This window comes from Paenibacillus germinis, from assembly GCF_013141785.1.
GTDB classification, from domain to species: domain Bacteria; phylum Bacillota; class Bacilli; order Paenibacillales; family NBRC-103111; genus Paenibacillus_E; species Paenibacillus_E phytorum.
The window spans coordinates 1-55,829 of the sequence record NZ_WHOC01000100.1 but is presented as its reverse complement, the minus strand read 5'-3'; the positions used below and the strand labels follow the sequence as shown (position 1 = coordinate 55,829).

The following is a 55,829-nucleotide window of genomic DNA, read 5'->3' as shown; positions in this document are numbered from 1 at the left end:
TAATATCTTAAGATACCTTGATAAACAGATGCAGCCACCATCTTCTGATATTTCTCACTTGCAAGCAATCTTGCTTCTTCTGGATTTGAAAGGAAACCCACTTCTACGAGAGCACTCGGAATTTTCAGCGTTTTTAATAAGTAAACGGTCTTGTCCGCCGGCTTGGCAACACGATCGGTATTCTCTAAGTTTTTCTTTAATTCCAACTGAATGAGTGCAGCTAAATTAGGGTTATTTGGATTATTTGGGTAATAGAACGTTTGTGCGCCTCTCCATTTCTGGGAAGGTATGCTGTTTAAGTGGACACTGAGAAACAAATCTGCCTTATTCTCATCGATGAGATCGGCACGGTTGTGGAGATCTTGCGTCTTTCTTTTACTATATCCCTTCGTGCTGGGTTCAGCCAAATCGGTATCCGTTTCCCTTGTCATAATAACTAGCGCACCCGCCTGCTGCAAATAATCACGAAGATGAAGTGTGATCGCTAAATTGATATCTTTCTCAACAACTCCTTCCTTACTAGAAGCTCCACCATCAGGGCCACCATGGCCTGCATCCAGAGCAATTGTTTTACCTGACAAAGGTAAATTCCAATCCGACCACGTCTTCGTTGCCGGCAGCTCATAGGCATAGATGAAGACAACAAGTGCGACCAGCAAGGTCGAGAGAACAAGCTTAAGACTACTGTTAAAAGTCAGCCAAACGACCAGCCTCTTCTTCCTTTTGCGCATAAAAAATCCACCTCTGTTCCCCATAGACTCTGTAACATCTATATGGGACAGGGTGGACAAATATACCTTGCTTAAACTTGATATTCAGGGTCTCTTAGACCTTCTATAAGAACCTGAGCAACCTCAGGACGTGTGAACTCTGGAGGAGGGCATTGACCGTCTCTAAGCAATCCACGAACCTTGGTGCCGGAGAGATGCATATGGTGGGACTTATCATGCGGACAAGTTTTACTAGATGCCATATTGCCACATTTCGTACAGAAGAAGCTGTGCTCAAAGAATAGCGGAGTAATCCCAATTTCTTCTGCCGTAAAATCACTAAAAATCTCTTGTGCTTCATACGTGCCGTAATAGTCGCCAACACCCGCGTGATCGCGTCCTACGATGAAATGAGTACATCCATAGTTTCTACGCACAATTGCGTGTAGAATCGCCTCACGAGGTCCTGCGTAACGCATAGCAGCCGGGTATACACCTAAGAAAGTTCGATCCTTCGGATAGTAGTTCTCGAGCAGGACAAGGTAGCTCTTCATACGAACATCAGCGGGGATGTCATCGGATTTCGTCTCGCCAACAAGCGGATTGAGGAAAAGTCCATCCACAATTTCCATAGCTGATTTCTGGATATATTCATGCGCACGGTGAACTGGATTACGTGTTTGGAAGCCCACAACCGTTTTCCAGCCCTTCTCAGCAAAAATACGGCGGGTTTCTGAAGGATCAAAGTAGAACTCTTCAAATTTCTTCGGCTTAGGACGGTTAAGCAGTTGAATAGATCCACCAATATTTGTAGAAGAGCGGGAGTACAATTTATCTACGCCTGGGTGTGCCATATTATTGGTTTTGAAAACTTTAAATGCTTCATTCACTTGATCAACTTTGTAGATGCTTGTCGTGTCTAGAATAGCATAAGTAATGTCATCTTCTTCATCGACAAGTGCAACCTGCTCACCGACTGTAATAGAAGCAGCTACTTCTGGAGCGATGGACAACGTAACTGGAATGCTCCAAACCGTTCCGTCAGTAAGACGCATAGTTTCTACAACAGAATTGTAATTAGCTTCATCAAGAAAACCAGTCAGCGGGGAAAACGCACCTACTGCAATAAGATCAAGGTCAGAAATGGTCCATGAATTTACACGAATTTGTTTCAACGATGCTGCGCGTTTGATCAGCTCTTCTCTTTGCTCTGCCGGAACCAAGCGATTGATTAATTCGCCGCCATGCGATTTGATCGTTGTCATATACGTAGTACCTCCATGATTATCACTATTCTTATTTATGAAGTCCGCATTCCGTTTTCTCGATATTTGACCAACGGCCTGCACGTGGATCTTCTCCTTCTGCTACTTGGCGTGTGCAGTGCGTGCAGCCGATGCTAGGGTAATTACGGTCATGCAGCGGGTTATAGATTACATTATTCTCGCGAATGTAATTCCATACATCTTCGGATGTCCAGCTTGCTAGTGGATTGAATTTAATTAAACCAAATTTAACATCGTACTCCACTTTTTTAGCATTTGCGCGAGTAGGTGCTTGGTCGCGGCGAATTCCTGTGATCCAAGCATCATAATTTTTAAGGATATCCGTTAATGGATCTACTTTTCGGATGTTACAGCATTGGTTAGCATCGTTTTTCCATAGCTCATCGCCAAATTTCTCAGCTTGTTCATCAAGTGTAAGCTTTGGCAATACCTGAACGAATTTAGTACCATAATGCTGTTCTAGGCGATCTCTTGTTTCATAGGTTTCAGCGAAATGAACGTTTGTATCCAAGTAAAAAATATCTACATTCGGATTAATTTTTTGCAGCATATCAACAAGCACAACATCTTCTGCACCAAAACTGCAAGCAAGCGTTAGGCTTGAGAATGTGTCAACGGCAAGTTTCAATATTGCTTCTGGTGATTGATTTTCGAATTCTTCAGATGCTTTCGTTACAAAAGCTTCTTTTTCAAAGAGATTCATATTAAATACCTCCTAAAATTTATAATCCCGACTGTTATTGTATGATTTATATTTAATTATAGCTGAGTTCTTCTTTGTGTCAATTACTTTTTATCATTTTGGTATTAACTTCGTTAAATTCATGTTGTTGGTTGGCTCAAGACATCTCTTTATGTACAAAAAGAAAAAACCTTTCCAGCATAATGCAGGAAAGGTCCCTCTTGAGCGCCAAAGGCGCAAAATCTTAACGTTTGGAGAATTGAGGAGCGCGACGAGCGGCTTTCAATCCATATTTTTTACGCTCTTTCATACGGGAATCACGTGTTAAGAAACCTGCTTTTTTCAGGGATCCACGGTATTCCGGATCAGCTTTTAGCAATGCACGGGAGATCCCATGACGAATTGCTCCAGCTTGTCCGCTGATTCCACCACCATTTGCAAGAACTAGAACATCGTATTTACCGACAGTCTCAGTTAATGTCAATGGTTGTTTAACGATTAGTTTCAACGTTTCTAGACCGAAATACTCATCTAGATCACGTTTATTGATAATGATGCGTCCTTCACCCGGTACTAAGCGCACGCGCGCTACCGAGTGTTTACGACGACCCGTTCCATAATATTGAACTTGTGCCACGAAACGTTCCTCCTTATATTAACCGCGAAGATTCCAGACTTCTGGTAGTTGTGCTTGGTGCGGGTGCTCTGCTCCACCGTAGACTTTAAGCTTAGTTTTCAAGCTATCGCCAAGACGGTTCTTTGGAAGCATACCGTGTACGGCAAATTCGATCATGCGATCAGGCTTGCTGTTCAGCAAATCCTGAGCAGAAGTCACTTTTAAACCACCTTGGTATAAAGAGTGACGGTAGTACATTTTGTTTTGCATTTTCTTACCTGTTAGCTTAATTTGGGAAGCATTGATAACAACAACGAAATCGCCAGTATCTACGTGTGGAGTGAACTCCGGTTTGTGCTTACCGCGGATAATGCTAGCAACTTCACTTGCAAGACGGCCAAGTGTTTGGCCTGCAGCGTCAACAATGTACCATTTACGCTCTACTTCATTTGGCTTAGCCATATATGTGGTGCGCATGCTTAATCCTCCTAAAAATATATCTCAATACATAATTATTATTGTTAATTTACATAAATGATGGATGGTTGACGGCCATTTGTGATCAGGGGCTGTGGGGTAGCCGATCACGAAACGCCAAGTTATATTTTACACGAAACATCGATAAGAAGCAAGTAGTGTTTTAAGCATTTTAATAGTCGACTCTCCATAACGTTAAACCCATAGCTTCGGCCGTAGGACCTGCTTGAGATCGGTCTCTAGCTTCAAGAATCTGCTGCATATCGCTGCTGGGTCTCTTGCCTTCACCAATCTGAATTAGCGTTCCTGCGATAATCCTAACCATGTTATAAAGGAAACCATTGCCTGTTACGATTAATCGGATTCGGGCAATTTTCCCCGTCGTAGATAACTCGTCAGCTTCCGTTTCCAGACGAACCTCGTAGAGGGTTCTCACCTTTACTTCCTTATCTGTTCTCACCGTGCAAAACGAAGTAAAATCATGCTCACCTAACAAGCAAGGGAGCGCCTCTCTCATGGCTTCCACATTCAAATGCGTAGGATGATGGTATTCATAGTTGCGGTGAAAGACATCAGGGAAGCGCGCCGAGCGAATTGAAAAGCAGTAAGTTTTACGTTTCGCGGCTTTGCGAGAATGAAAGGAAGGAAGGACTTCTTCCGCGGTATGTGCGACGATATCTCTGGGTAGTCTAGCATTTAGAGCTAAACACCAACGTTCCACTGGAATCTTTGAATTCGTGCTGAAATTAATAACTTGTGCTTTCGCGTGTACACCGGCATCTGTACGCCCAGATGAGATGACTTTCACCTTCTCACCAGTCAACATGAAAACAGCCTGCTCTAAACGGAACTGAATCGTGTCTGCTTTGGGCTGAATCTGAAAACCTGAATAAGCAGTCCCATCATAACTTATGGTAAAGCGTAGATTTCTCAAGGCTTGTTCCTCCATGAGTCATCCTTCCTATCTAAGTGATTAGCCTTAGCTAAATTCACTTCTAGAGAGCGTGCTAAGACTGCAAAAAAAGGGCTTCACCAGAATCTATGATTCCGTCCACCCTTTCCCATCCGTCTTTATGCGCGATCTACTAGCTCTAGGTAAACCATTGGTGCTGCGTCACCGCGGCGTGGTCCCAGTTTAAGGATACGAGTGTATCCACCTGGACGCTCGGAGTAACGAGTAGCCAAATCGGAGAACAGTTTTTGAATCGCATCTTGATTCTCGTTTGCAGCTTCTCTACGAACAAAAGCAGCAACCTGACGGCGTGCGTGAAGATCTCCGCGCTTCGCAAGAGTAATTAACTTCTCAGCGATGGAACGAATTTCTTTTGCTTTTGCTTCTGTAGTTTGGATGCGTTCATGTATGAACAGATCTGTAACCAGATCACGGAATAATGCTTTACGATTACTGGAATCGCGGTTCAACTTTCTGTAGTTCATTGAATTAACCTCCTTCTGACAAGATTATTCCTCAGTACGTAGTCCTAAACCCAGCTCTTCGAGCTTCTCTTGAACTTCTTCAAGTGATTTGCGGCCTAAGTTCCGAACTTTCATCATGTCTTCTTCTGTTTTGGTAATCAGCTCTTGTACGGTGTTAATCCCTGCACGCTTGAGACAGTTGTAAGAACGAACAGATAGATCAAGTTCTTCAATAGTCATCTCCAGAACTTTCTCTTTCTTATCTTCTTCTTTCTCTACCATAATCTCAGCATCTTTCGCTTCATCCGTCAAACCGACGAACAAGTTCAAATGTTCTGTTAAGATTTTGGCACCCAAGCTCACTGCTTCTTCTGGTCTAATACTTCCATCGGTCCACACTTCGAGGGTCAACTTATCATAGTTAGTCACTTGGCCGACGCGAGTATTCTCAATAGCATAGTTTACTCGGGTAATAGGCGTGTAGATCGAATCAATTGGAATCACACCAATTGGTTGTTCTTCATGCTTATTTTTGTCCGATTGGACGTAACCGCGACCTCTGCCCGCATGAATCCTCATATGAAGACGCGCATCTGGAGATAAGGTAGCGATATGCAGATCCGGGTTAAGAATCTCCACATCACTATCACCACGAATATCTGCCGCAGTAATATTACCTTCCCCTTCTGCATCAATTTCAAGCACTTTCTCCTCATCGGAGTGAATTTTCAACGATAGGCCTTTCAAGTTGAGGATAATTTCCGTTACATCCTCAAGCACGCCAGGAATCGTCGAAAACTCATGTAAAACGCCATCGATTTGGACAGAGGTTACTGCTGCCCCCGGTAAAGAGGACAGTAAGATACGACGTAGTGAGTTACCTAAGGTTGTACCATAGCCACGCTCCAACGGCTCGATGATAAATCTACCATAAGCGCCATCTTCACTTAATGCTACGGTTTCTATTTTTGGCTTTTCGATTTCGATCATGAAATGTACCCTCCATTCAATACGTCGTTTCCCTCTGGATACTTCGCCTGAAAATTTCATAGTATTCCTATCCTTCAAACCATTATTCACGATTTTGGGATAATTATACTACAAAGTGATCCTGAATTATACGCGACGACGTTTTGGAGGACGGCAGCCATTATGAGGAACCGGAGTCACGTCTTTAATCAGGTTTACTTCAAGACCTGCTGCTTGCAAAGAACGAATTGCTGCTTCGCGGCCAGCTCCTGGACCTTTAACCATAACTTCAACAGTTTTCAAACCATGCTCCATAGCTGCTTTAGCTGCTTTTTCAGCTGCCATTTGCGCCGCAAAAGGAGTACTTTTACGGGAACCTTTGAATCCAAGGTTTCCTGAACTTGCCCAGGAAATTGCGTTACCATGCGGATCCGTGATCGTTACGATCGTATTGTTAAATGTTGAACGGATGTGTGCTACACCGCTCTCAATATTTTTCCGGTCACGACGTTTCGTACGGACGACTTTTTTAGGTTTTGCCATTAGCTCTAACCCCCTTTATTATTTCTTCTTATTAGCTACCGTACGACGAGGACCTTTACGTGTACGAGCATTAGTTTTAGTACGTTGTCCACGAACAGGAAGACCACGGCGGTGACGAAGACCACGGTAGGATCCGATTTCGATTAGACGTTTGATGTTTAGGGAAATTTCGCGGCGAAGGTCGCCTTCTACTTTAAGGGTTTTGTCAATTACATCACGGATCTTGCTCACTTCATCTTCAGTCAAGTCACGAACGCGAGTACTAGCGTCGATACCTGTGGAAGCAATGATTTTCTGAGCAGTTGTAGTGCCGATACCGAAAATGTAAGTTAACGCGATTACAACTCGTTTGTCACGAGGTAAGTCAACTCCAGCTAAACGTGCCATCTACAGATTGCACCTCCTTTTAACCTTGTTTTTGTTTGTGCTTAGGATTTTCACAAATAACCATTACATTACCTTTACGGCGAATAACTTTGCATTTTTCGCAAATCGGTTTTACTGACGGTCTAACTTTCATTTTTAAGCCCTCCTTATCATCGTAAGCAACCATGTTGCGTTTTCTGTTAGAAAACTTGCTTCGTAAGCATACGCCTTGAGAGAGTAACTTACATGTAAGCCGAACATTTATTTGAAACGGTAGGTTATACGGCCTCTCGTTAAATCATAAGGCGATAATTCTACGGTAACCTTATCTCCAGGCAAAATGCGGATAAAATGCATTCTGATCTTACCGGATACATGGGCTAGGATTTTATGACCATTTTCCAATTCAACCTTAAACATTGCATTCGGAAGAGGTTCAATCACTGTACCTTCTACTTCAATTACATCTTCTTTGGCCACAGTCATTCTCCTTTCTCTATTGTGCTTCATCTTGCATAAGTTCAACGAATTTGGCAATTGCGAAGCGCAACTTTCCATTAGTAACACGACCTGTTTCCCTAATGCTTGACTCCACTTCACTGCTAATCGTTTCTTGTAACTGAAGATGATTCAGGTTCTTCTTCTTCGGTTGATCGAATTTGCGACTATCACCGTCGGCAAGCCAGACAAAGCGATGATCGACAATTCCAATTACGACCGCATATTCTCCGGGATCTCGACCGCGAAGCACCTTTACGATTTGACCCACCTTCGGAATCTTGCTATCCATTCATCATCACCTACGATCTAGGCAAAGTTAATATTTCATAACCGGCTGCCGTAATTGCAATCGTATGTTCAAAATGAGCACATAGGGTCCGATCCGCAGTGACTACAGTCCAATCGTCTTCGAGTGTTTGGACAAATCTTTCGCCAACGACCACCATCGGTTCAATGGCTAGGACCATGCCTGGTTTGAGACGAGGACCTTTGTCAGGTACACCATAATTCGGAATTTGTGGTTCTTCGTGAAGATCCGTTCCGATACCGTGACCGACATACTCTATAACCACGGAGAAGCCTGCGTCTTCAATACAAGTTTGGATTGCATGCGACAACGTGTAGAGTCTAGCATCCGGTTTAGCTTCTGCTATGCCTCGATACAGTGATTGTTCTGTCACAGCTAACAAACGCGCAGCTGTTTCAGAAATTTCACCGACAGGATACGTCCAAGCAGAATCTCCATGATAACCTTTATACTGAGCACCAATATCTATACTGATAATATCGCCCTCAGTCAGCTTTCTTGGACCAGGAATACCATGAACTAATTCTTCGTTGACTGAAGCACAAATGCTTCCAGGAAAACCGTTGTAGCCTTTAAAAGATGGAATCGCTCCCTGACTGCGAATGAATTCCTCTGCGATCTGATCAAGTTCTTTCGTTGTAATGTTCGGACGAATCGCCCTTGCCAATAAGCGGTGCGTTTCGGCTACGATACGACCGGCTTCTCGCATTAGGTCTAGTTCAACCTCGGACTTACAAATGATCATTACGCTAGACCTCGTAGCAGTGAGCTAATTTGTTCGGTTACCGCATGAATGTCTTGTTCCCCGTTAACCTCACGCAATAATTCCCTCTTTTGGTAGTAATCCAGCAGCGGAGCCGTTTTATTGATGTATTCATCCAAACGCGTTCCGACTTTCTCTTCCGTATCATCAGATCGTTGGTACAACTCACCCGAACATTTATCGCATACGCCTTCTTGCTTTGGTGGGTTGAAGATTACATGATACGTAGAACCACAGGATTTACAAATTCTTCGGCCAGTTAGTCTTGCAAGCAAGAAACTGCGATCAACGGAAAGATTGATAACTACTTCAATCTTCTTACCTAATGAATCTACGATTTCAGACAATGCATCTGCTTGAGCAACAGTTCTTGGGAAACCGTCAAGCAAAAACCCTTTATCGCAATCCGGTTGGGCAAGACGCTCTCTCACAATACCGTTCGTTATTTCATCAGGAACCAGAAGTCCCTTATCCACATAACCTTTGGCCTCAACACCAAGTGGTGTTCCTTGACTCATCGCCAAGCGAAAAGCATCTCCAGTCGAGATATGAGGAATTTGAAATTCGTTAACGATTTTTTCAGCTTGCGTACCTTTGCCTGCACCAGGAGGCCCCATAAAAATTACGTTCACATTTAAAACCTCCCATCGCACTCGGCATTACGAACAGCACAATAGGTGCCGATGTCGCAGATATTGCCCCATCAGAACCTATTAGCTATTTATTGATAAACCCTTTGTAATGACGCTTAATCAATTGGCTCTCGATTTGTTTCATCGTCTCAAGACCAACGCCTACTACGATAAGTAAAGATGTACCACCAATCCGAACCGAACTAGGCAAACCGGCAAGTCCTCCAAATAACATTGGAAGAATCGAGATCGCTGAGAGAAACAAAGCTCCAGAAAGAGTAATTCTAGTCATTACGCGTGTCAGATAAGTCGATGTTGTCTTACCGGGTCTAATACCTGGTATGTAGCCACCATTTTTCTTCATCTGGTCAGCCATTTGAACTGGATTAATTTGTACGAAGGTATAAAAGTATGTGAATCCAATAATCAGCAGTACGTAAAGTACAATCGCTAGTGGTGCAGTTTGGTTAATACTTAAATTGTTAATTATCCATTCTGCAACAACATTACCTCGCCAGTAACTTGCAATGGTAGGAGGGAACATCAATAACGATAATGCAAAGATTACAGGGATTACACCAGCCGCATTCACTTTAAGAGGAATGTGAGTGGTTTGACCACCATACATTTTACGACCAACTACCCGTTTCGCATATTGTACAGGTATCTTACGGATACCTTGCTGCACGAATATGACCCCGGCAATAATCAGTATAACAACCAAAGCAATAATGATCAGTTTCACGATATTCAGGAACAAAGCTCCTTCGGTCGCAAAAAGTGTTTTGTAAATTTGTTGGATGCTTGTTGGAATCGCCGCGACGATACCAGCAAAGATGATAATGGAAATACCGTTTCCAATCCCATATTCCGTGATTTGCTCACCGAGCCACATCAAGAAAGCTGTACCAGCAGTCAATACTAGAGCGATTAGAGCAAAGGTTGTGACACCTGGATCAATCACGAGTCCGCTATACAAACGGTTAAACCCAATTGAAAGTCCAAAAGCTTGAATCACACCTAGAATAATCGTACCGTAACGAGTAACTTGTGTCATTTTCTTTCTTCCGACATCGCCTTCTTTTGCCCATTGCGCAAAGCGTGGAATTACATCCATGGACAAAAGCTGAACAATGATAGAAGCCGTGATGTAAGGCGTAATTCCCATCGCGAAGAGGGAAAATTGGAAGAGCGCACCGCCAGAAAACGTGTTAAGCAAACCAAAGACATCACTCTGATTCGCTTGGTCTTGAAGTTTCAGAACATCCGTATTAATGTTAGGTACCGGAATAAAGGCACCTAAGCGGTAGACGATTAGCAAGATGAGCGTAAAGAAAATTCTTCTGCGTAAATCTTCTACTTTGAAGATGTTGGCTATGGTATTAAACATTAAATCACCTCGGTTTGACCGCCGGCAGCTTGGATTTTCTCAATTGCTGATTGAGAGAACTTATTCGCTTTAACGGTTAATTTTACTGTGATTTCACCGTTTCCTAAAATCTTGATACCATCTTTAGGAGCTTTAACAATACCAGTCTCCATTAATACTTGTGGAGTAACTTCGGTACCAGCTGCGAAATTGTTCAAATCTTCAAGGTTTACGATTGCGTATTCCGTACGGAAACGATTCGTGAAACCACGTTTAGGTAAACGACGGTATAACGGGTTTTGTCCACCCTCGAATCCAGGACGAACGCCTCCACCGGAACGTGCGTTTTGACCTTTATGTCCGCGAGTTGATGTTTTACCCATGCCGCTACTTGTACCACGGCCAACACGTTTACGAGTGTGACGAGAACCAGTAGCAGAACTTAGCTCATGTAACTTCATCGTTGCACACCTCCTCTAGATCTTAATATCTTGCTACTATGCTTCGATTTCTTTAACTTCTACCAAATGGCTCACTTGATTAACCATGCCTCTGATCGCAGCATTATCTTGATGAAGAACAGTTTGGTGCATCTTGCGAAGACCAAGTGTTTTCACAGTAACGCGTTGTGTTTCAGGGCGGCCAATCAGGCTGCGTTTTAGGGTAATTTGTAATTGTTTCGCCATGTTTACCCCTCCTAACCTAATAGCTCTTGAACTGTTTTACCGCGAAGCTTTGCAACTTCTTCCGCTTTTTTCAAGCGGCTTAAGCCTTCAAGCGTTGCGTTAACCATGTTCATGGAGTTCGATGAACCAAGGGATTTTGTCAAGATATCGCCGATACCAGCAAGTTCAAGTACTGCACGAACTGGTCCTCCAGCGATAACTCCTGTACCTTGGGAAGCTGGTTTCAGCAGAACGCGTCCTGCACCAAACTTACCTGTTACAAGGTGAGGAATCGAAGTGCCTACGATAGGAACATGAATCAAGTTCTTTTTCGCATCTTCAATGCCTTTGCGGATTGCATCAGGAACTTCGGAAGCTTTACCGATTCCTGCGCCAACCCAGCCATTGCCATCGCCAACGACAACAAGTGCGCTGAAGCTGAAACGACGTCCGCCTTTTACTACTTTAGCTACGCGATTAATATTAACAACTTTTTCTGTTAGCTCTAAAGTATTAGGATCTACACGCAAGTCTTTTACCTCCTTATATATGTTTTTCCTAGAATTCAAGTCCAGCTTCACGAGCTGCGTCAGCTAATGCTTGAACACGTCCATGATAAAGGTATCCACCGCGGTCAAATACCACTTTGTCTAAACCTTTTTCTTTTGCGCGTTGAGCGATTAATGCGCCAACTTTACGAGCAGCTTCAACGTTACCGCCATTACCAATTTCACTTTTCAGTTCTTTATCTTGAGTCGATGCAGCAACGATTGTAATACCCGTTGTATCATCGATAAGTTGAGCATACATGTGTTTGGAAGAGCGGAATATGTTTAAGCGCGGACGAACAGTTGTACCTTCGATTTTCTTACGAACACGAAGATGTCTTTTCAAACGAGCTTTATTTTTATCGCTTTTAGTAATCATCTATACTTACACTCCTTTCATCATCTTATGATGCGAGGCTTATGCTTACGTAGCAAGTTTTCATTCGAAAACTCTTAGCTATTACCCGCGATCTAACGATCTTATTTCTTCTTACCAGCTTTACCTTCTTTACGAAGAATACGTTCGCCTTCATACTTGATACCTTTACCTTTATACGGCTCTGGCTCACGTACGGAACGAACTTTAGCTGCCATAGCGCCTACTAATTCTTTATCAATACCTTTAACGATGATTTTCGTGTTCGTAGGAACATCGAACTCAATGCCGTTTTCAGGAGTGATTTCAACTGGATGGGAGTACCCAACGTTGAGAACTAATTTGTCGCCGCTCTTGTTAGCACGGTAACCAACGCCAACTAGATCCAAAGATTTCGTGAAACCTTCCGTTACGCCACTTACCATGTTGGCAACAACACTACGTGTTGTACCATGCAGGGAACGGTGGAGTTTGTTATCGGAAGGACGCTCAACGGAAATCTCGTTCTCTAGAACATTTACTTTCATATCTTTATGAAGTTCACGGGACAAAGAACCTTTAGGGCCTTTAACCGTGATTTGAGTATTGTCTAGTGTTACATTTACACCACTTGGAATGGTGATTGGCTTACGACCAATACGAGACATGTTTGCACCTCCATTCAATTACAATTGTATTACCAAACGTAGCAGATAACCTCTCCGCCAGCTTTGGATTGACGAGCATCTTTATCCGTCATAACTCCTTTAGATGTGGAGATGATGGCAATCCCTAATCCGCCCAATACACGAGGGATTTCTTGTGATTTAGTGTAAACGCGTAGTCCTGGTTTGGAAATTCTTTTCAAACCGGAGATAACACGCTCATTGTTTGAACCGTATTTCAGGAACAAACGAATGATACCTTGTTTGCTATCTTCAACGTACTCAGCGTCACGGATAAATCCTTCTTTTTTAAGGATTTCAGCGATTTCCCTCTTCACTTTTGACGCAGGAATTTCAACTGTTTCATGACGTACGATATTCGCATTACGAATGCGAGTTAGCATATCTGCAATTGGATCTGACATGACCATTTTGTGTAAACCTCCTTCCCGAAAATAGGGTGATTACCAGCTTGCTTTTTTAACGCCTGGAATCTGACCTTTGTGTGCTAATTCGCGGAAACAAATCCGACAAATTTTGAACTTGCGAAGCACTGAATGCGGACGTCCGCAGCGCTCACAACGTGTGTATGCTTGCACTTTAAACTTCGGGGTACGTTGCTGTTTGACTTTCATCGAAGTTTTTGCCACTTAATATAACACCTCCTGATAGGTACGACTGGTAACCTATTTAACGAAAGGCGCTCCGAGTTGTGTTAAAAGCTCGCGAGCTTCCTCGTCGGACTTAGCCGTTGTAACGATAACAATATCCATACCACGAACTTTATCAACTTTATCATACTCAATTTCTGGGAAAATGAGTTGTTCTTTCAGACCAAGTGTGTAGTTTCCACGACCATCAAAAGCCTTGTTGGAAATACCACGGAAGTCACGTACACGTGGAAGTGATACGTTGAAAAGTTTATCCAAGAAATGATACATACGCTCGCCGCGAAGAGTTACTTTCACGCCGATTGGCATATTTTCACGAAGTTTGAAACCCGCGATCGCTTTTTTGGATTTTGTAACAACTGGTTTTTGACCAGAGATTTTTTGAAGATCTTCTACTGCAGTGTCAAGTACTTTGGAGTTCGATACAGCCTCACCAACACCCATGTTGATAACGATTTTCTCGACTTTAGGAACTTGCATAACTGTTGAGTAGTTAAACTTTTGAATTAACGCTGGAGTGATTTCGTTCAAATAACGATCTTTCATTCTTACTGCCATGACTCATTTGCCTCCTTTCCATGCTTTGTTGTATTAGTCGATAACTTCGCCGGATTTTTTCGCGATGCGAACTTTCGTTCCGTTATCCAATACTTTATATCCTACGCGAGTAGGCTTGCCGCTCTTAGGATCAATCAGCATCACGTTAGAAACGTGGATTGCAGCTTCTTGATTCAAGATACCGCCTTGTGGGTTAGTTTGGGATGGTTTCGCATGTTTCTTAACCATGTTTACACCTTCTACAAGCACACGGTTTTGACGAGGATAAGCAGCGATAACGCGGCCCTTCTTACCTTTGTCTTTACCAGTGATTACAAAAACCGTATCGTCTTTTTTCACGTGCAGTTTATTGTTATGAGATTCTAATCTCTTTTTTAATCTTGGCATTAGCTTCTACACCTCCTGAGGTTTCCCGTTAGGAAAACAAACATCGTAACTGTTCTTAGATAACTTCTGGAGCCAAGGATACGATCTTCATGAAGTCTCTGTCACGAAGTTCGCGTGCAACTGGTCCAAAGATACGTGTACCACGTGGACTTTTATCTTCTTTCACGATAACAGCCGCATTCTCATCGAATGAGATATATGATCCGTCTTTACGGCGAGCACCGCTCTTTGTACGAACGATAACTGCTTTAACAACGTCACCTTTTTTGACAACGCCACCTGGTGTTGCTTCTTTTACTGAACAGACGATCAAATCACCGATGTGACCAACGCGACGACCAGTACCACCCAAAACGCGGATACACATTAATTGTTTCGCACCTGAGTTGTCAGCGACAGCCAAACGAGTAAATGGTTGAATCATCGTATTCCCTCCTTTCGGGGTTCATGTCTAGATTATTAGATAACAACGCCAACTTCAATAATTTCAACCAGTCTCCAGCTTTTATCTTTGGATAATGGTCTAGTTTCACTGATTTTCACAGTGTCACCAATTTTAGCTTGGTTGTTTTCATCATGCGCTTTAAACTTTTTCGTATATTTGATTCTCTTGTGATAGAGCTCATGTTTTTTGTAAGTTTCAACAGCAACAACAATGGTTTTATCCATTTTATCACTGACAACTTTACCGATCAGAACTTTACGATCGTTACGTTCAGCCATCTAAGGAACACTCCCTTCTAGATTTGGTTACCCAATCCCCAATTCTCTTTCACGCAAAATAGTCTTGGCACGAGCGATCTCTTTACGCAAATCACGAATTTGAGTCGGGTTGTCCAATTGACCAGTAGCTAGTTGAAAACGGAGGTTAAAGAGTTCTTCTTTAAAACCATTAACTTTTTGCTCAATTTCAGCAGTGGTTAAGTTCCGGAATTCACTACCCTTCATTTGCTTCACCGCCTACTTCTTCTCTTTTCACGAATTTCGTTTTGATTGGTAGCTTGTGAGCAGCAAGACGCATCGCTTCACGAGCGACCTCTTCACTAACACCAGCAAGTTCAAACAAAATTTTACCCGGTTTTACTACAGCTACCCATTTCTCCACGTTACCTTTACCACTACCCATACGAACTTCAAGCGGTTTTTGTGTAACTGGTTTAGCTGGGAAGATTTTAATCCAAACTTTACCGCCACGTTTGATGTAACGTGTCATGGCAATACGTGCTGCTTCGATTTGACGGTTGGATACCCAAGCCGGTTCTACCGCTTGCAGACCATATTCGCCAAAAGCTACTTCCGTTCCGCCTTTAGCGCGACCCTTCATGTTACCGCGGTGTTCTTTACGGTGTTTTACACGTTTAGGTACTAACATGATTTAAATTCCTCCTTCCGGCTGAGCCTTTTTCTTAGCTGGCGGAAGCACTTCTCCACGATAAATCCATACTTTTACACCGATACGTCCATAAGTAGTGGCTGCTTCAGCAGTACCATAGTCGATATCAGCACGAAGCGTATGAAGTGGAACTGTTCCTTCGCTATATCCTTCCGTACGAGCGATCTCAGCACCGCCAAGACGTCCGCTAGTTGCTACTTTGATACCTTTTGCACCGGATCTCATCGTTCTTTGCATAGCTTGTTTCATTGCACGACGGAATGAAACACGACGTTCCAATTGAAGTGCAACAGCTTCAGCTACTAGAATAGCGTCAAGATCTGGGCTTTTGATTTCAGAGATGTTAATGTGAACTTTTTTATTGGACATAGCAGCGATGTAGTTACGAATAACTTCAACTTCAGCTCCGCCTTTACCAATAACCATTCCTGGTTTTGCAGTTTGAATCGTAACGTTCACACGGTTAGCCGCGCGTTCGATTTCGATGTGGGAAACTGCAGCATCTTTAAGTTTATTTTTTAAGTATTCGCGGATTTTGACGTCTTCAAGCAACAGAGTTCCGAAATCTTTCTCTGCGAACCATTTGGACTCCCAATCACGAATGACACCAATTCTAAAGCCTACCGGGTTTACCTTCTGACCCACACGTTACCCCTCCTTATTTTTCAGATACCACGATTGTAATGTGGCTGGTACGTTTTTTGATCGCGCTAGCGCGGCCCATTGCACGTTGTTGGAACCTTTTCATTGTAGGTCCTTGGTTAACAAATGTCTCAGACACCACAAGTTTATTAGGATCTAATGAATAGTTATGCTCTGCATTGGCAATTGCGGAATTCAGTAGTTTCTCCAGAATTGGAGAAGCTGCTTTAGGCGTGTGACGCAGAATCGCAATCGCTTCACCTACCGCTTTTCCCCGAATCAAGTCAACAACTAGCTTTGCTTTACGAGGAGCAATCCGAGCGTGGTTCAATATTGCTTTTGCTTGCATGGTAGTACCTCCTCTCGGTTAAAAATTGAAATTAGCGTTTTCCGGTTTTCTTATCGTCATCGTGACCTTTGTAAGTACGTGTTGGAGCAAATTCACCAAGCTTATGCCCAACCATATCTTCCGTTACGTATACAGGCACGTGTTTTCTTCCGTCATAAACTCCGAAAGTGTGACCAACGAATTGCGGGTAAATCGTAGAACGACGGGACCACGTTTTGATAACCAGTTTTTTGCTGGAAGTGTTCAAGTCTTCTACTTTTTTCAGTAAGTATCCATCAATAAATGGACCTTTCTTTAAGCTGCGACCCATGGGTGTTCCTCCCTTCCTTGAACCTTAAGAGAATGTCTATATCCGTGATAAATTGAACATACTTTGTGGTTCATTTTATCATGATTACTTCGTACGACGACGTACAATGTATTTATCGGATGCTTTACCTTTTTTACGAGTTTTGAAACCAAGCGTCGGTTTACCCCATGGTGACATAGGTGATTTACGTCCGATTGGTGCACGTCCTTCACCACCACCGTGTGGGTGATCATTCGGGTTCATTACGACCCCACGAACTTGTGGACGATTGCCTTTCCAACGATTACGTCCTGCTTTACCGATTTTCACGAGTTCGTGATCTTCGTTACCAACAGAACCGATTGTTGCGCGGCAAACTTTAAGGACTTTACGAACTTCACCAGATGAAAGGCGAATGGTTACGTAAGTTTCTTCTTTACCAAGAAGTTGAGCTTCCGTACCGGCAGCGCGCACTAATTGTGCACCTTTACCAGGCTTCAACTCGATGTTGTGGATAACTGTACCAACTGGAATGTTTTCCAATGGAAGAGCGTTACCTACTTTGATATCTGCTTGTGGTCCAGAAACGATACGATCGTCCACTTTAAGACCTTTTGGAGCGATGATGTATTTTTTCTCGCCATCAGCATAATGAATCAATGCGATGTTCGCGGAACGGTTAGGATCGTACTCAACTGTAGCAACGCGTCCTGGTATTCCATCTTTAGTACGTTTGAAATCGATAATACGGTATTTACGTTTGTGTCCACCACCATGGTGACGAACCGTAATTTTACCTTGGTTGTTACGACCAGCATGCTTGAACAAAGGAGCAAGCAAGGATTTCTCCGGTGTAGATGTTGTGATTTCTTCAAAAGTAGAAACCGACATCGCACGTCGAGCTGGTGAGGTTGGTTTATATTTTTTAATTGGCACTCTGATTTCCTCCTTACTTCAAGAGATAGGGTTATACTGATTCAAAGAATTCCAATTCTTTGCTTTCTGCGCTTAGGGACACGATAGCTTTCTTCCAGATGGAAGTGTAACCGGAGTGTTTGCCATAACGCTTAGGCTTAGCAGGCATTCTGAGTGTGTTTACATTTGTAACTTTTACTTTGAAGATCGCTTCAATAGCTTGTTTAATTTCTGTTTTGTTAGCACGAAGATCTACTTCGAAAACATACTTTTTGTTAGCCATTAGGTCGCTTGTACGCTCAGTGATGATCGGGCGCTTGATAATGTCGCGTGGATTTTTCATTGTGCAAGCACCTCCTCAACTTTCTGTACAGCCTCTTGTGTTAAGATCAATTTGTCATAAAGCATGACATCAAGAACGTTAACTCCATCAGCAGCAACAAATTTCACACCTGGGATATTACGAGCAGACAAAGCAACATTGGAGTCGTTAGCAACGCCCACAACTAGTACTTTGCTATCTACTTTCAGGTTGTTCAGAATAGCAACGAAATCTTTCGTTTTCGGAGCATTCATTTGAAGTTGATCCAATACGATCAAGTTGTTATCGATAAGTTTCGAGGACAAAGCGGATTTGATCGCTAAGCGACGAACTTTTCTAGGCAATTTGAAACCATAGCTACGAGGTGTCGGTCCGAATACGGTACCGCCGCCTTTCCACTGTGGAGCACGAATACTACCTTGACGAGCGCGACCTGTACCTTTTTGTTTCCAAGGTTTACGACCACCGCCGCGAACTTCTGAACGACCTTTTGTTTTGTGTGTTCCTTGACGAACAGCCGCTTGTTGAAGCAATACCATTTCGTGGATCGCATGAACGTGAGGCTCAATTCCAAAAACAACGTCAGACAGTTCAACTTCTCCTACCTGAGCACCTGTTACATTATATAAAGCTACTTTTGGCATCTGTCTTCCTCCTTTCTTACTTTTTCACAGCAGACTTCACGCTAACGTAGCTGTTTCTAGGACCCGGAATGGAACCTTTAACTAGCAACACGTTACGCTCAGCATCTACTTTAATGATTTGCAGGTTTTGCAAAGTTACTGTTTCGTTACCCATGTGCCCTGGCAATTTCTTACCTTTAGGTACGCGGTTTGCTTGAATGGAACCCATGGAACCTGGTCCGCGGTGATAACGTGATCCGTGAGCCATAGGGCCTGTGGATTGGTTATGTCTTTTGATGTTACCTTGGAAACCTTTACCTTTGGAAGTACCCGTTACATCAACGAATTCGCCCTCTGTAAACAGATCTGCTTTCAGTTCTTGACCAACTTCATAGTCACCCAACTGAATGCCACGAATTTCTTTAACGTAGCGCTTAGGCGTTGCCCCTGCTTTTTTCGCATGGCCAAGCTCTGGTTTAATGATTCTGCTAGCTTTAACATCATCAAAACCGATTTGGATCGACTCATATCCGTCGTTATCCACATCTTTCTTTTGCAGTACCACACATGGTCCCGCTTGAATGACAGTTACCGGAACTACATTACCCTCCGGAGTAAACAACTGTGTCATCCCAAGTTTTTTTCCTAAGATACCTTTCATCGTTGACACCTCATTTCCTTCCTAAACGTTCATTCTATAGTTGTTTTACAGTTTGATCTCAATATCAACGCCAGACGGTAAGTCTAAACGCATTAGAGCATCAACTGTTTGTGGTGTTGGATTCACAATATCGATAAGACGCTTATGCGTACGCATTTCGAATTGCTCACGCGAATCCTTGTACTTGTGCACCGCACGAAGAATCGTGATGATTTGCTTCTCTGTCGGAAGCGGAATCGGACCGGATACACCTGCACCGGAACGCTTGGCAGTTTCCACGATTTTCTCAGCTGATTGATCAATAATTCTGTGATCATAAGCTTTCAAACGGATACGAATTTTTTGCTTTGCCATGATAAGTCCCTCCTTCTATCGCCCAATTTATTATCGGACATACTCCGCGAAAATTCTCCAACAACCATCCCCATGGCAAAGGGGCCAGGTGTGTCGGCAACCTTTCGCATCATCGCAACGTCACAGACCAACGTTTTATATTATATAAAATTTGAAAACGAAAAGCAAGCGAAATTTTAGGCATATGCATAAAAAAAACACCCACCGTCTAAACGATGAGTGTTTCTTCTATTTATAGGTATTACTTTTGAATTGTTGCAACCGCGCCCGCACCAACTGTACGTCCGCCTTCACGAATCGCGAAGCGTGTTCCTTCTTCGATTGCGATTGGGTTGATTAGTTCAACAGTAACAGTGATGTTATCACCAGGCATAACCATCTCTGTACCTTCTGGAAGGGAGATGATACCCGTTACGTCAGTTGTACGGAAGTAGAACTGTGGACGGTAACCTGTGAAGAAAGGCTTATGACGGCCACCCTCTTCTTTAGTTAGAACGTAGATTTGTGCTGTAAAGTTCGTGTGTGGTTTAACTGAACCTGGTTTCGCAAGTACTTGTCCACGCTCGATATCTTTACGGTCTACACCACGAAGCAATGCTCCGATGTTGTCACCAGCTTGAGCGGAATCAAGCAATTTACGGAACATCTCTACACCAGTTACGATGCATTTACGAGTTTCTTCAGCGATACCAACGATTTCAACTTCTTCTTGTACTTTAACAGTACCACGCTCAACACGACCAGTTGCAACTGTTCCACGACCAGTGATTGAGAATACATCCTCAACTGGCATAAGGAAAGGCTTGTCAGTTTGACGCTCAGGAGTTGGGATGTAAGTATCAACTTGCTCGAACAACTCGATGATTTTGTCAGCCCAAGGACCTTCTGGGTTAGCAAGAGCTTCACGAGCTGCACCACGGATGATTGGAGTATCATCGCCTGGGAACTCATATTCGTTAAGAAGGTCGCGAACTTCCATCTCAACCAATTCAAGCAACTCTTCGTCTTCAACCATATCACATTTGTTAAGGAATACTACGATGTAAGGTACGCCTACTTGACGGGAAAGAAGGATGTGCTCGCGAGTTTGCGGCATAGGGCCGTCAGCTGCGGATACAACCAAGATCGCTCCGTCCATTTGAGCAGCACCAGTGATCATGTTTTTAACATAGTCAGCATGTCCTGGGCAGTCAACGTGTGCGTAGTGACGGTTAGGTGTTTCGTACTCAACGTGAGCAGTGGAGATTGTGATACCGCGCTCGCGCTCTTCTGGTGCTTTATCGATTTGGTCGAATGCTACTGCAGCTCCACCGTATCTTTTGGACAATACAGTTGTAATAGCTGCTGTCAAAGTTGTTTTACCATGGTCAACGTGACCGATAGTACCGATGTTAACATGCGGTTTGTTACGTTCAAATTTAGCCTTTGCCATTTTAAACGATTCCTCCTTAGAGTGACTAATAGTTTTATATTAAGCGCCTTTGCCTTTTGCAATAATTTCTTCTGCAATGGACTTAGGTACTTCTTCATAATGTGAAAGTTCCATGGAGTAAACACCACGGCCTTGAGTTCTTGAACGAAGTGTTGTGGAATATCCAAACATTTCGGACAAAGGCACCTTAGCACGGATGATTTGCGCGCCATGACGGTTATCCATACCTTCAATACGTCCACGACGGGAGTTAAGGTCACCCATAACATCGCCCATGTACTCTTCTGGTACAGTAACTTCAACCTTCATGATTGGCTCAAGAAGAACCGGTTTACATTTTTCTTTAGCTGCTTTAAGTGCCATGGAACCTGCGATTTTGAACGCCATTTCATTGGAGTCAACATCATGGTAAGATCCATCAACAACTGTAGCTTTGATATCCACGAGCGGGAATCCTGCGATTACACCGTTTTTCATGGACTCTTCGATACCAGCTTGAATAGGTGCGATATATTCTCTAGGAATAGATCCGCCGACTACTTTGCTTTCGAAAATGAAACCTGTACCAGCTTCTTGAGGTTCGAACTCAACCCAACAATGTCCGTATTGACCACGACCACCGGATTGACGAACGAATTTACCTTCAACTTTAGCTGATGCACGGAACGTTTCACGATAAGCTACTTGCGGTTTACCAACATTGGTTTCTACTTTGAACTCACGAAGCATACGGTCAACGAGGATCTCAAGGTGAAGCTCACCCATACCTGCGATGATCGTTTGTCCTGTTTCTTCGTCTGTGGAAGCACGGAAAGTCGGATCTTCTTCAGCAAGTTTTTGCAACGCGATACCCATTTTATCTTGGTCGGCTTTCGTCTTCGGTTCTACAGCAAGCTGGATAACCGGTTCAGGGAAGACCATTTTCTCAAGAATAACTGGATTTTTCTCATCACAAAGTGTATCACCAGTCGTTGTATCTTTCAATCCAACGGCCGCGGCGATGTCACCAGCGTATACAATGCTGATTTCTTGACGGCTGTTCGCATGCATTTGCAGAATACGACCAACGCGCTCACGTTTGCCTTTTGTTGCGTTAACAACGTAGGAACCGGAGTTCAAGGTACCAGAGTAAACACGGAAGAACGTAAGACGACCAACGAAAGGATCTGTCATGATTTTGAATGCAAGCGCTGAGAAAGGTTGATCATCAGCAGACTTACGAACCACTTCAGTACCATCGTCAAGTACACCTTTAATGTCAGGTACATCAAGTGGTGATGGCAGGTAACTAATTACCGCATCCAACATCAATTGAACACCTTTGTTTCTGTAAGAAGACCCTACGATAACTGGGAAGATTTTCACTTCGCAGACACCTTTACGTAGAGCTGCTTTGATTTCGTCAACAGAAATTTCTTCGCCTTCAAGGTACTTCATTGTAAGCTCTTCATCAAGCTCAGCAACTTTCTCAATCAATTCCAAGCGAAGTTCTGCAACTTGATCTTTGAACTCAGCAGGAATCTCGATTTTCTCGATATCCTTACCAAGATCGTCTTTGTACATATAAGCAACTTCATCAACCAAGTCAATGATACCTTTGAATTCATTCTCAGCACCGATTGGAAGTTGAATAGCTACTGCATTTGCACCAAGTTTTTGACGCATGGATTCAACAACTTGCAAGAAGTCTGCACCGATGATATCCATTTTGTTTACGTAAGCAATCCGTGGAACGTTGTATTTATCAGCTTGTCTCCAAACTGTTTCCGATTGAGGCTCAACGCCCTCTTTCGCACTAAATACACCAACTGCTCCATCCAACACACGAAGGGAACGCTCTACCTCAACGGTAAAGTCAACGTGCCCCGGGGTATCAATAATATTGATGCGGTGACCTTCCCATTGCGCAGTTGTAGCGGCGGAAGTAATCGTGATTCCACGCTCTTGTTCCTGCTCCATCCAGTCCATCGTAGCTGCACCTTCGTGCACTTCTCCGATTTTGTGAACTTTACCTGTATAGTACAGAATGCGCTCTGTTGTTGTCGTTTTACCAGCATCGATATGAGCCATGATCCCGATATTACGTGTGTTTTTTAAGGAGAACTCTCTAGCCATAGGTCGTTATGTCTCCTTTCTGATATTGATTTAGAATTCTACCAACGATAGTGAGCGAATGCTTTATTAGCTTCAGCCATTTTGTGTGTATCTTCACGTTTCTTAACGGAAGAACCTGTGCTGTTGCTAGCATCGATGATTTCATAAGCCAATCTTTCTTCCATCGTCTTCTCACCGCGTAGGCGGGAGTAGTTGACCAACCAACGCAACCCTAAAGTTGAACGACGATCAGGTCTAACTTCGATAGGTACTTGATAGTTCGCTCCACCAACACGGCGAGCTTTAACTTCTAGTACTGGCATAATGTTTTTGATAGCAGCTTCAAACACTTCCATCGGCTCTTTACCTGTACGATCTTTCACGAGGTTAAAAGCGTTGTATAAAATGGTTTGTGCTACCCCTCTTTTTCCATCAACCATAATGCGATTGATAAGACGAGTAACTAGTTTGCTATTATAAATTGGATCTGGCAATACGTCTCTGCGAGTAACTGGACCTTTACGAGGCATAGTTATCCCCCTTTCTTCTAAGAATCATCACTGATTATTATCTCTTATTTTTTAACTTTTGGACGTTTAGTACCGTATTTGGAACGGGATTGCTTACGGTTGTTAACACCGGAAGTATCCAGCGCGCCACGCACGATGTGATAACGTACCCCTGGAAGATCTTTAATTCTACCTCCACGGATCAATACAACACTGTGTTCTTGCAGGTTGTGACCGATACCTGGAATGTAAGCTGTCACCTCTACGCGGTTCGTTAAACGAACACGTGCGTATTTACGAAGTGCGGAGTTAGGCTTCTTAGGAGTCATAGTGCCTACACGCGTGCAGACACCACGTTTTTGAGGTGCACTCAAATCCGTTGCTTCTCTTTTCAAAGCGTTAAAACCTTTTTGCAAAGCTGGTGATTTAGACTTATCCACCTTCGCTTGACGACCTTTACGTACTAGTTGGTTAATTGTTGGCATATCGCCACCTCCTCCCTACATTCATAACATGATGTTCTTCTTGCAAGCCCACAGATCCAGGCGAGTCATAAATGAGCAAAGAGAAAGTCCTTGCCATGGATAGCTGCGAAAAGTTATAAAAACTTATGTAGGCTATGGCCACTAACAAAAACGTCTTTAGCGTTTATTCATTTACAACAGCTGCTACCGCAGCTCCAACTTCAATTCCACATGCTTTACCTAGCATCTTCATAGAATCTACGTAGGTAATAGGTACACCCTTCTGCGTACAGAGAGTTACCAGATTTATCGTCAATCGCGGATCTGCATCTTTAGAAACAAAAACTTCGACTGCCTTACCTTGTTCGACTATTTTTGTAACTTTCTTCGTACCTACACTTATATTCTTCGCCTGTTTGACTTTATCATAAGACATAAGGCACCCCCTTCAAAGAAAAGGAAAGAATATCGACTTAGGCACACTACGATATATTAGCACTTTGATCTTCGGGTGTCAAGGAATAACTTCATATATTTTATTATTCTTACTAGATTAGTAAAAGTAAAGCAGAAGGGACAGCGCACTTCATTATAAAGTGGCTATCCCTCCTGATTACATAGCGAATCTATTCAACAGTGACAGTTTCTTTTTCAAGATCCTCGTCTTGTACAAGCACTTCGTTCGGATCCGTAATACGGATATTCCGGTAACGAGGCATACCCGTACCTGCAGGAATAAGTTTACCGATAATAACGTTCTCCTTAAGACCAAGTAATTGGTCAACCTTGCCTTTAATTGCTGCATCCGTCAAGACACGTGTCGTTTCTTGGAAAGACGCTGCAGATAGGAAGGAATCGGTCTCTAGGGACGCTTTAGTAATACCGAGCAAGATAGGTCTTGCAACAGCAGGCTCACTACCAGCGAACAAGGCAACTTTGTTGGCAGCTTCATATTCATGAATGTCTACGAAGGAACCAGGTAGAAGCGTTGTATCTCCAGCGTCAACGATACGGATTTTCCGTAACATTTGGCGAACCATAACTTCGATATGTTTATCGTTAATTTCTACCCCTTGGTTACGATATACACGTTGAACCTCTTGCAGAATGTAGTTCTGCACACCGCGGATACCTTTGATACGGAGCATTTCCTTCGGATCGATAGAACCGTCAGTCAACTCGTCTCCAGCTTCCACTTGTTGATTCAATGAAACACGTACACGTGAACCGTAAGGAACTGCATATACTTTGGATTCCGCTTCCCCTTGGACTTCGATCTCACGACGGTCCTTAGCTTCACGGATTTCTTTCACAGTACCATCAATTTCGGAAATGATCGCTTGACCTTTCGGATTCCGAGCTTCGAAGAGCTCTTGAATACGCGGCAAACCTTGCGTAATATCATCTCCGGCAACACCACCGGTATGGAACGTACGCATCGTTAACTGTGTTCCTGGCTCACCAATGGATTGAGCAGCGATAATACCAACTGCTTCACCAACCTCAACAAACTGGCCAGTAGCTAGGTTACGACCGTAACATTTTTTACAAACACCATGATTGGTACGGCAGCTAAGAACGGAACGAATTTGAAGTTTCTCGATACCTGCTTCAATAATTGTATCTGCAATACCCGATTCGATGAGTTCATTGCGTTGAACAATAACTTCACCTGTTTTCGGATGACGAAGAGTTTCATAAGCATAGCGACCCTCAATACGGTCATAGAGATCTTCAATAACCTCTTTACCATCTTGAATTTTGCTAACCATGAAGCCTTTGTCAGTTCCACAATCATCTTCACGAACGATAACGTCTTGTGCTACGTCAACGAGACGACGAGTCAGGTAACCGGAGTCAGCTGTACGTAACGCTGTATCGGCAAGACCTTTACGCGCTCCGTGCGTGGAAATAAAGTACTCCAAGATTGTCAAACCTTCACGGAAGTTCGATTTAATTGGCAACTCCATAATTTTACCGGATGGATTCGCCATCAAACCACGCATACCGCCAAGCTGTGTAATCTGAGATTTATTACCCCGCGCTTTGGATTCAACCATCATGCTAATAGAGTTGTATTTATCAAGGGATTTCATCAAAATATCTGTGATTTCATCCTTCGCTTTACTCCAGATCGCAATAACTCGGTCATAACGCTCTTCATCTGTAATCAAACCACGGCGGTATTGGTTCGTAACTACACGTACTTTCTCTTCACATTCTTTGAGGATTGCTACTTTTTCAGTAGGAACAACAACGTCAGAGACAGCTACGGTAATACCCGCTTTGGTGGAGTACGTGAATCCAAGCTCTTTAATTTTATCAAGGATCATGGACGTTTGAGTTGTGTGGTATTTACGGAAACACTCAGCAATGATAGAACCGAGATATTCTTTACCTACCGCTTTGTTCTCTTCACGCTCCAACATAATAGCTCTAAGATCAGCACCTTTTTCAAAAACAAAGTGAGCATCAGGAATCCCATTCAGCAGGTTTGTTTTGGTTGGTTCATTAATGAATGGGAAGTCGCTAGGGAAAATCTCATTCATAATGATTTTACCGATCGTCGTGATCAAGATTGCATTTTGCTGTTTCTCAGTGAAACTAACTTTGTTCAATGCTCTTGCAGGAATAGCAACCCGTGCGTGCAGTGCCATTTTGCCCGATTGGTAAGAAGAAACTGCTTCATGCACTGTTCTAATAATAGAACCAGCACCTTTAGCGAATTTGTTGTCTGTTGTTAAATAGAAGCTTCCCAGAACCATATCCTGTGAAGGCGTAACGACAGGCTTACCGTCTTTCGGATTCAAGATGTTACCTGACGCCAGCATGAGCAAGCGAGCTTCGGCTTGAGCTTCAGAAGACAATGGTACGTGAACGGCCATTTGGTCACCGTCGAAGTCAGCGTTGTAAGCTGTACAAACGAGCGGATGAAGCTTAATAGCGCGGCCTTCAACCAGAATCGGTTCAAAAGCTTGAATACCAAGTCTATGCAGCGTAGGGGCACGGTTCAGAAGAACCGGGTGCTCCTTAATTACTTCTTCAAGTACATCCCAAACATCTGGACTTACGCGCTCAACTTTACGTTTTGCACTTTTGATGTTATGGGCCAAACCTTTATTTACAAGCTCTTTCATAACGAAAGGCTTGAACAACTCAAGTGCCATTTCCTTCGGAAGACCACATTGGTACATCTTCAGGTTAGGACCTACAACGATAACGGAACGACCGGAATAGTCAACACGTTTACCGAGCAAGTTTTGACGGAAACGTCCTTGTTTACCTTTCAGCATATGGCTGAGGGATTTCAAAGGACGGTTACCTGGGCCTGTTACCGGGCGGCCGCGACGACCGTTATCGATAAGAGCATCAACCGCCTCTTGCAGCATCCGTTTCTCATTTTGAACAATGATATCCGGAGCGCCTAGGTCGAGCAATCTTTTCAAACGGTTGTTACGGTTGATAACGCGGCGATACAGATCATTCAAGTCAGAAGTCGCGAAGCGGCCACCATCAAGTTGTACCATCGGACGAAGCTCCGGAGGGATGACAGGAAGTACATCCAAAACCATCCAGCCTGGTAAATTCTTCGAGTTACGGAATGCTTCCATAACTTCCAGACGCTTAATCGCACGATTACGACGTTGACCTTGCGCTGTTTTGAGTTCTTCTTTGAGTGTATCTACTTCACGCTCGATATCAATATCGACTAGAAGTTTTTTTACGGCTTCCGCACCCATTCCCGCTTGGAAAGCATAACCGTACTTCTCGCGATAGCTGCGGTATTCTTTCTCTGAAAGCAGTTGTTTCTTCTCCAAAGGTGTATCCCCTGGATCAGTTACCACATAGGAAGCGAAGTAGATGATTTCCTCCAACGATCTTGGAGACATATCTAACGCAAGCCCCATACGGCTTGGAATACCTTTGAAGTACCAAATGTGGGATACCGGAGCGGCAAGTTCAATATGACCCATGCGCTCACGACGTACCTTTTGACGTGTTACTTCAACGCCACAACGGTCACAAACAACGCCTTTATAACGAACTCGTTTGTATTTACCGCAATGACATTCCCAATCTTTGGTAGGCCCGAAGATCTTTTCGCAGAAAAGACCTTCTTTCTCAGGCTTTAAGGTTCTGTAGTTAATCGTTTCCGGCTTCTTTACTTCCCCACGGGACCAAGAGCGAATTTTATCGGGTGATGCCAAGCCGATTTTCATAAACTCGAAGTTGTTAACGTCCATCAAGGAGCAACCCTCCTTTAAGAATTTAAACCCACTATGCAGTGAATCGTTCTCGATCTATTGTGGTGTTCTTTATTCGTTGACTCCTAATTCAGAGCCCTCTAAGTTTAGGTTTAATTTATCGCTAGTGACTTCGTCGTCATCGTCGGCTTCTCTCATTTCGATCTCTTCTTCGTCGCCGGAAAGGATTTTAACATCCATACCTAAGCTTTGAAGTTCTTTGATCAAAACTTTGAATGATTCCGGAACACCTGGTTCTGGGACATTCTCGCCTTTAACGATAGACTCATATGTTTTCACACGGCCTACAACGTCATCGGATTTCACAGTAAGAATTTCTTGCAGTGTATAAGCAGCTCCATAAGCCTCGAGTGCCCATACCTCCATCTCTCCGAAACGTTGTCCACCGAACTGCGCTTTACCACCCAGCGGCTGCTGAGTAACAAGGGAGTAAGGTCCTGTTGAACGGGCATGGATTTTATCATCAACCATGTGCGCCAGTTTAATCATGTACATGACGCCAACGGTAACTTCGCGTTCGAACGACTCCCCTGTACGACCATCGTACAGAATCGTTTTACCGCTACGCTGCATACCTGCTTCTTCCATCGCATCGAACACGTCATACTCACGCGCTCCATCGAATACCGGTGTTGCAGCATGGATACCCAGGTACTTGGAAGCCATACCTAAGTGAACTTCAAGCACTTGACCGATGTTCATCCGTGAAGGAACCCCTAGTGGATTCAACACAACTTCAACCGGTGTACCATCTGGAAGGAAAGGCATATCTTCTTCCGGAAGAATACGTGCAACTACCCCTTTGTTACCGTGACGTCCTGCCATTTTGTCGCCTTCGGAAATTTTCCGTTTTTGTGCGATATAGACACGAACGAGTTGGTTCACACCAGGAGGCAGCTCATCGCCGTTCTCACGAGTAAATACTTTCACATCAACAACAATACCGTCTGTACCATGCGGTACGCGAAGGGATGTATCACGAACCTCACGAGCCTTCTCACCGAAGATCGCATGCAGCAATCTTTCTTCCGCTGTCAGTTCTGTTACACCTTTAGGTGTTACTTTACCAACAAGGATATCGCCTGCGCCGATTTCGGCACCGACACGAATAATACCGCGCTCGTCAAGATTTTTCAGTGCATCTTCCCCAACGTTCGGGATATCACGAGTGATTTCTTCAGGTCCCAGCTTCGTATCACGTGCTTCGGACTCGTATTCCTCAATGTGGATAGAAGTGTATACATCTTCTTTCACTAGCTTTTGGCTAAGTAAGATCGCATCCTCATAGTTGTAACCTTCCCAAGTCATGAAGGCTACGACAACGTTACGTCCAAGTGCCAATTCACCTTGTTCTGTTGAAGGTCCATCTGCAAGAATATCGCCCGCTTTAACCAATTGCCCTTTTTTAACAATCGGACGTTGATTAATACATGTACCTTGGTTAGAACGCATAAATTTGTGGAGCTTATATTTGACGATGTTGCCGCTAACTAGCTTGCCATCGACCAATTCTTGGCGACGCAGCCAAATTTCATTCGCAGCAGCTTTCTCAATAATTCCATCGAATTTGGAGACAATACATACTCCTGAGTCTTTTGCGACCTTATGCTCCATACCCGTTCCTACAAGAGGTGCTTTCGGGATCAAAAGCGGAACCGCTTGACGCTGCATGTTTGAACCCATAAGCGCACGGTTGGAGTCATCATTTTCAAGGAACGGAATTAACGCCGTTGCCACGGAAACAACTTGCTTCGGAGAAACGTCCATGTAATCGACACGTTCAACCGGAAGTGTTAAGTTGTCATCCTTGTAACGCACGATAATTGCATCTTCAACAAATTTATTATCTTCCGTCAATTGCGCATTCGCTTGAGCGATAACATAGTTATCCTCTTCGTCTGCTGTCAGGTAAGCGATTTGGTCGGTTACAAGTCCTGACTTCGGATCTACCCAACGATATGGCGCCTCAATGAAGCCATACTCATTAATACGGGCAAACGTAGACAAGGAGTTGATCAAACCAATGTTCGGTCCCTCTGGCGTCTCAATTGGACACATACGGCCATAGTGAGAGTGATGGACGTCACGAACTTCCATACCTGCACGCTCTCTCGTCAAACCGCCGGGTCCGAGTGCAGACAGACGTCTTTTGTGCGTCAATTCAGCAAGTGGATTCGTTTGGTCCATAAACTGAGAAAGTTGTGAACTACCGAAGAACTCTTTGATCGATGCGATAACAGGTCGAATGTTGATTAACGCTTGTGGTGTAATTACATTCGCGTCTTGAATCGACATACGCTCGCGAACAACACGTTCCATACGGGAAAGACCAATACGGAATTGATTTTGCAGCAATTCACCTACAGAACGAAGTCTACGGTTACCCAAGTGGTCAATATCGTCCGTATTCCCGATACCGTGAAGCAAATTGATGAAATAGTTAATGGATGAAATAATATCGGCAGGCGTGATGTTTTTGACAGTTTTATCAATAACACCGTTAGAAATAACTTTAACGACCTTGCCCTCTTCTGTTGGTGAATAAACGTTGATGCACTGAACTGGAATCGTATCCGCGCCCGTTACACCTTTAGGAATCGTAAATTCTTTATATCCTGCACCTTTTTCAATAAAAGGAAGGATTTCATCTAAAACACGACGATCAAGCAATTGCCCAGCTTCTGCAATGATTTCTCCAGTCTCGGAGTCCACAAGTGTTTCAGCCAAACGTTGATTGAACAATCTGTTTTTGATGTGAAGTTTTTTATTGATTTTGTAGCGACCTACATTCGCCAAATCGTAACGCTTCGGATCGAAGAAACGAGCAACGATCAAGCTTCTAGCATTATCAAGTGTAGGAGGCTCGCCCGGACGAAGACGCTCATAGATTTCGATTAACGCTTTTTCCGTAGAATCCGTGTTATCTTTATCGAGCGTATTACGGATGTATTCATTGTCACCCAGCAAATCCAAAATCTCAGCATCTGTACCAAATCCTAAGGAACGAAGAAGGACAGTTACTGGAATTTTACGCGTGCGATCGATACGAACATAGATGATATCTTTCGCATCAGTCTCAAGCTCCAACCAAGCTCCACGGTTCGGAATGACGGTTGCGGTATATGTTTTTTTGCCGTTTTTATCCACTTTCGTGCTATAATAAACACTGGGTGAACGAACGAGCTGGGAGACGATTACACGCTCCGCACCGTTAATAATGAACGTTCCCGTGTCAGTCATGATAGGGAAATCCCCCATGAACACTTCTTGTTCTTTGACCTCACCGGTTTCCTTATTAATCAAACGGACTTTGACTCTTAACGGCGCCGCATAGGTTACGTCGCGTTCTTTGGATTCATCAACTGAATACTTAGGCTCGCCTAAGCTATAGTCAATAAACTCCAGTACTAGGTTACCTGTAAAATCCTGGATCGGAGAGATATCCTGAAACATCTCGCGAAGTCCTTCTTCCAAAAACCACTCATACGATTTTTGCTGGATTTCAATCAGGTTTGGAATGCCCAGCACCTCATTAATTCGTGCATAAGTCCTGCGTTTACGTCGTCCAAATTGAACAAGATGTCCCGCCAACTTTCATTCACCCCTCAACTCTACTCAATAAATAAAAAGAAGAAGAAAAACTTCTACCGACGTACACTCAGGACGCCTCCGTTAGTGGAGCCCGTCCGAATTAAGCGACTGTATGAAGGAAGGTTTTTCCCTGTAATCAATAAGACTTTTCCAAATATTTCTTCCCATCCTGTTAGAGTTTCCTAAAATTCAAACATTATACGTTACAAGTTCAAATTTTATTCATCCAGGAAGAAAAAAACACTTGACATTTTTGTTAACTAAAGACATGTGTCCCATCTTAATACTGACATTTTTTAATAATACCACATGTGAAATGTCAAGTCAAACAAATTCCCACGATTGTCAACAAAGACTTCATCCCACTTCAATAAGCTTTCGATTACTTCGTGGCTTTGAGAATTTTGTACCCTTTATCTTTGGATACCTCAGTAACTTCACTGTACAAGGACTCGAGTTTTTTCATGGCCGATGGAGCACCCTGCTTTTTTTGAATAACAACCCAGATAGCCCCGCCGTCAACTAAGCATTCAAAAGCATCCGTAAAAATGCGATGAACGACTTCCTTGCCGGCACGAATGGGCGGATTGGTTAAAACCGCGTCAAAGCGTTGCCCCTGCACTTGTTCCAAGAGATCACTTTGGAGGATGGTCACATTCGTAATTCCGTTACGCTTCGCATTATCAACTGAAAGCTCGATCGCTCTCTCATTGATGTCGACCATTGTCACATGCCCTTTCGGACACATGACAGCAGCGCTTAGCCCAATAGGACCGTACCCACACCCTACATCAAGAACCTTAGCATCCTCGCGCAGCTGCATAGTTTCAATTAAATGCTTACTACCGTAATCGACACCTTTTTTCGAAAAGACTCCCGCATCCGTCAGGAACGTATATGTTTTACCACGCAGCACTTCCTGCATAGTGTGGACATCTCGTTTAACCGTCGGTCGCTCAGTATAGTAATGCTCTGACACGTTATGAATTCCTCCTTCACTTTTACCTTTAGGAAAATCAAATAACGAGAGCGTTCCCAAGGCTTTCCTAAGGGTAAAAACCTCATCTTATAACGGTTAAAAAAACCTCTTGAAGTCAAGCTTCAAGAGGTTTCCTATTGAAAGATTACTTAACTTCTACGGAAGCGCCAGCTTCAGTAAGCTTAGCTTTAACAGCTTCTGCTTCTTCGGAGCTAACTTTTTCTTTAACTGCTTTAGGAGCGCCATCAACCAAGTCTTTCGCTTCTTTCAGGCCAAGACCTGTGATTTCGCGAACTACTTTAATTACGTTGATTTTGGATGCGCCAGCGCTAGTCAAGATAACGTCAAACTCAGTTTGAGCTTCTTCAACTGCTACTGCTGCGCCACCGCCAGCTGCTACTGGAGCTGCTGCTGTTACGCCAAACTCTTCTTCAATTGCTTTAACCAGGTCGTTCAATTCCAAGATTGTCATGCCTTTGATTGCTTCTAGGATCGTTGCATTGTTGCTCATGGTTAAACCTCCATTATCATTCATATATTTTGTGGTTGTTGTTGTAAAACAAAATTAAGCTTGACCTTCAGCTTCTTTTTTCTCAGCAACTGCTTTAACAGCAAGTGCAAAGTTACGAACTGGAGCTTGAAGAACGCTAAGCAACATGGAGAGAAGACCATCTCTGGATGGAAGTTCAGCAAGTGCTTTGATTTGATCGTATCCAACTACGCGGCCTTCGACCACGCCGCCTTTTACGCTCAATTGATCATTCTTTTTCGCAAATTCAGTCAAGATTTTCGCTGGAGCGACTAGATCGTCATTGCTGAAAGCAATAGCAGTTGGACCTGTTAGGTACTCATCCAATGCGCTTAAGTCAGCATTTGCCGATGCGCGTCTAGCCAACGAGTTCTTGAGAACTACGAATTCAATACCAGCTTCGCGCAAGGTTTTGCGCAGCTGCGTTACTTGAGCTACGTTCAAACCGCGGTAGTCTGCTATGATTGTAGAAGCACTAGCTTTAAACTTTTCAGTTACTTCAGCTACTGCCTGTTCTTTCTGTGCAAGAATTTTCGCGTTTGCCATAGTACACCTCACTTCTTATGCATTTATCTTTCAAGATCGCAAACAGTAGGAGCATCAGCATTCCTTATCTAAAATAAGAAATGCCTTCGTAGACGCTACGAAGGCATGATGTGTTCACTATTTCCCTGAAGTACAAAGAAATCGCTATATATATCATAACACCTCGGTAGGAAATTAAGCACGGCGGCACCTACTGTCTACGGTTTGCATATTCATTTTTATGACCTTTGATAGAGTATCACGCCCAGCAACCGAAGTCAACTGGTAGCTTTTACTTATCTGAAGGATTGCAGGTTCACACGAACGCTTGGGCCCATTGTGGAGGATACAGCAATGTTTTTCAGGTAAACACCTTTAGCAGCTGCTGGTTTCGCTCTTACAAGTGCATCAACCAATGCTTTGAAGTTTTCGTTCAACTTATCAGCATCGAAAGATACTTTACCAAGTGGAGCATGGATTTGGCCTGCTTTGTCAAGACGGTACTCGATTTTACCTGCTTTGATCTCTTGAACAGCTTTGGTAACGTCGAAAGTAACTGTTCCTGCTTTAGGGTTTGGCATTAAACCTTTACCCCCGAGGATACGACCCAGTTTACCAACTTCGCTCATCATGTCCGGAGTAGCTACGCAAACGTCAAATTCGAACCAACCTTGTTGAATTTTGTTGATCATGTCAGCATCACCAACAAAATCTGCACCAGCTGCTTCAGCTTCTTTCGCTTTCTCGCCTTTAGCAAATACAAGTACACGTTTCGTTTTACCAGTACCGTGTGGAAGTACAACGACACCACGAACAGCCTGATCTTGTTTTCTTGGGTCAACACCCAGACGAACTGCAACATCTACAGTTTCATCAAATTTAGCAGGAGCTGTTTTCTTAACAAGCTCGATTGCTTCTGACGGATCATACAAAGCTTCAGCATTTACAAGCTGAGATACTTCGCGGTATTTTTTACCGTGTTTAGGCATTTTAAAATCCTCCTTAGTGGTATTAGCGGATAATCCTCCCACCGAGCGGCTGAAGAGTTTTCTCGGAGAAAACCCACTTCGATAGCTTGCGCTTATCGTTTAACCGCATTCCTTGCGGAATTAATCTTCGATAGTGATTCCCATGCTGCGAGCAGTACCTTCAACCATACGCATTGCAGCCTCAACGGATGCAGCATTTAGGTCAGGCATTTTTTGTTCAGCGATTTCGCGAACTTTAGCGCGTTTCACAGTTGCAACTTTCTTTTTGTTTGGTTCACCGGATCCTTTTTCGATACCAGCAACGACGCGAAGAAGAACTGCAGCCGGAGGCGTTTTAGTGATGAATGTAAAGGAACGATCCTCGAATACTGTGATTTCAACCGGAATGATAAGACCAACTTGATCAGCAGTACGAGCGTTAAACTCTTTACAGAAAGCCATGATGTTCACACCTGCTTGACCCAATGCTGGACCGATCGGTGGTGCTGGATTTGCTTTCGCAGCTTGAACTTGAAGCTTAACGATTTTAATAACCTTTTTTGCCATGATAGACACCTCCTTGCTTTTAATATGGGATCTCATTGCCATCCCACTAACGAAGGTCTATCCCGAGGAATAGACCTGGTAGAAACCCTTGGTTGTCTTGTTTTATAGCTTTTCCACTTGGTCGAAATCGAGCTCAAGCGGGGTTTCTCTACCAAACATGTTGACATGTACCTTAAGTTTACCCTTGTCAGCAACAATTTCTTCAACAGAGCCGACAAAGTTTGCGAAAGGTCCTACCTTGACGCGTACGGTTTCTTTGAGTTCGAAGTCGATTTTCTCCTTCGGCTCTTCCATACCCATATGCTTCAGGATAGATTCAACTTCCTCAGGTAATAATGCAGTCGGTTTAGAGCCGGATCCTGTAGAACCTACGAATCCAGTTACTCCTGGCGTATTACGTACAACATACCAAGAGTCATCCGTCTGAATCATTTCTACGAGGACATAACCTGGATAAACTTTACGCATGACGACTTTTTTCTTGCCGTCTTTGTTTACCAGCTCTTCTTCCATAGGCACAAGCACACGGAAGATCTTGTCCGTCATTTCCATAGATTCAACGCGTTTCTCTAAGTTGGCTTTTACTTTGTTCTCATACCCTGAATAGGTATGTACGACGTACCATCTTTTTTCCATGAATAAATTCACCTATAGTCCTGTTTATTTAAAAACAAGGCGCAGCAACTCAGAAATTCCTAGATCCAGCACAAAAAAATAGATGGCAACAAAAGTTACGGTACCCAATACGACAAGCGTATAAGTAGTCATCTCTTTGCGACTTGGCCACTTGACCTTTTTGAGTTCTGACCAACTGTCGGTGAAGAAGGAAAAAGTGGATCCGAAGCTTTGTCTCATTCTAGCCAAGAACGCCACAAACTACACCTCCAAAGAACTACCTAGTCTCGCGATGAGCAGTATGTTCATTGCAAAATTTGCAATATTTCTTCAACTCAATACGGTCGGGATTGTTGCGCTTATTTTTAGTGGATGCATAGTTTCTTTGTTTGCAATTTGTGCACGCTAATGTGATGATGACCCGCATGATGTACACCTCCTACAGACACTTTCTAATTAAAGCCCTTCTAAGCGCGTCAAAAAGAAAGCGACTTTTAGGGCTACCTGAAATACTTTATCACAACCCGTAATAGGGTGTCAAGGCAGAAGTCTCATAAATGCGAGAGTATCACCAGTATAGACCCTCTAGGCAATTGTTAAACATTCTCACAAAGAAAAACACCCGCACAGCTTTAGCGGCACGGGTACTTCCTACAAATCTCGGACTTCTAGATAACGTTCAAGCTTGCGTTTAACACGTTGAAGAGCATTATCAATAGACTTCACATGACGATCGAGATCAACGGCAATTTCTTGATACGATCTGCCATCGAGATAGAGCATCAGTACCCTGCGCTCTAGGTCACTTAATATCTCTCCCATTTTATCTTCAAGGCCCGTAAACTCTTCTTGATTGATTACAAGCTCCTCAGGATCTGTAACCCGGGAACCGCTAATAACGTCAAGCAGCGTACGATCAGAATCTTCATCATAGATAGGCTTGTCCAGTGACACGTAGGAATTAAGAGGAATGTGCTTCTGACGCGTTGCTGTCTTGATCGCCGTGATGATCTGTCGCGTGATGCACAGTTCAGCAAAGGCTTTGAATGAAGCAAGCTTGTCTCCTCGGAAGTCGCGAATAGATTTATATAAACCTATCATACCTTCCTGCACAATGTCTTCTCGGTCTGCACCTATCAAAAAATAAGAACGTGCTTTGGCACGTACGAAATTCTTATATTTATTGATAAGATATTCCAACGCTTCGCTACTGCCTTCACGGACTGCTTCGACGATGTCTTCATCTGGCTTGAGGTCATAATCATACATTCTCAGTTCTTTGAGGTCGACACTCACCAACAATCCCTCCGGCCTGCAGGACTACCCAGATTCACTATAAAAGTTTAGGTTAAGTATACATGAAGCAAACTCACACCGTCAACGGGGAACCGCACCATTTCTAGCATTTGGAGGATTCACTCTCCTCTTCGCCACCGTTCGAACTGCTCTTTGATCTCATGGCTCAGTTTACCTTCGAACGGATTACGCTTGGATGAAGTTTCAGGATGAATACGTTCTCTCACTTCTTTGCGATTCTGTTTGATTTTGACTAGCAGTTCACCAGCGGGCATTCGAAGAGCTCCTTTACCGAAAATGACATGCTGCTCAATCATATCCGAGGTGGCTACGTAGATCTGCTTACGCCTTCCCATCAGATTCGTGACCAGGCGTTCGATCCGTTCATCTGCCGTTTCCTTCTCTTTGGTATAGAGTACTATAAGCTTACTCTGCACATATTTCTTACCAAGTCCAGGTACCATATAGGCATCAAAAACGAGATATACCTTCATACCCGAGTAGGATTGATACTCCGCCAGCATATGAATTAACTGATCGCGAGCGCCCTCCAAATCCGTGTCCTTCAGCTTACTCAGCTCCGGCCATGCGCCAATAATATTGTAGCCATCAACAATCAGAAACTGTTCCATTTCATTTAACTCTTATTTCGCTGTCTAACCACTTCATACATCAATACACCCGCGGCGACGGACGCATTCAAAGAATTCACATGTCCTGCCATCGGAAGCTTAACTAAGAAGTCACATTTCTCCTTAATTAATCGACCTACACCTTTACCTTCATTCCCGATAACAAGTGCTATTGGAATACTAAAGTTGGCTTTATACACATCTTGAGCAGCGGACACATCCGTTCCAGCAACCCAAACTCCCTGTTCTTTTAATTTCTCAATTGTCTGCGCAATATTCGTCACACGTGCAACGGGAACATATTCAACGGCCCCAGCTGAAGTCTTGGAAACCGTAGCTGTAAGTCCAACGGAACGCCGCTTAGGGATAATGACGCCATGAACACCCGTGCAATCTGCTGTTCGCAGAATCGAACCCAGATTATGCGGATCCTCGATCTCATCAAGAATCAGGATAAAAGGTTCTTGCCCGAGCTCTTTAGCCTTATCTAGAATATCCTCTACTTCGACATACTCATAAGCAGCAACTTGCGCTACAACCCCTTGGTGTTGTAGTCCTTCGGCCATTTGGTCCAGCTTGCGCTTATCCGTAAACTGAACGATAATGCCTACATTTTTGGCTTCCGCTACAATAGGACCTGCGAATTGCTTCTGAGCACTCTCTGCGATCCATATTTTATTAATCGTCCGACCAGCACGAAGCGCCTCTAGAACGGAGTGCTTCCCGCCGATATATTCTTCATCCATTCCTGTTCCTCCTAAAAGTTTTGCTTGAACAATACAATCATCGTTAGCTTAAGCTACTTGTTCTGCTTGTAAGCAATCGCAAAGTCTAATATTTCCTTCAATCTCTCAAAAGATTGTTTATAGTACAAATATCCGATTAAGCACTCAAACGCGGTGCTATGCCGGTATTCCAGCACTTCCGCGTTTTTGGCTGTAGTTCCTGATTTGGCATTGCGTCCCCGCTTTACCATGTCTACTTCTTCTTCCGATAGCATCGGCATCAAAGCCTCCAACAATTTGGATTGCGCTTTGGCTGAGACATATCCCGTCGATGCTTTGTGCAAATGGTTCGGCCGATGGTTAGCTCCAGAAATCACATATTGCCTGATGTACACTTCATACACAGCATCCCCTATATAAGCCAATACAAGCGGATTCAGTAAATGGGGACTTTTAGATGGCGGGAAAATAAAAAGGTTCGCAGCGTCATGGATGGACTCGCTCATTTACGGCGCCAGCGTATTCCCTGTGGTGTATCCTCAAGGAATATCCCTTTCTCTGTGAGCAGGTCACGAATTTCATCTGCGCGGGCCCAGTTCTTCGACTTACGCGATTCAGTTCGTTCGATAATCAACTGCTCAATCTCATCATCTAACAGCTCATCCGATTGCTGTGAAAGAATCCCTAAGGTTTGGTCGAAGGCTTGCAGCTGATCCAAGAAAAGCTGCAGTGCGGCAGCATTTACCCGCTCCTGTTGCAGATACAGGTTAGCTTCAGCAACAAGGTCGAATACCGCTGTAATAGCATCTGGAGTATTGAAATCATCATTCATCTTATCATCAAACTGGCTCGCAATCGCAGCCAAACGATCCGTTAGTGCTGATTCTATTTCACTAGTCGCAGAAGCAGTAGTAAGGCGGTGCTTCAGGTTATCATAAGCATTTTGAATACGTTCTAACGCATTAGAGGCTTGTTTCAAGCTCTCATCGCTGAAATTCAGCGGATTGCGATAGTGCGCGGACAACATGAAGAAACGGAATACTTGCGGCTTGATTTGTTTAACTAGATCACGAATAAGAATCCCGTTGCCAAGTGACTTGGACATCTTCTCATTGTCAATGTTAAGGAAGGCATTGTGCAGCCAATAATTAGCCATCGGATGCCCCGTTACAGCTTCCGTCTGAGCGATTTCACACTCGTGATGCGGGAATGTCAAATCTTGTCCACCACCGTGTATATCAATCGTTTCACCCAAATATTTGCGCACCATGGCGGAGCATTCGATATGCCAGCCTGGACGGCCTTGACCCCATGGACTATCCCAATAAATTTCTCCCGGTTTGGCCGCTTTCCACAGAACAAAATCCTGAGGACTCTCTTTGCGATCGTCTACTTCAATACGGATACCGTATTGGAGCTCTTCCAGATTTTGATTGGATAACTTGCCATACTCAGCAAATTTACTTGTTCGGTAATAAACGTCACCGCGGGCTTCGTAAGCAAAATCTTTCTCAACAAGGGCAGCAATGAAATCGATAATTTCCTGAATGTTCTCCGTAACGCGCGGATTCAAGGTAGCATCGTGAACACCTAGCGTTTTGACGTCGTCCAAAAAGGCTTGAATGAATGTTTCTGCAAGCTCCGGAACGGTTACAGCCAACTCCTCGGCTTTACGAATCATTTTATCATCCACATCGGTAAAGTTCGTAATATAGTTCACTTCATACTTCTGAGACTCCAAATAGCGACGGACAACATCGAAGAAAATTACCGGTCTGCCGTTACCAATATGAATATAGTTATACACAGTAGGCCCGCAAACGTACATCTTCACTTTGCCTGGTTCAATTGGCACGAATTCTTCTTTTTTCCGCGTTAGCGTATTATACACTTTGAGTGTCATGTTCTCTCGTTTCTCCATTCTTAAGGCGTTCTTGTTCAAGTTGCTGTTTTAAATCATTAATCTGATTCTGTAATTCCTGAAATATATCAACAATGGGATCAGGTAAGTTCCCATGGTCCAAACGATTCACACGAACTCCGTCCCGCTTCACAAGTTTAGCAGGGATAGTAACGACGGTGCTATTTGAAGGAACTTCCTGAATAACCACCGCATTAGAACCAATACGTGAATTTTCGCCTACAAGGAACGAACCGAGAATTTTGGCACCCGAGCCAATAACTACATTATTGCCAATAGTTGGATGTCTCTTACCTTTTTCTTTCCCCGTACCCCCTAAGGTTACGCCTTGGTATAGGATGACATCGTCACCAATCTCACAGGTTTCCCCTATAACAACACCCATACCATGATCAATAAACAGTCTTTTCCCTATCGTCGCACCCGGATGAATCTCAATCCCTGTCATGAACCGGCTCCACTGCGAAACGATACGAGCGATAGTATACATCCCCCGCTTGTAAAACCAATGGCCGATTCGATGGGACCAAATCGCATGAAGACCAGAATACGTAAAAACAACCTCAAACCAGCTGCGTGCAGCCGGGTCGTTATCGAATACGGCGGATATATCAGATTTGATCGTTGCCCACATGTTCTCACCTTCTTCGTAGAAATCATTCAAGGATTCTTCTAAAACAAAAAAGCCCCTGCAGCCATATGGCTGCAGAGGCGTAGTTATCGCGGTTCCACTCTGCTTGGTGACTCGGAAGTCTCCCAACTTAAGTTCCCGTAACGTGGGTATTCCGGCTGCGCCTACCCTACTCTTACGAGCATTCGGCGCGGCAGCTCCCAGGTGCATTTCCGATTACAGGAATTGGATAACTCACAGCCAAAGCCTCGCGACTTTGATTATCCTCTCTGATAAATCCCTAGTTAAACGTACTCTCCTGATCATTGCATTCGATATTGAACTAAGTATAGCGAAAAGAAACCCGCTTTACAATAAGTTCCTTAGACGTGATGCGACTTTTTCTTTGCCAAGTAAGTAAAGGGACACATTTAAGTCCGGTCCGTGTACTTGACCCGTTAGCGCAGAACGAATCGACATGAACAGTTGTTTCCCTTTGAAGCCCGTATCCTTCTGCACTTGTTTCAGCAAAGCAGGGATGGCTTCTACGGTGAAAGCTTCCGCTTGCTCGACTTGCGTGAGGAAGCTAGCCAGCACAACAGGCACATGCTCCTCTTTCAATACAGCAGAAGCTTCCTCATCGATAACCAGCTCTTCTTTGAAGAAAATGCTCGATAACTCGACGATTTCTGCCGCGAAACGCATTCTCTCTTGATTGAGGCCTACCAGGGCCGTTACCCACTCTTGACTTGCTGCATCCAAATCACCTTGGATGTATCCAGCCTTTTGCAGATGAGGCACACTTAGTTCGACCACTCGGGAGAGCGGTGCCTTTTTCAAATAAGCATTGTTCATCCAATTCAATTTATCCATATCAAACACAGCTGGACTTTTGGATACACGATCCAGGTCAAACTGGGCAATAAGCTCTTCCTTCGTGAACATCTCTTCTTCGCCGCCAGGAGACCAACCGAGAAGGGCAATGAAGTTAACAACAGCTTCAGGCAGATAGCCTAGCTCTTTGTACTGTTCGATAAACTGAATGATGGATTCATCCCGTTTACTCATTTTTTTACGATCTGGATTCAAGATAAGCGCCAAATGAGCAAAGTCAGGCACAGGAAGTCCCAATGCTTCGTACATGAGGATTTGCCTTGGTGTATTGGACAGATGCTCCTCACCGCGAATTACCAGATTGATTTTCATCAAATGATCATCCACAATGACAGCAAAATTATAGGTTGGAATGCCATCGGTACGTGCAATGATGAAATCACCAATCCCATTGGATTCAAATTCAACATGCTCTCGCACCTTATCCTCAAAGCCGATAATCCGGTCTTCTGGAACACGGAAACGAATGGATGCCTTGCGTCCTTCAGCTTGATAAGCAGCAATCTGATCAGGTGTTAAGTTACGGCATTTACCTGAATAACCGCCCATTTCTCCGCGCGCTTCTTGCTCTGCCCGCTCCTGCTCCAAATCCGCTTCTGAGCAATAGCAATGGTACGCATGGCCGCTCTGAACCAATTGATCGAGATACGTCTGATAAATATCCAGTCGCTCCATCTGACGATAAGGACCGTATGGACCTCCGATATCTACGCTCTCATCCCACTCTAAACCAAGCCATCTCAGGCCATTCAGTTGATCCTCGATACCAGACTCTTTATGACGAGTTTGATCCGTATCTTCAAAACGAACAACGAACGCACCGCCATGGCGACGCGCCAATAAATAATCAAACAGTGCTGTACGAGCACCGCCAATATGTAAATGTCCAGTCGGACTAGGTGCATAACGCACACGTAAAGGCTGATTCATGTGTGTAACCTCTTCTCCCCAATATTACCTGCTATTCTAGCACATCTCGAATTAAACAAACAACCGATTGTGCAGCAATTCCTTCGCCTCGACCGGTGAAACCAAGCTGTTCCGTCGTCGTAGCCTTCACGTTGACTTGATCTGGCTTTGCATCTAACGCAGCGGCAATAATTTCTACCATCTGCGGGATGTACGGCGCCATTTTGGGCTTCTGGGCAATGATGGTTGAGTCCGTATTCCCTAGGTGATAACCATTGTCCTTAGCCAGCTGCCAAACCTGTTTCAGCAGTTCCAGACTGTCTGCATCCTTGAACTCTGCAGCCGTATCAGGGAAATGTTTTCCGATATCTCCTAAACCTAGCGCGCCCAGAATAGCATCGCTAATAGCGTGCAGCAGAACATCGGCATCAGAGTGACCGAGCAGCCCTTTTTCATAAGGAATTGTCACGCCTCCAATAATGCACTTGCGGCCTTCCACCAACTGATGAACATCAAATCCTTGTCCTACGCGAATCATAGCTGTCCCTCTCCCCTTACGTTGTGTAGTATCCATTCTGCCCATGGCAAATCTTCCGGTGTCGTAATCTTAATATTATAATAGTCCCCTTCGACCACATGCACCGTCGTTCCTATTCGTTCCACCAACATCGCATCGTCCGTCCCCATGAAATCATCCTGAAGAGCCCGTTCATGCGCTTCCTGTAGAAGTGAAAACCGAAAAGCCTGCGGCGTTTGGATCGCCCACAAGCTTCGTCTATCAGGTGTAGATTGAATTCGTTTCTCGGTATCTACGATTTTGATCGTATCCTTAACAGGAACGGCCAGAACTGCTGCATCCTGTTCTTGCGCTTTCAATAGGCAGTCGAACACATGTTCTTTCTTTACGAAAGGCCTAACACCGTCATGAACGAGTACCCACGTTGTATCCCTCTGTAGGGAGTCCAGACCCCGTCTAACGGAATCTTGACGCTCAGCGCCTCCTGCTAGCACATGAGTGACCTTGGAAAGAGCGTGGTCCTGTACATAGCCTCTACAGCGATCTACATCAGTTCCCCCAACAACGAGAATGATTTCATCCACTTCATGTATGTTTTGAAATAATTGCAAGGTATGTACCAGAATTGGCTTGTGTCCCAGTTGTAAGTATTGTTTACTTTCAGCCGTTCCCATTCGCGAGCCCTTGCCCGCTGCCACGATGATAACTCCTAGCTTCTCCATATGACCTCCAACTAAGTGCTTTCAGAAAGAAAGCTTTCTTCGTAAGCATAGGCCCAAGGATAAACGACTCCGTCGTCCTTTTGGGATGATCGGTTTGTCAAGGTTGATGCAAAGTAAAAGTATAAAACTTATACTTTCCCATCAACTAGTAAGAGCTATGTTACATCTCCTTATCATACTGGTTTTACTGTGCTTTTTCCAATAGTTTCGGTTTCGCAAAAATCATACGTCCAGCCGAAGTCTGCAGGACACTTGTGACCATCACTTCGAGTGTCATCCCGATGAATTCGCGACCGCCTTCCACCACAATCATCGTACCGTCGTCCAGATAAGCTACACCTTGTCCATGCTCCTTGCCATCCTTAATGACTTGAACTATGATTTCTTCACCAGGCAGGACAACAGGCTTCACTGCATTCGCGAGGTCGTTGATATTGAGCACCGAAACACCTTGCAGTTCACATACTTTGTTTAGATTGAAATCATTCGTAATCACTTTGCCTTGCAGTACTTTTGCGAGCCGGACTAGCTTGCTATCTACTTCAGATATTTCCTCGAAATCTCCTTCGTAAATGAGTACTTTCACTTCAAGTTCCTTTTGGATCTTGTTCAAAATGTCCAGACCGCGTCGACCGCGATTCCGCTTGAGTAAATCCGATGAATCGGCAATGTGCTGCAGCTCTTCCAAGACAAATTCGGGAATAACGAGGGTACCCTCGATAAAGCCTGTTTTGCAAATATCAGCGATCCTGCCATCAATAATGACGCTAGTGTCGAGAATCTTATGCTCCTCATAAGGACGGTGTGTCTGCTTCTCCGGGCCTGCGGATCGGCTCTTTGCAATGATCTGAACCAGCTCTTCTCGCTTGCTGTAACCGATACGGAACCCCATTACTGCTAGTACCGCAGATACAATGAACGGTAAAAAGGGACCTGCCCACTTCGCCTGCTCTAATACAGGGAACACCAATACCGATATAAGCAGTCCAATGACTAATCCTAATGTACCTGAGAGCAGATCGGATACCGGGATATCCGCTACATTCCTTTCGCCTCTCATAAGCAGCTTCATTCCCTGACTAGCAACCCATGACGAAAGGATGAACATACCTACTGCGCATAAACTATTAATCCAGATAACTTGTCCTGCATCACTCATTAACGCTGTCTTTCGAAGGATCGAATCACTCCAACTATAACCTAAACTACCACCCATGATGGCCAAAATGATTTGTACCCATTTCCTCATCACAGATTCACCCCCTAAATCAAACTTGTTTTAAGCCTTATTACAATTATGTTCCAATTTCTCCAACGTTAATCACTTCTTTACATGGAAAATTGAAATATTAGAGGGCTTCCTTTATAATGAAATTGGAAGTTACCAACACACCCGAGGTGGATGGAATGAGCTCCTTGACTTTAAAGCAGTTTCAGGATCAAGTATCTGAATTGTTACTCCGTCACCGAAGTCTGCTTGACGTCTTATCCAAGTTTCAACAGTCTGGCGCAGCTACTAATCGTTCCGTGGTCAAATCTATTACGGAATGTGGATGTATTCAGGTTCATGCAGCCAAGCAAGAGTATCATCCAGAGATGACTTTGGATGAAGCCAAGGATGTACTCGGTACTCATGTGTCTGGTCACTTATGTGAACAATGCATTGAGGTCGTAAGTACGGAGCTGGGGAGAAATCTCTTCTATATGTCCGCACTTAGTAACATCCTAGACGTTAATTTGGAGCAAGTCGTTGAGAACGAATCGAAGAAATGCACAACACTGGGACTTTTCAACATGTCATGAAGACGAAAAAAAGCATTTATTTTCTCTCTGAATCATCAGAAGAAAATAAATGCTTTTTATTTTCGAAACCTGTTTAAACGTCCGATTTCACTGAATTGGTGTCGTCCATGCCGCGTCTTTTGTTCTTTCTCCGGAGACGGATGAAGAACCCATCAACGTTTTTTTTTAGGCCATATAGCGCGTACGCTAATAGGGGTACGAAAATCATTTTAGAAATCGATTCCGGCCATTTGATAGCAATCAATATAGCTACAGCAACGATAATTGGTGTAATCCAGATCGCCGCTTTCGGAATACCGGCTTTCTTGAAGTTCGGGTACTTCACTGTACTTACCATTAAGTAAGACAATAGAATTGTACTCACCAACAGAACATACACGTTAATTTCGTTCACGAACAACGCTAGTGTACAAAGTACACCGCCTGCTGCTGGAATCGGCAAACCGATGAAATAACCAGGCGTACCGGCAACGACATTGAAACGAGCTAAACGAAGAGCTCCACAAATCGGGAAGATCGCTGTAACAATCCAAGCAAATGCCGGACTAATCACACTCGGATCATTAAATGCAACCACATACATGATAAAGGCTGGTGCTACACCGAATGAAATGACATCGGACAGCGAATCTAACTCTTTACCGAACTCACTCTGCGCGTTCAAAGCTCTGGCAACACGTCCGTCAAGTCCATCAAGCAACATAGCGACAATGACGAGTACTGCTGCAATTCCATGTTCACCACTGAAAGCAAGAATAATTGACAGTACACCTAGGAATAAGTTCCCTACTGTAAAAAGACTGGGAATTGATTTCGTTAACATATGTTTTTGTCCACCTCTGGATTTACTATACCCTAATCTCGACTTAATAAAACCTCGACTACATAAAACTGCCTTGCCTTAACAAAACCTCAACAATGATACTTTATGATTGTATCTAGTTTAAATATGTCTGTCAATGAACACTTGTTCCTGAATTCTTTTGAGACCTTCCTTAATGGCGCGGGCTCTCACCTCTCCGATTCCGTCAACTTCATCCAATTCTTCAATTGTCGCCATCATCATGTGAGGCAGATAACCAAACTTTTCGACCAGATTGGCAATAATGATGGACGGTAGCCGCGGAATTTTCCCTAAAATCCGGAACCCTCGAGGGGAAACCGGTTCTTCGGCAATAGAATTCGTATGCGGATATCCAAGCAATCGGATGATTTGGTGCGGCTCCAGCAGTTCATCCGAGGATAAACGCTTTAGACCTGCTTGCATTTCTTTGACGCGGTCTTCCGATAAATCACGTACATAATCTTTTACGATCAAACGCGCTTCAAGTTCCGCATTGCCAACAAGTTCTTCAAGCTGCATGCTAATGAGGCGGCCTTCATTCCCTAACTCATTAATGTATCGGTTAATCTCGGCCTTAATGCGCAGTACCATCTCAAACCGAGCAATGACATTGGTAACATCGTGCAATGTAACTAATTCCTCAAACTCGGATGCGCTTAGATTGGTCAGCGACTGATCCAGTACGACTTTGTAACGCTCCAATGTCTGGATCGCTTGATTCGCTTTAGTCAGGATAACGCCAATATCTTTCAGCGCATAACGCAAATTACCTTGATAAAGTGTTATGACATTGCGCCGCTGTGAAATCGAAACAACCAACTTATTTGTTTGCTTCGCAACACGTTCGGCTGTCCGATGCCTGATTCCCGTCTCCGATGATGAGATAGAGGAATCTGGGATTAATTGTGTGTTCGCATATAGGATGCGTTTGATGTCCTCACTGAGGATAATCGCCCCATCCATTTTGGCAAGCTCATATAAATAATTGGGGGAAAAATCACAATCTATGGAAAAACCGCCATCTACGATTTCCGTTACTTCTGTACTGTAACCAACTACAATAAGTCCACCCGTTTTGGCGCGTAGGACATTCTCTAACCCATCACGGAACGGTGTACCAGGTGCTACCATTTGCAGCAGTTGGCTCATGACGTCTCGCTTTATCTCTTCTTTGCTCATCATTTTCCTCCTGAAGGCTTGCAGGTTGAGTGACCACGAGTTAACCCAGTGCCGCTTTCAATGCCTCTGCTACCGTGTTCACTCCGATAATCTCCATACCGGGCGGATGAGTCCATCCCTTCAAACTTTTCTCCGGCATAATTACTCTACGGAATCCAAGCTTTTCCGCTTCCTTCACACGCTGATTAATCCGCGATACACCGCGGACTTCTCAGGTCAATCCGATCTCACCGAACACCACATCATAAGGCCTGGTCGGCTGATCTTAAAAAACTGGATGCAATAAAATTCTTTTACACGATATAATAGACGATTGGATTAGACAGCATCCCAACCAAATCTCATAAACATTTGAATAAACCATTTGAAGCATATCCAATGAGTCCTGTCTATAATCTTCTTCTTAAAATAATCCCTCTACATATATAATACATTTCACATTCGAAATTCATGCTGCTTTGATCCAACCTAACACCCTTAATCCTAACTGTACTACTGGATAGAGTCTAATTGCTAAATCCTTACAACTAAGTATAACGGAAAACTCATTCCTTTAAAAGAAATTGTATATAATGAAAGAACCGTTCTAATTTACTTAGGATAACCAGTTTAGTTTATAACTAAGTTCGAAACTTTATCATTCAATCTAATGGTTCAAATTGGCAGTAGTCGATATGTGTAACTTCTTTATGTAGGTCACTCTCCGTTTAACTTGAAGTCTTTTATGCTCAACAATAGCTATTGTCTAATTATCTTACTCATCCCAAGGTGCTTTCTCCTCTTTGCCTTTGGAAGAAGTGCCAAATACAGAGTGGATGACTTGGCTCAATGTCTTACATGGGATTACCTTTATTGTAGAAAACGTAGTTGTGCTTTTCAATCCATTGAGCGCAACATAGACACGTTTGAAACCCATTCTTTCAAGTTCTCTAATTCTTAGTTCTAACGTAGGTACTTTTTTTAATTCACCCGTTAATCCAATATCTGCGATAAATACAGTATCATTTGGGATACCTTGATTCTTGCAGGAAGATACAATGCTCATTATCGCGGCTAAATTTGATGATTGTTCTTTTAAACGAATACCGCCTGTCGTTTTAACAACCACGTTCTTATCATGAAGAGGGATATTGGCTCTTTGCTCCATGATGCTGATAAGTGTATTCACATGGTCCTTTTTTAAACATTCAGCAATCCGGCTTGGGTATGGCATGAACGTGGTTGATACCAAACTTTCTATTTCCAGAATGATGGGTCTTGTGCCTTCTTTAACGACTGTTAATGCACTTCCACTAACTACATCATTCTCGTCTCTCTGTGTCATAAAGAACTCTGAGGGATTATCAATAGGTGTCAATCCTTGCTCACCCATTGAGAAAAATCCAAGCTCTCCTGTGCTGGCGTATCGATTTTTAGTCGAAAATAGCTGTTTTAGCTCCTCGCCTTCCTCCCCCTCAAGAACAAGAACAGCATCTACCAAGTGTTCTAATGCTCTTAATCCAGCTAATTCGTTATCTTTGGTCATCTGCCCAACCATTATAATGGCTCTTGGTCTTTGTGCATCTTTTGCAACCTTTAAGAGAGTATTCGCGCATTCCATCGTCTGCGTGGGTGAGCCAGGTCTTTGCGGATATTCTTCTAATACAAAAGTTTGAATACTATCAATAATAATGAGGTCAGGGTCTACTTGGTCAATACAACCTAAGACATTATTCAAACTATTATCAGAATAAACCCAAACGTTTTTATGAATATCTTGTAAGACTCGCTCTGCTCTTCTCTTTATCTGACTATCACTTTCTTCACCTGAAGCATACAGCACTTTCAATCCTTGCTTTGCCACATCATCTGATATTTGCAATAAGAGTGTGGATTTTCCCGCACCTGGAACAGCCGTAATAATCGTAACAGAATCTTTAACGATTCCTCCACCCATTACACGATTAAATTCATTGTACTTGGTAACAATCCTATCACTGTTTTGGGATACGGTATCTGTAAGACGGTTTATGATAACATTCTTCTTTTTGTTTATGCCCTTCTGACCACCACTAGGAGCGTTTATAACATCATCTTCTTCAAGGGTATTCCACTCACGACAACTACTGCACGAACCTTGCCATTTTGGATGCTCTTGACCACAACTAGTACATTTATATATGGTTTTCTTTTTCATAGTTAAGATTCACTTCCCCAATTAATCAAATAGTTCTTCAAACTCTTCCAATAACTCAAATTAAATAAGTCCACTGTTCTATCATACATTTTTTTATGCATTTCTTACATATTTATCAACATGGTTAATACCGTTTGAGATACTTCATTTAAAATTATTATATTCGGGGCTGAGATAAATAAAAAGCATTTTGCTACACCCTAGGCAGGATGGAGCAAAATGCTTCTTTGCTTTCATTATTTTACGGTTACGCCTTCGCCCTTCAGGACAACAAGCTCGCCATCTTTCTCATCGATGGTTAAGGAGTCGCCCTTGGCAATGTTGCCTCTTAGCAGTTCCTCCGATAAGCGATCCTCGATATGCTTCTGAATGGCTCTGCGAAGCGGTCTCGCTCCATAAGTTGGATCGAATCCTTCTTTGGCAAGGAACGCCTTCGCTTTGTCTGTTAGTAAGAAATCAACCTCTTGCTCTTTCAGACGTTTGCGTAGATCATCTGCCATTAGGCTGACAATTTGCGCAATATGTGCTTCATCCAAGGAGTGGAACACGATAATTTCATCGATACGGTTAAGAAATTCAGGACGGAAGCTTTTCTTGAGCTCGCCCATTACTTTATCCTTCATATTGGTGTAATCTCTACCTGCATCGACAGCAGCCGTAAAGCCAAGCGAAGAATTTTTCTTAATCATATCCGCACCAACATTGGATGTCATAATAATCAATGTGTTGCGGAAATCAACCGTACGTCCTTTGGAATCTGTTAAGCGACCATCTTCCAGCACTTGCAGTAGAATGTTGAACACTTCTGGATGTGCTTTCTCGATCTCATCGAGCAGTACAACCGAGTATGGCTTACGGCGTACTTTCTCCGTGAGTTGACCACCCTCTTCGTATCCAACGTAACCCGGGGGCGCCCCTACTAATCTAGAAGTCGAGTGTTTCTCCATGTATTCCGACATATCAATTCGGACAACTGCGTTATCATCACCGAAAAGAGATTCTGCTAATGCACGTGCTAATTCGGTTTTACCAACACCCGTTGGCCCGAGGAATATGAAGGAGCCCATTGGACGCTTCGGATCTTTCAGACCTGCTCTAGCGCGGCGAATGGCACGACTTACTGCTTTAACAGCTTCTTCTTGGCCAATGACACGCTCATGAAGAATATCTTCCATTTTGAGCAGACGCTCTGTTTCTTCTTCAGCAAGTTTACTTACCGGAATTCCTGTCCAGCTCGCCACAATTTGTGCGATATCATCTGGCGTTACTTCTGTGTCCAAACGACCTTGCTTCTCTTTCCAATCATTCTTCGTTGTATCCAGCTCTTCGCGAAGCTTCTGCTCCGTATCACGAAGTCCAGCCGCTTTCTCGAATTCTTGACTTTGAACCGCTGCATCCTTTTCCTTACGGATGTTATCCAGCTTGCTCTCAAGCTGTTTCAATGAAGGCGGTGTAGTATAAGAACGTAGTCTTACTTTGGAGCTCGCCTCATCGATCAAATCGATCGCTTTATCCGGTAAGAAACGGTCCGTAATGTAACGATCGGAAAGCTTTACAGCTTCTTGGATCGCAGCATCCGTAATTTTCACACGGTGATGAGCTTCATAGCGATCACGCAATCCATAAAGAATTTGAATAGCTTCCTCAGGAGATGGTTGATCTACTGTAATCGGTTGGAAACGACGCTCTAAAGCCGCATCTTTTTCAATATACTTACGATATTCATCCAACGTTGTAGCACCAATACATTGGAGCTCGCCTCGTGCAAGCGCCGGTTTCAGGATGTTGGAGGCATCAATTGCACCTTCTGCTCCGCCAGCGCCAATTAAGGTGTGAAGCTCATCAATGAATAGTACGATATTGCCCGCTTGGCGAATTTCGTCCATGATCTTTTTGAGACGGTCTTCGAACTCACCGCGATATTTGGTCCCTGCTACAACAGAGCCCATATCGAGCGTCATTACCCTTTTATCCTTCAACGTTTCCGGAATTTCATTATTAATAATTTTCTGTGCGAGGCCTTCAGCAATCGCTGTTTTACCAACGCCTGGTTCACCGATCAGCACCGGATTGTTCTTCGTTCTGCGGCTTAACACTTGAATGACACGCTCAATTTCTTTGCTGCGCCCAATCACAGGATCCAGATGACCCTCTTTGGCATACGCCGTCAAATCTCTCGCTAAACCATCCAAAGTAGGCGTGTTCACATTCGGATTACTACCATGACTTGGTGACACAGTCTCACTGCTACCAAGCAATTGAAGGACTTGTTGACGTGCTTTATTCAAAGAGACACCTAAGTTATTCAGGACTCTTGCGGCAACACCTTCTCCTTCGCGAATAAGCCCGAGTAAAATATGTTCAGTCCCCACATACGTGTGACCTAATTTTCTCGCTTCATCCATCGAAAGTTCAATGACTTTCTTCGCTCTAGGTGTATACGCAATGTTGGTAGGCTGTTCTTGTCCTCTGCCAATCAGTGACTCAACTTCGTCTTGAATTTTCTCAAGTCCTAAGCCCAAAGCAACGAGCGCTTTAGCGGCAATGCCTTCCCCTTCACGAATAAGACCAAGTAAAATGTGCTCTGTACCAATATTGTTATGCCCTAAACGAACAGCTTCCTCTTGAGCAAGAGAGAGCACCTTTTGCGCACGTTCCGTAAATCTTCCAAACATCATAGAGAACACCTCCAAAATTAGTATATCTATGGAAATCCTAAAGGATGAATCTTATCTTTCTTAAACCCTACCAAATCTTTCGCGAATCAACTCAGCCCTGCGGATATCTCGCTCTTCGGCATTTAATTTCTCACCGGCATATTGTTGAAGAAAACCAGGCTGCGTCATCACCAACAGTTCATTCAAAACACTCGATGAAACGTTGTTGATAATTCCAAGGTCAATGCCAAGTCTCACATCTGATAAACGCTGCGCGGCTTCTTTCGAATCCATGATTCCCGCATAAGACAGAATACCTAATGAACGGTTCACACGATCTATTATCCGCATTCGGGACTCTTGAATCAGCTTATGTCTCGCAGCACGTTCATGCTCTATAATTTGCCTTGCAACACTGTGTAAATTATCAATAATCTCATCTTCGGATTGGCCAAGCGTAATTTGATTCGAAATTTGAAACAGATTTCCTAAAGCTTCGCTGCCTTCCCCGTATAATCCTCTAACTGTCAACCCAACTTGCGTAACAGCTGATAAAATTCGATTAATTTGTTGGCTGAGCACCAAAGCGGGTAAATGCATCATTACCGAAGCGCGGATACCGGTACCGACATTCGTAGGGCAGCTTGTTAAGTAGCCCCTCTTTTCGTCGTACCCGTAATCCAGCTGTGTTTCAAAAATATCATCGATTTGGTTCGCCAAATCCCATACTTCTTTAATCTGAAACCCGGGACATAAACATTGTATGCGAAGATGATCCTCTTCGTTGATCATTATACTAATGGATTCATTTTCGCTTAAAATAACGGCGCCATTCCTGGACTCGTTAGCTAAATTTGGACTAATTAAATGCTTTTCTACCAGAACCATTCGCTCAAGTTCATTCAGATCGGATAGCGGAATGAGCGAAAAATTGCTTATCGTCTCCAACTCATCATTTTCAAGCACACCGGACAAATGATCCAGTACTTCCTGTGATTGTTGATTCGTCGCTAGCATTGGATAAGGGTAGTCCCTAAGGTTGCGAGCAATGCGGATCCGACTACTGATGACGATATCCGATTCAGGCCCTTCGCCTTTCATCCATTCACTTAATGCATCTGCTGTAAACCGCTGTGATGTCACTGGATTCACACCTCCTTACAAACTCACATACCCGCAATTGTCTTCTCAATTTCACGAATTTGATCACGAATCTTTGCAGCCTGCTCGAACTCTTCCTGTTCGATACAGGTCATCATATCCTTCTTGAGCGTATCAATTTCCCGCTTACATTGGATGATGCCACCACTTCGCTTGGGCACTTTCCCAACGTGAACGATATTTCCATGCACCCTTTTAAAGAGAGGATCTAACTTTTCTGAAAAGCTTTGATAGCAGGATCCGCAACCAAAACGCCCTAATTTACTAAACTGAGAATACGTAAGGCCACAGCTCTCACAACGGATCGCCTGAGACTTTGCAGCGGATAGAGATGACGGTTCGAAATCAAGTAATCCTGATAACAGATTGTGAATCGAAAATCCGTTGGATGTTCCGGGAATCATTTCGCCCTTTTCACGAGCGCAATTCTCACAAATGTGGAACTCGTTCTTGTCTCCATTCACAATCTTTGTAAAATGAAGAGTCGCCGGTCGTTTCCCGCATTCCTGACAAATCATTTCATATGCCTCCTCATCTGCTAAGCAAGGATATCAGCATTGCTTTAAGAATCTTGGCCCGAATTTCATCGCGCAGCGGGAGCTTGAAGGTCAACACATCTCTCGAAATTGCGGCCCGAATCAGGTTAGCTTCTCGTGTTGAAATATAGTGGCCTTCCTGCAGTTGGTATACGAGTCCTTCTGAAGTAACTTGATCAATGTGCGTATGAATCGTGCGAAAAATGTGGTCTAAAATGGACCCGTGACTTTTGAGCTCGATTTTTTGGATACGTATGTATCCACCACCGCCGCGCTTGCTTTCCACAATGTAACCTTTTTCCAAGGTAAACCTTGTACTGATCACATAATTAATTTGGGAAGGCACGCATTGGAACTGATCAGCTAGATCATTGCGTTGAATCTCAATGGCCCCTTCGGAACTCTGCTGCAAGACATGTTTTAAATACTGCTCAATAATTTCTGATACGTTGCGCATCAATTCGTCCTCCCAGATTGCCAGAAGTAAATTGACTTTGACTTTCTTTGACCTTAACTAGATTATAATCATTTCCTTTCTTTTTGACAAGTACTGCTCCTAAAATCCAATCCTTAATGATCCGATAACCAAAAGTGAACCTTACTATTGTTGACCTTACCTACAGTTTTATTCGAAATAAAAAACAAAAAAGCCTTCTTGAGATTTCTCTCAAAAAG

Annotated in this window: 70 protein-coding genes, 1 pseudogene and 1 other annotated feature (1 of these 72 running past the window's edge); of the genes and pseudogenes, 1 reads left to right on the top strand and 70 read right to left on the bottom strand. The window is 43.6% G+C overall.

Features of this window, described 5'->3' with window-relative positions; genetic code table 11:
* The 62 genes from cwlD to GC102_RS20640 all read right to left on the bottom strand — a co-directional run.
* On the bottom strand, window positions 1-731 hold the 5' portion of the coding sequence (gene cwlD, locus GC102_RS20945) for an N-acetylmuramoyl-L-alanine amidase CwlD (RefSeq protein WP_171691218.1). It extends 25 nt beyond the left edge of the window; the window shows 731 of its 756 coding nt (coding positions 1-731); the start codon lies at window positions 729-731; the stop codon falls past the left edge of the window.
* A 71-nt stretch (window positions 732-802) separates the two neighbouring features.
* A complete protein-coding gene (sat, locus tag GC102_RS20940) occupies window positions 803-1,975 on the bottom strand; it encodes a sulfate adenylyltransferase (RefSeq protein ID WP_171691217.1) in 1,173 nt (390 codons plus the stop codon).
* 31 nt (window positions 1,976-2,006) lie between these two features.
* Window positions 2,007-2,699, bottom strand: coding sequence for a phosphoadenylyl-sulfate reductase (locus GC102_RS20935; protein WP_171691216.1), 693 nt, complete (start codon window positions 2,697-2,699; stop codon window positions 2,007-2,009).
* A 223-nt stretch (window positions 2,700-2,922) separates the two neighbouring features.
* Window positions 2,923-3,315 carry a 30S ribosomal protein S9 gene (gene rpsI / locus GC102_RS20930; protein ID WP_029196439.1) on the bottom strand — a complete coding sequence of 131 codons (393 nt, stop codon included), beginning with the start codon at window positions 3,313-3,315 and terminating at the stop codon, window positions 2,923-2,925.
* An 18-nt stretch (window positions 3,316-3,333) separates the two neighbouring features.
* On the bottom strand, window positions 3,334-3,771 hold the full coding sequence (gene rplM, locus GC102_RS20925; RefSeq protein WP_029196440.1) for a 50S ribosomal protein L13: 438 nt from the start codon (window positions 3,769-3,771) through the stop codon (window positions 3,334-3,336).
* A 172-nt stretch (window positions 3,772-3,943) separates the two neighbouring features.
* On the bottom strand, window positions 3,944-4,705 hold the full coding sequence (truA, locus tag GC102_RS20920; protein WP_171691215.1) for a tRNA pseudouridine(38-40) synthase TruA: 762 nt from the start codon (window positions 4,703-4,705) through the stop codon (window positions 3,944-3,946).
* Between the two features lie 137 nt (window positions 4,706-4,842).
* Window positions 4,843-5,208 carry a 50S ribosomal protein L17 gene (gene rplQ / locus GC102_RS20915; protein WP_057304263.1) on the bottom strand — a complete coding sequence of 122 codons (366 nt, stop codon included), beginning with the start codon at window positions 5,206-5,208 and terminating at the stop codon, window positions 4,843-4,845.
* 24 nt (window positions 5,209-5,232) lie between these two features.
* Window positions 5,233-6,177 (bottom strand): DNA-directed RNA polymerase subunit alpha, encoded by a 945-nt coding sequence (locus GC102_RS20910; protein ID WP_028557469.1) that lies wholly within the window; start codon window positions 6,175-6,177, stop codon window positions 5,233-5,235.
* Window positions 6,178-6,303: 126 nt separating this feature from the next.
* Entirely contained in the window at window positions 6,304-6,699 is a 396-nt protein-coding gene (gene rpsK / locus GC102_RS20905; protein WP_028557470.1) for a 30S ribosomal protein S11, read from the bottom strand.
* Between the two features lie 18 nt (window positions 6,700-6,717).
* Window positions 6,718-7,086 carry a 30S ribosomal protein S13 gene (gene rpsM, locus GC102_RS20900; protein ID WP_028557471.1) on the bottom strand — a complete coding sequence of 123 codons (369 nt, stop codon included), beginning with the start codon at window positions 7,084-7,086 and terminating at the stop codon, window positions 6,718-6,720.
* A 19-nt stretch (window positions 7,087-7,105) separates the two neighbouring features.
* On the bottom strand, window positions 7,106-7,219 hold the full coding sequence (gene rpmJ, locus GC102_RS20895) for a 50S ribosomal protein L36 (protein WP_003333770.1): 114 nt from the start codon (window positions 7,217-7,219) through the stop codon (window positions 7,106-7,108).
* A gap of 107 nt (window positions 7,220-7,326) precedes the next feature.
* Complete coding sequence (gene infA / locus GC102_RS20890) at window positions 7,327-7,545, bottom strand: translation initiation factor IF-1 (RefSeq protein WP_009676800.1); 219 nt, start codon at window positions 7,543-7,545, stop codon at window positions 7,327-7,329.
* 16 nt (window positions 7,546-7,561) lie between these two features.
* The gene (locus GC102_RS20885; protein ID WP_171691214.1) at window positions 7,562-7,855 is read right to left on the bottom strand and encodes a KOW domain-containing RNA-binding protein; all 294 of its coding nucleotides are present in this window, start codon (window positions 7,853-7,855) and stop codon (window positions 7,562-7,564) included.
* A gap of 10 nt (window positions 7,856-7,865) precedes the next feature.
* Window positions 7,866-8,618, bottom strand: coding sequence for a type I methionyl aminopeptidase (map, locus tag GC102_RS20880; protein WP_171691213.1), 753 nt, complete (start codon window positions 8,616-8,618; stop codon window positions 7,866-7,868).
* Window positions 8,618-9,268, bottom strand: a complete 651-nt coding sequence (locus GC102_RS20875; RefSeq protein ID WP_029196447.1) for an adenylate kinase — start codon at window positions 9,266-9,268, stop codon at window positions 8,618-8,620. Before GC102_RS20875 ends, map begins: the two co-directional genes overlap by 1 nt.
* 85 nt (window positions 9,269-9,353) lie before the next feature.
* Entirely contained in the window at window positions 9,354-10,658 is a 1,305-nt protein-coding gene (secY, locus tag GC102_RS20870; RefSeq protein WP_171691212.1) for a preprotein translocase subunit SecY, read from the bottom strand.
* On the bottom strand, window positions 10,658-11,098 hold the full coding sequence (gene rplO, locus GC102_RS20865) for a 50S ribosomal protein L15 (protein ID WP_029196449.1): 441 nt from the start codon (window positions 11,096-11,098) through the stop codon (window positions 10,658-10,660). The genes secY and rplO overlap by 1 nt, the downstream gene beginning before the upstream one ends.
* Window positions 11,099-11,134: 36 nt before the next feature.
* Window positions 11,135-11,323, bottom strand: a complete 189-nt coding sequence (gene rpmD / locus GC102_RS20860; RefSeq protein WP_029196450.1) for a 50S ribosomal protein L30 — start codon at window positions 11,321-11,323, stop codon at window positions 11,135-11,137.
* 11 nt (window positions 11,324-11,334) lie between these two features.
* Window positions 11,335-11,832 (bottom strand): 30S ribosomal protein S5, encoded by a 498-nt coding sequence (rpsE, locus tag GC102_RS20855; protein ID WP_029196451.1) that lies wholly within the window; start codon window positions 11,830-11,832, stop codon window positions 11,335-11,337.
* A gap of 28 nt (window positions 11,833-11,860) precedes the next feature.
* The gene (gene rplR, locus GC102_RS20850; RefSeq protein WP_047683179.1) at window positions 11,861-12,229 is read right to left on the bottom strand and encodes a 50S ribosomal protein L18; all 369 of its coding nucleotides are present in this window, start codon (window positions 12,227-12,229) and stop codon (window positions 11,861-11,863) included.
* Between the two features lie 101 nt (window positions 12,230-12,330).
* Entirely contained in the window at window positions 12,331-12,873 is a 543-nt protein-coding gene (gene rplF / locus GC102_RS20845; RefSeq protein ID WP_047683181.1) for a 50S ribosomal protein L6, read from the bottom strand.
* Window positions 12,874-12,902: 29 nt separating this feature from the next.
* Complete coding sequence (rpsH, locus tag GC102_RS20840; protein WP_029196454.1) at window positions 12,903-13,301, bottom strand: 30S ribosomal protein S8; 399 nt, start codon at window positions 13,299-13,301, stop codon at window positions 12,903-12,905.
* A 33-nt stretch (window positions 13,302-13,334) separates the two neighbouring features.
* Window positions 13,335-13,520: a type Z 30S ribosomal protein S14 gene (locus GC102_RS20835; RefSeq protein ID WP_029196455.1), complete on the bottom strand. Its 186-nt coding sequence runs from the start codon at window positions 13,518-13,520 to the stop codon at window positions 13,335-13,337.
* Window positions 13,521-13,556: 36 nt separating this feature from the next.
* Window positions 13,557-14,099: a 50S ribosomal protein L5 gene (gene rplE, locus GC102_RS20830; protein ID WP_171642881.1), complete on the bottom strand. Its 543-nt coding sequence runs from the start codon at window positions 14,097-14,099 to the stop codon at window positions 13,557-13,559.
* 33 nt (window positions 14,100-14,132) lie between these two features.
* The gene (gene rplX / locus GC102_RS20825) at window positions 14,133-14,486 is read right to left on the bottom strand and encodes a 50S ribosomal protein L24 (RefSeq protein ID WP_216628115.1); all 354 of its coding nucleotides are present in this window, start codon (window positions 14,484-14,486) and stop codon (window positions 14,133-14,135) included.
* A gap of 55 nt (window positions 14,487-14,541) precedes the next feature.
* The gene (gene rplN, locus GC102_RS20820; protein WP_028557485.1) at window positions 14,542-14,910 is read right to left on the bottom strand and encodes a 50S ribosomal protein L14; all 369 of its coding nucleotides are present in this window, start codon (window positions 14,908-14,910) and stop codon (window positions 14,542-14,544) included.
* A gap of 35 nt (window positions 14,911-14,945) precedes the next feature.
* Entirely contained in the window at window positions 14,946-15,209 is a 264-nt protein-coding gene (gene rpsQ, locus GC102_RS20815; protein WP_171691211.1) for a 30S ribosomal protein S17, read from the bottom strand.
* Between the two features lie 27 nt (window positions 15,210-15,236).
* On the bottom strand, window positions 15,237-15,434 hold the full coding sequence (rpmC, locus tag GC102_RS20810; RefSeq protein WP_028557487.1) for a 50S ribosomal protein L29: 198 nt from the start codon (window positions 15,432-15,434) through the stop codon (window positions 15,237-15,239).
* Window positions 15,424-15,858 (bottom strand): 50S ribosomal protein L16, encoded by a 435-nt coding sequence (rplP, locus tag GC102_RS20805; RefSeq protein WP_029196459.1) that lies wholly within the window; start codon window positions 15,856-15,858, stop codon window positions 15,424-15,426. The genes rpmC and rplP overlap by 11 nt, the downstream gene beginning before the upstream one ends.
* A gap of 3 nt (window positions 15,859-15,861) precedes the next feature.
* Entirely contained in the window at window positions 15,862-16,524 is a 663-nt protein-coding gene (rpsC, locus tag GC102_RS20800) for a 30S ribosomal protein S3 (protein WP_171642879.1), read from the bottom strand.
* 13 nt (window positions 16,525-16,537) lie between these two features.
* On the bottom strand, window positions 16,538-16,870 hold the full coding sequence (gene rplV / locus GC102_RS20795) for a 50S ribosomal protein L22 (RefSeq protein WP_028557490.1): 333 nt from the start codon (window positions 16,868-16,870) through the stop codon (window positions 16,538-16,540).
* A gap of 31 nt (window positions 16,871-16,901) precedes the next feature.
* Window positions 16,902-17,180, bottom strand: coding sequence for a 30S ribosomal protein S19 (rpsS, locus tag GC102_RS20790; RefSeq protein ID WP_029196461.1), 279 nt, complete (start codon window positions 17,178-17,180; stop codon window positions 16,902-16,904).
* Window positions 17,181-17,264: 84 nt separating this feature from the next.
* The gene (gene rplB, locus GC102_RS20785) at window positions 17,265-18,095 is read right to left on the bottom strand and encodes a 50S ribosomal protein L2 (RefSeq protein WP_028557492.1); all 831 of its coding nucleotides are present in this window, start codon (window positions 18,093-18,095) and stop codon (window positions 17,265-17,267) included.
* Between the two features lie 31 nt (window positions 18,096-18,126).
* Window positions 18,127-18,417 (bottom strand): 50S ribosomal protein L23, encoded by a 291-nt coding sequence (rplW, locus tag GC102_RS20780; RefSeq protein ID WP_028557493.1) that lies wholly within the window; start codon window positions 18,415-18,417, stop codon window positions 18,127-18,129.
* The gene (gene rplD, locus GC102_RS20775) at window positions 18,414-19,040 is read right to left on the bottom strand and encodes a 50S ribosomal protein L4 (RefSeq protein ID WP_171691210.1); all 627 of its coding nucleotides are present in this window, start codon (window positions 19,038-19,040) and stop codon (window positions 18,414-18,416) included. The genes rplW and rplD overlap by 4 nt, the downstream gene beginning before the upstream one ends.
* A 16-nt stretch (window positions 19,041-19,056) precedes the next feature.
* Entirely contained in the window at window positions 19,057-19,680 is a 624-nt protein-coding gene (rplC, locus tag GC102_RS20770; RefSeq protein ID WP_028557495.1) for a 50S ribosomal protein L3, read from the bottom strand.
* 45 nt (window positions 19,681-19,725) lie between these two features.
* A complete protein-coding gene (gene rpsJ, locus GC102_RS20765; protein ID WP_028557496.1) occupies window positions 19,726-20,034 on the bottom strand; it encodes a 30S ribosomal protein S10 in 309 nt (102 codons plus the stop codon).
* Between the two features lie 241 nt (window positions 20,035-20,275).
* Complete coding sequence (tuf, locus tag GC102_RS20760) at window positions 20,276-21,466, bottom strand: elongation factor Tu (RefSeq protein WP_047683193.1); 1,191 nt, start codon at window positions 21,464-21,466, stop codon at window positions 20,276-20,278.
* Window positions 21,467-21,505: 39 nt separating this feature from the next.
* The gene (gene fusA / locus GC102_RS20755) at window positions 21,506-23,581 is read right to left on the bottom strand and encodes an elongation factor G (RefSeq protein ID WP_171691209.1); all 2,076 of its coding nucleotides are present in this window, start codon (window positions 23,579-23,581) and stop codon (window positions 21,506-21,508) included.
* Window positions 23,582-23,619: 38 nt separating this feature from the next.
* Window positions 23,620-24,090 carry a 30S ribosomal protein S7 gene (rpsG, locus tag GC102_RS20750; protein ID WP_028557499.1) on the bottom strand — a complete coding sequence of 157 codons (471 nt, stop codon included), beginning with the start codon at window positions 24,088-24,090 and terminating at the stop codon, window positions 23,620-23,622.
* A gap of 44 nt (window positions 24,091-24,134) precedes the next feature.
* Window positions 24,135-24,554, bottom strand: a complete 420-nt coding sequence (gene rpsL, locus GC102_RS20745) for a 30S ribosomal protein S12 (protein WP_028557500.1) — start codon at window positions 24,552-24,554, stop codon at window positions 24,135-24,137.
* Window positions 24,555-24,717: 163 nt separating this feature from the next.
* Window positions 24,718-24,969: a ribosomal L7Ae/L30e/S12e/Gadd45 family protein gene (locus GC102_RS20740; protein WP_171642877.1), complete on the bottom strand. Its 252-nt coding sequence runs from the start codon at window positions 24,967-24,969 to the stop codon at window positions 24,718-24,720.
* A gap of 190 nt (window positions 24,970-25,159) precedes the next feature.
* A complete protein-coding gene (gene rpoC, locus GC102_RS20735; protein ID WP_171691208.1) occupies window positions 25,160-28,780 on the bottom strand; it encodes a DNA-directed RNA polymerase subunit beta' in 3,621 nt (1,206 codons plus the stop codon).
* 69 nt (window positions 28,781-28,849) lie between these two features.
* Window positions 28,850-32,389, bottom strand: coding sequence for a DNA-directed RNA polymerase subunit beta (gene rpoB, locus GC102_RS20730; protein ID WP_171642875.1), 3,540 nt, complete (start codon window positions 32,387-32,389; stop codon window positions 28,850-28,852).
* A gap of 382 nt (window positions 32,390-32,771) precedes the next feature.
* A complete protein-coding gene (locus GC102_RS20725; protein WP_171691207.1) occupies window positions 32,772-33,368 on the bottom strand; it encodes a class I SAM-dependent methyltransferase in 597 nt (198 codons plus the stop codon).
* Between the two features lie 145 nt (window positions 33,369-33,513).
* Window positions 33,514-33,879: a 50S ribosomal protein L7/L12 gene (gene rplL, locus GC102_RS20720; protein WP_029196469.1), complete on the bottom strand. Its 366-nt coding sequence runs from the start codon at window positions 33,877-33,879 to the stop codon at window positions 33,514-33,516.
* Window positions 33,880-33,933: 54 nt separating this feature from the next.
* Window positions 33,934-34,443, bottom strand: coding sequence for a 50S ribosomal protein L10 (gene rplJ / locus GC102_RS20715; protein WP_057304272.1), 510 nt, complete (start codon window positions 34,441-34,443; stop codon window positions 33,934-33,936).
* A 66-nt stretch (window positions 34,444-34,509) separates the two neighbouring features.
* Window positions 34,510-34,664 (bottom strand) — a sequence feature (ribosomal protein L10 leader region).
* 54 nt (window positions 34,665-34,718) lie between these two features.
* On the bottom strand, window positions 34,719-35,411 hold the full coding sequence (gene rplA / locus GC102_RS20710; protein ID WP_171691206.1) for a 50S ribosomal protein L1: 693 nt from the start codon (window positions 35,409-35,411) through the stop codon (window positions 34,719-34,721).
* Window positions 35,412-35,531: 120 nt separating this feature from the next.
* A complete protein-coding gene (gene rplK, locus GC102_RS20705; RefSeq protein ID WP_029196472.1) occupies window positions 35,532-35,957 on the bottom strand; it encodes a 50S ribosomal protein L11 in 426 nt (141 codons plus the stop codon).
* Window positions 35,958-36,059: 102 nt separating this feature from the next.
* Window positions 36,060-36,593 carry a transcription termination/antitermination protein NusG gene (gene nusG / locus GC102_RS20700; protein WP_029196473.1) on the bottom strand — a complete coding sequence of 178 codons (534 nt, stop codon included), beginning with the start codon at window positions 36,591-36,593 and terminating at the stop codon, window positions 36,060-36,062.
* Window positions 36,594-36,617: 24 nt separating this feature from the next.
* Complete coding sequence (gene secE / locus GC102_RS20695) at window positions 36,618-36,830, bottom strand: preprotein translocase subunit SecE (RefSeq protein WP_171642872.1); 213 nt, start codon at window positions 36,828-36,830, stop codon at window positions 36,618-36,620.
* Between the two features lie 19 nt (window positions 36,831-36,849).
* A complete protein-coding gene (gene rpmG / locus GC102_RS20690; RefSeq protein WP_079418041.1) occupies window positions 36,850-36,999 on the bottom strand; it encodes a 50S ribosomal protein L33 in 150 nt (49 codons plus the stop codon).
* A 224-nt stretch (window positions 37,000-37,223) separates the two neighbouring features.
* The gene (sigH, locus tag GC102_RS20685) at window positions 37,224-37,868 is read right to left on the bottom strand and encodes an RNA polymerase sporulation sigma factor SigH (protein ID WP_028557511.1); all 645 of its coding nucleotides are present in this window, start codon (window positions 37,866-37,868) and stop codon (window positions 37,224-37,226) included.
* A 119-nt stretch (window positions 37,869-37,987) separates the two neighbouring features.
* Window positions 37,988-38,500 (bottom strand): NYN domain-containing protein, encoded by a 513-nt coding sequence (locus GC102_RS20680; protein ID WP_171691205.1) that lies wholly within the window; start codon window positions 38,498-38,500, stop codon window positions 37,988-37,990.
* A 5-nt stretch (window positions 38,501-38,505) separates the two neighbouring features.
* Window positions 38,506-39,246 carry a 23S rRNA (guanosine(2251)-2'-O)-methyltransferase RlmB gene (gene rlmB, locus GC102_RS20675; RefSeq protein WP_047683217.1) on the bottom strand — a complete coding sequence of 247 codons (741 nt, stop codon included), beginning with the start codon at window positions 39,244-39,246 and terminating at the stop codon, window positions 38,506-38,508.
* A gap of 53 nt (window positions 39,247-39,299) precedes the next feature.
* Window positions 39,300-39,731 carry a Mini-ribonuclease 3 gene (locus tag GC102_RS20670; protein ID WP_047683219.1) on the bottom strand — a complete coding sequence of 144 codons (432 nt, stop codon included), beginning with the start codon at window positions 39,729-39,731 and terminating at the stop codon, window positions 39,300-39,302.
* Window positions 39,728-41,128: a cysteine--tRNA ligase gene (cysS, locus tag GC102_RS20665; protein ID WP_171691204.1), complete on the bottom strand. Its 1,401-nt coding sequence runs from the start codon at window positions 41,126-41,128 to the stop codon at window positions 39,728-39,730. Before cysS ends, GC102_RS20670 begins: the two co-directional genes overlap by 4 nt.
* The gene (cysE, locus tag GC102_RS20660; protein ID WP_246321031.1) at window positions 41,109-41,780 is read right to left on the bottom strand and encodes a serine O-acetyltransferase; all 672 of its coding nucleotides are present in this window, start codon (window positions 41,778-41,780) and stop codon (window positions 41,109-41,111) included. Before cysE ends, cysS begins: the two co-directional genes overlap by 20 nt.
* A 345-nt stretch (window positions 41,781-42,125) precedes the next feature.
* Window positions 42,126-43,580, bottom strand: a complete 1,455-nt coding sequence (gene gltX / locus GC102_RS20655) for a glutamate--tRNA ligase (protein WP_171691202.1) — start codon at window positions 43,578-43,580, stop codon at window positions 42,126-42,128.
* Between the two features lie 31 nt (window positions 43,581-43,611).
* The gene (gene ispF / locus GC102_RS20650; RefSeq protein WP_171691201.1) at window positions 43,612-44,097 is read right to left on the bottom strand and encodes a 2-C-methyl-D-erythritol 2,4-cyclodiphosphate synthase; all 486 of its coding nucleotides are present in this window, start codon (window positions 44,095-44,097) and stop codon (window positions 43,612-43,614) included.
* Window positions 44,094-44,798 (bottom strand): 2-C-methyl-D-erythritol 4-phosphate cytidylyltransferase, encoded by a 705-nt coding sequence (gene ispD, locus GC102_RS20645; RefSeq protein ID WP_171691200.1) that lies wholly within the window; start codon window positions 44,796-44,798, stop codon window positions 44,094-44,096. The genes ispF and ispD overlap by 4 nt, the downstream gene beginning before the upstream one ends.
* A gap of 184 nt (window positions 44,799-44,982) precedes the next feature.
* Window positions 44,983-46,050: a PIN/TRAM domain-containing protein gene (locus tag GC102_RS20640; protein ID WP_376769396.1), complete on the bottom strand. Its 1,068-nt coding sequence runs from the start codon at window positions 46,048-46,050 to the stop codon at window positions 44,983-44,985.
* 155 nt (window positions 46,051-46,205) lie between these two features.
* Here GC102_RS20640 and GC102_RS20635 point away from each other — a divergent pair, with 155 nt between their 5' ends.
* Window positions 46,206-46,601, top strand: a complete 396-nt coding sequence (locus GC102_RS20635) for a hypothetical protein (protein WP_047683251.1) — start codon at window positions 46,206-46,208, stop codon at window positions 46,599-46,601.
* A 73-nt stretch (window positions 46,602-46,674) separates the two neighbouring features.
* Here GC102_RS20635 and pssA read toward each other — a convergent pair whose 3' ends face one another.
* From pssA to GC102_RS20595, 8 genes and pseudogenes are all read right to left on the bottom strand, one after another.
* On the bottom strand, window positions 46,675-47,424 hold the full coding sequence (gene pssA / locus GC102_RS20630) for a CDP-diacylglycerol--serine O-phosphatidyltransferase (protein ID WP_171642864.1): 750 nt from the start codon (window positions 47,422-47,424) through the stop codon (window positions 46,675-46,677).
* A 120-nt stretch (window positions 47,425-47,544) separates the two neighbouring features.
* Complete coding sequence (gene disA, locus GC102_RS20625; protein WP_082562248.1) at window positions 47,545-48,624, bottom strand: DNA integrity scanning diadenylate cyclase DisA; 1,080 nt, start codon at window positions 48,622-48,624, stop codon at window positions 47,545-47,547.
* A gap of 40 nt (window positions 48,625-48,664) precedes the next feature.
* Window positions 48,665-48,889 (bottom strand): annotated as a pseudogene (locus tag GC102_RS20620) (DNA repair protein RadA); the annotation flags it as partial.
* A 489-nt stretch (window positions 48,890-49,378) separates the two neighbouring features.
* A complete protein-coding gene (radA, locus tag GC102_RS20615; RefSeq protein ID WP_171691199.1) occupies window positions 49,379-50,800 on the bottom strand; it encodes a DNA repair protein RadA in 1,422 nt (473 codons plus the stop codon).
* Between the two features lie 236 nt (window positions 50,801-51,036).
* Window positions 51,037-53,478: an ATP-dependent protease ATP-binding subunit ClpC gene (clpC, locus tag GC102_RS20610; protein WP_171691198.1), complete on the bottom strand. Its 2,442-nt coding sequence runs from the start codon at window positions 53,476-53,478 to the stop codon at window positions 51,037-51,039.
* A gap of 60 nt (window positions 53,479-53,538) precedes the next feature.
* The gene (gene mcsB / locus GC102_RS20605; protein ID WP_216628116.1) at window positions 53,539-54,558 is read right to left on the bottom strand and encodes a protein-arginine kinase McsB; all 1,020 of its coding nucleotides are present in this window, start codon (window positions 54,556-54,558) and stop codon (window positions 53,539-53,541) included.
* Window positions 54,559-54,623: 65 nt separating this feature from the next.
* The gene (gene mcsA / locus GC102_RS20600) at window positions 54,624-55,136 is read right to left on the bottom strand and encodes a protein-arginine kinase activator protein McsA (protein WP_171691196.1); all 513 of its coding nucleotides are present in this window, start codon (window positions 55,134-55,136) and stop codon (window positions 54,624-54,626) included.
* A 13-nt stretch (window positions 55,137-55,149) separates the two neighbouring features.
* Entirely contained in the window at window positions 55,150-55,611 is a 462-nt protein-coding gene (locus GC102_RS20595) for a CtsR family transcriptional regulator (RefSeq protein ID WP_029196492.1), read from the bottom strand.
* Window positions 55,612-55,829: the final 218 nt, after the last annotated feature.

Excerpts from the sequence above, each read along its gene's own strand:
- sat (WP_171691217.1), bottom strand. The coding sequence starts at position 1,975 with ATGACAACGATCAAATCGCATGGCGGCGAATTAATCAATCGCTTGGTT.
- GC102_RS20935 (WP_171691216.1), bottom strand. The coding sequence starts at position 2,699 with ATGAATCTCTTTGAAAAAGAAGCTTTTGTAACGAAAGCATCTGAAGAA.
- rplM (WP_029196440.1), bottom strand. The coding sequence starts at position 3,771 with ATGCGCACCACATATATGGCTAAGCCAAATGAAGTAGAGCGTAAATGG.
- rplQ (WP_057304263.1), bottom strand. The coding sequence starts at position 5,208 with ATGAACTACAGAAAGTTGAACCGCGATTCCAGTAATCGTAAAGCATTA.
- GC102_RS20910 (WP_028557469.1), bottom strand. The coding sequence starts at position 6,177 with ATGATCGAAATCGAAAAGCCAAAAATAGAAACCGTAGCATTAAGTGAA.
- rpsK (WP_028557470.1), bottom strand. The coding sequence starts at position 6,699 with ATGGCAAAACCTAAAAAAGTCGTCCGTACGAAACGTCGTGACCGGAAA.
- rpsM (WP_028557471.1), bottom strand. The coding sequence starts at position 7,086 with ATGGCACGTTTAGCTGGAGTTGACTTACCTCGTGACAAACGAGTTGTA.
- rpmJ (WP_003333770.1), bottom strand. The coding sequence starts at position 7,219 with ATGAAAGTTAGACCGTCAGTAAAACCGATTTGCGAAAAATGCAAAGTT.
- GC102_RS20885 (WP_171691214.1), bottom strand. The coding sequence starts at position 7,855 with ATGGATAGCAAGATTCCGAAGGTGGGTCAAATCGTAAAGGTGCTTCGC.
- map (WP_171691213.1), bottom strand. The coding sequence starts at position 8,618 with ATGATCATTTGTAAGTCCGAGGTTGAACTAGACCTAATGCGAGAAGCC.
- secY (WP_171691212.1), bottom strand. The coding sequence starts at position 10,658 with ATGTTTAATACCATAGCCAACATCTTCAAAGTAGAAGATTTACGCAGA.
- rplO (WP_029196449.1), bottom strand. The coding sequence starts at position 11,098 with ATGAAGTTACATGAGCTAAGTTCTGCTACTGGTTCTCGTCACACTCGT.
- rpmD (WP_029196450.1), bottom strand. The coding sequence starts at position 11,323 with ATGGCGAAACAATTACAAATTACCCTAAAACGCAGCCTGATTGGCCGC.
- rplR (WP_047683179.1), bottom strand. The coding sequence starts at position 12,229 with ATGATTACTAAAAGCGATAAAAATAAAGCTCGTTTGAAAAGACATCTT.
- rplF (WP_047683181.1), bottom strand. The coding sequence starts at position 12,873 with ATGTCTCGTATTGGTCGTAAGCCAATCACCATTCCAAGTGGTGTAAAT.
- rpsH (WP_029196454.1), bottom strand. The coding sequence starts at position 13,301 with ATGGTCATGTCAGATCCAATTGCAGATATGCTAACTCGCATTCGTAAT.
- rplE (WP_171642881.1), bottom strand. The coding sequence starts at position 14,099 with ATGGCAGTAAGAATGAAAGATCGTTATTTGAACGAAATCACTCCAGCG.
- rplX (WP_216628115.1), bottom strand. The coding sequence starts at position 14,486 with ATGCCAAGATTAAAAAAGAGATTAGAATCTCATAACAATAAACTGCAC.
- rplN (WP_028557485.1), bottom strand. The coding sequence starts at position 14,910 with ATGATTCAACCATTTACTCGTTTGGCTGTCGCTGACAACTCAGGTGCG.
- rpsQ (WP_171691211.1), bottom strand. The coding sequence starts at position 15,209 with ATGGCTGAACGTAACGATCGTAAAGTTCTGATCGGTAAAGTTGTCAGT.
- rpmC (WP_028557487.1), bottom strand. The coding sequence starts at position 15,434 with ATGAAGGGTAGTGAATTCCGGAACTTAACCACTGCTGAAATTGAGCAA.
- rplP (WP_029196459.1), bottom strand. The coding sequence starts at position 15,858 with ATGTTAGTACCTAAACGTGTAAAACACCGTAAAGAACACCGCGGTAAC.
- rplV (WP_028557490.1), bottom strand. The coding sequence starts at position 16,870 with ATGCAAGCAAAAGCAATATTGAACCACGCTCGGATTGCTCCTCGTAAA.
- rpsS (WP_029196461.1), bottom strand. The coding sequence starts at position 17,180 with ATGGGTCGCAGCTTAAAGAAAGGTCCATTTATTGATGGATACTTACTG.
- rplW (WP_028557493.1), bottom strand. The coding sequence starts at position 18,417 with ATGAAAAATCCACGCGACATTATCAAGCGCCCGATCATCACTGAGCGT.
- rplD (WP_171691210.1), bottom strand. The coding sequence starts at position 19,040 with ATGCCAAAAGTAGCTTTATATAATGTAACAGGTGCTCAGGTAGGAGAA.
- rplC (WP_028557495.1), bottom strand. The coding sequence starts at position 19,680 with ATGAAAGGTATCTTAGGAAAAAAACTTGGGATGACACAGTTGTTTACT.
- rpsJ (WP_028557496.1), bottom strand. The coding sequence starts at position 20,034 with ATGGCAAAGCAAAAAATTCGTATCCGTTTGAAAGCTTATGATCACAGA.
- tuf (WP_047683193.1), bottom strand. The coding sequence starts at position 21,466 with ATGGCAAAGGCTAAATTTGAACGTAACAAACCGCATGTTAACATCGGT.
- fusA (WP_171691209.1), bottom strand. The coding sequence starts at position 23,581 with ATGGCTAGAGAGTTCTCCTTAAAAAACACACGTAATATCGGGATCATG.
- rpsG (WP_028557499.1), bottom strand. The coding sequence starts at position 24,090 with ATGCCTCGTAAAGGTCCAGTTACTCGCAGAGACGTATTGCCAGATCCA.
- rpsL (WP_028557500.1), bottom strand. The coding sequence starts at position 24,554 with ATGCCAACAATTAACCAACTAGTACGTAAAGGTCGTCAAGCGAAGGTG.
- GC102_RS20740 (WP_171642877.1), bottom strand. The coding sequence starts at position 24,969 with ATGTCTTATGATAAAGTCAAACAGGCGAAGAATATAAGTGTAGGTACG.
- rplL (WP_029196469.1), bottom strand. The coding sequence starts at position 33,879 with ATGAGCAACAATGCAACGATCCTAGAAGCAATCAAAGGCATGACAATC.
- rplJ (WP_057304272.1), bottom strand. The coding sequence starts at position 34,443 with ATGGCAAACGCGAAAATTCTTGCACAGAAAGAACAGGCAGTAGCTGAA.
- rplA (WP_171691206.1), bottom strand. The coding sequence starts at position 35,411 with ATGCCTAAACACGGTAAAAAATACCGCGAAGTATCTCAGCTTGTAAAT.
- rplK (WP_029196472.1), bottom strand. The coding sequence starts at position 35,957 with ATGGCAAAAAAGGTTATTAAAATCGTTAAGCTTCAAGTTCAAGCTGCG.
- nusG (WP_029196473.1), bottom strand. The coding sequence starts at position 36,593 with ATGGAAAAAAGATGGTACGTCGTACATACCTATTCAGGGTATGAGAAC.
- rpmG (WP_079418041.1), bottom strand. The coding sequence starts at position 36,999 with ATGCGGGTCATCATCACATTAGCGTGCACAAATTGCAAACAAAGAAAC.
- GC102_RS20680 (WP_171691205.1), bottom strand. The coding sequence starts at position 38,500 with ATGGAACAGTTTCTGATTGTTGATGGCTACAATATTATTGGCGCATGG.
- rlmB (WP_047683217.1), bottom strand. The coding sequence starts at position 39,246 with ATGGATGAAGAATATATCGGCGGGAAGCACTCCGTTCTAGAGGCGCTT.
- GC102_RS20670 (WP_047683219.1), bottom strand. The coding sequence starts at position 39,731 with ATGAGCGAGTCCATCCATGACGCTGCGAACCTTTTTATTTTCCCGCCA.
- cysS (WP_171691204.1), bottom strand. The coding sequence starts at position 41,128 with ATGACACTCAAAGTGTATAATACGCTAACGCGGAAAAAAGAAGAATTC.
- cysE (WP_246321031.1), bottom strand. The coding sequence starts at position 41,780 with ATGTGGGCAACGATCAAATCTGATATATCCGCCGTATTCGATAACGAC.
- gltX (WP_171691202.1), bottom strand. The coding sequence starts at position 43,580 with ATGAATCAGCCTTTACGTGTGCGTTATGCACCTAGTCCGACTGGACAT.
- ispF (WP_171691201.1), bottom strand. The coding sequence starts at position 44,097 with ATGATTCGCGTAGGACAAGGATTTGATGTTCATCAGTTGGTGGAAGGC.
- ispD (WP_171691200.1), bottom strand. The coding sequence starts at position 44,798 with ATGGAGAAGCTAGGAGTTATCATCGTGGCAGCGGGCAAGGGCTCGCGA.
- GC102_RS20635 (WP_047683251.1), top strand. The coding sequence starts at position 46,206 with ATGAGCTCCTTGACTTTAAAGCAGTTTCAGGATCAAGTATCTGAATTG.
- pssA (WP_171642864.1), bottom strand. The coding sequence starts at position 47,424 with ATGTTAACGAAATCAATTCCCAGTCTTTTTACAGTAGGGAACTTATTC.
- disA (WP_082562248.1), bottom strand. The coding sequence starts at position 48,624 with ATGAGCAAAGAAGAGATAAAGCGAGACGTCATGAGCCAACTGCTGCAA.
- radA (WP_171691199.1), bottom strand. The coding sequence starts at position 50,800 with ATGAAAAAGAAAACCATATATAAATGTACTAGTTGTGGTCAAGAGCAT.
- clpC (WP_171691198.1), bottom strand. The coding sequence starts at position 53,478 with ATGATGTTTGGAAGATTTACGGAACGTGCGCAAAAGGTGCTCTCTCTT.
- mcsB (WP_216628116.1), bottom strand. The coding sequence starts at position 54,558 with ATGAAAGGCGAAGGGCCTGAATCGGATATCGTCATCAGTAGTCGGATC.
- mcsA (WP_171691196.1), bottom strand. The coding sequence starts at position 55,136 with ATGATTTGTCAGGAATGCGGGAAACGACCGGCGACTCTTCATTTTACA.
- GC102_RS20595 (WP_029196492.1), bottom strand. The coding sequence starts at position 55,611 with ATGCGCAACGTATCAGAAATTATTGAGCAGTATTTAAAACATGTCTTG.